37 protein-coding genes and 2 tRNA genes (2 of these 39 only partly in view) are annotated in these 57,671 nt (G+C 42.5%); 14 read left to right on the top strand and 25 right to left on the bottom strand.

The window, feature by feature from the left end; translation table 11 throughout:
• The 6 genes from GVN20_RS07025 to GVN20_RS07000 form a co-directional block, all read right to left on the bottom strand.
• Positions 1-425: the beginning of a DUF4835 family protein gene (locus GVN20_RS07025; protein ID WP_166557646.1), read on the bottom strand. 505 nt of this gene lie to the left of the window's left edge; the window shows 425 of its 930 coding nt (coding positions 1-425); its start codon is at positions 423-425; the stop codon falls past the left edge of the window.
• Between the two features lie 30 nt (positions 426-455).
• Entirely contained in the window at positions 456-1,667 is a 1,212-nt protein-coding gene (gene coaBC / locus GVN20_RS07020) for a bifunctional phosphopantothenoylcysteine decarboxylase/phosphopantothenate--cysteine ligase CoaBC (RefSeq protein WP_166557645.1), read from the bottom strand.
• 129 nt (positions 1,668-1,796) lie between these two features.
• On the bottom strand, positions 1,797-2,105 hold the full coding sequence (locus tag GVN20_RS07015; RefSeq protein WP_114065458.1) for a DNA-directed RNA polymerase subunit omega: 309 nt from the start codon (positions 2,103-2,105) through the stop codon (positions 1,797-1,799).
• A 28-nt stretch (positions 2,106-2,133) separates the two neighbouring features.
• On the bottom strand, positions 2,134-3,042 hold the full coding sequence (locus GVN20_RS07010; RefSeq protein WP_166557644.1) for an outer membrane protein assembly factor BamD: 909 nt from the start codon (positions 3,040-3,042) through the stop codon (positions 2,134-2,136).
• A 95-nt stretch (positions 3,043-3,137) separates the two neighbouring features.
• Positions 3,138-3,758, bottom strand: coding sequence for a T9SS type A sorting domain-containing protein (locus GVN20_RS07005; protein WP_166557643.1), 621 nt, complete (start codon positions 3,756-3,758; stop codon positions 3,138-3,140).
• Between the two features lie 158 nt (positions 3,759-3,916).
• The gene (locus GVN20_RS07000) at positions 3,917-5,866 is read right to left on the bottom strand and encodes an OstA-like protein (RefSeq protein WP_166557642.1); all 1,950 of its coding nucleotides are present in this window, start codon (positions 5,864-5,866) and stop codon (positions 3,917-3,919) included.
• 356 nt (positions 5,867-6,222) lie between these two features.
• Here GVN20_RS07000 and GVN20_RS06995 point away from each other — a divergent pair, with 356 nt between their 5' ends.
• The 3 genes from GVN20_RS06995 to GVN20_RS06985 are packed head-to-tail and all read left to right on the top strand — an operon-like array spanning position 6,223 to position 10,566.
• The gene (locus GVN20_RS06995; protein WP_166557641.1) at positions 6,223-7,749 is read left to right on the top strand and encodes a carboxylesterase/lipase family protein; all 1,527 of its coding nucleotides are present in this window, start codon (positions 6,223-6,225) and stop codon (positions 7,747-7,749) included.
• 28 nt (positions 7,750-7,777) lie between these two features.
• On the top strand, positions 7,778-9,070 hold the full coding sequence (locus GVN20_RS06990) for a dienelactone hydrolase family protein (RefSeq protein ID WP_206023215.1): 1,293 nt from the start codon (positions 7,778-7,780) through the stop codon (positions 9,068-9,070).
• A 44-nt stretch (positions 9,071-9,114) separates the two neighbouring features.
• Entirely contained in the window at positions 9,115-10,566 is a 1,452-nt protein-coding gene (locus GVN20_RS06985) for a cellulase family glycosylhydrolase (RefSeq protein WP_166557640.1), read from the top strand.
• 37 nt (positions 10,567-10,603) lie between these two features.
• Here the strand turns inward: GVN20_RS06985 and GVN20_RS06980 are convergent, their stop codons facing one another.
• Positions 10,604-11,902 (bottom strand): hemolysin family protein, encoded by a 1,299-nt coding sequence (locus GVN20_RS06980; RefSeq protein ID WP_166557639.1) that lies wholly within the window; start codon positions 11,900-11,902, stop codon positions 10,604-10,606.
• A gap of 549 nt (positions 11,903-12,451) precedes the next feature.
• Here GVN20_RS06980 and GVN20_RS06975 point away from each other — a divergent pair.
• Positions 12,452-15,133 (top strand): glycosyl hydrolase family 95 catalytic domain-containing protein, encoded by a 2,682-nt coding sequence (locus GVN20_RS06975; protein WP_166557638.1) that lies wholly within the window; start codon positions 12,452-12,454, stop codon positions 15,131-15,133.
• The gene (locus tag GVN20_RS06970) at positions 15,130-17,280 is read left to right on the top strand and encodes a TIM-barrel domain-containing protein (protein ID WP_166557637.1); all 2,151 of its coding nucleotides are present in this window, start codon (positions 15,130-15,132) and stop codon (positions 17,278-17,280) included. The genes GVN20_RS06975 and GVN20_RS06970 overlap by 4 nt, the downstream gene beginning before the upstream one ends.
• A gap of 166 nt (positions 17,281-17,446) precedes the next feature.
• On the opposite strand, the gene GVN20_RS06965 is transcribed toward GVN20_RS06970, so the two are convergent.
• Positions 17,447-19,429, bottom strand: coding sequence for a S9 family peptidase (locus GVN20_RS06965; protein ID WP_166557636.1), 1,983 nt, complete (start codon positions 19,427-19,429; stop codon positions 17,447-17,449).
• Between the two features lie 410 nt (positions 19,430-19,839).
• Here GVN20_RS06965 and GVN20_RS06960 point away from each other — a divergent pair, with 410 nt between their 5' ends.
• From GVN20_RS06960 to GVN20_RS06940, 5 genes are all read left to right on the top strand, one after another.
• On the top strand, positions 19,840-24,105 hold the full coding sequence (locus GVN20_RS06960) for a right-handed parallel beta-helix repeat-containing protein (RefSeq protein WP_166557635.1): 4,266 nt from the start codon (positions 19,840-19,842) through the stop codon (positions 24,103-24,105).
• Positions 24,106-24,382: 277 nt separating this feature from the next.
• Complete coding sequence (locus GVN20_RS06955; RefSeq protein WP_166557634.1) at positions 24,383-25,069, top strand: ABC transporter ATP-binding protein; 687 nt, start codon at positions 24,383-24,385, stop codon at positions 25,067-25,069.
• Positions 25,070-25,087: 18 nt separating this feature from the next.
• Entirely contained in the window at positions 25,088-26,050 is a 963-nt protein-coding gene (locus GVN20_RS06950) for an HlyD family secretion protein (RefSeq protein ID WP_229598994.1), read from the top strand.
• 28 nt (positions 26,051-26,078) lie between these two features.
• The gene (locus GVN20_RS06945) at positions 26,079-27,197 is read left to right on the top strand and encodes an ABC transporter permease (protein ID WP_166557633.1); all 1,119 of its coding nucleotides are present in this window, start codon (positions 26,079-26,081) and stop codon (positions 27,195-27,197) included.
• 10 nt (positions 27,198-27,207) lie between these two features.
• Positions 27,208-28,518 carry a TolC family protein gene (locus GVN20_RS06940; protein ID WP_166557632.1) on the top strand — a complete coding sequence of 437 codons (1,311 nt, stop codon included), beginning with the start codon at positions 27,208-27,210 and terminating at the stop codon, positions 28,516-28,518.
• 153 nt (positions 28,519-28,671) lie between these two features.
• Here the strand turns inward: GVN20_RS06940 and GVN20_RS06935 are convergent, their stop codons facing one another.
• Positions 28,672-31,137 carry an outer membrane beta-barrel family protein gene (locus GVN20_RS06935; RefSeq protein ID WP_166557631.1) on the bottom strand — a complete coding sequence of 822 codons (2,466 nt, stop codon included), beginning with the start codon at positions 31,135-31,137 and terminating at the stop codon, positions 28,672-28,674.
• Between the two features lie 771 nt (positions 31,138-31,908).
• On the opposite strand from GVN20_RS06935, the gene GVN20_RS06930 reads away from it, so the two are divergent.
• A complete protein-coding gene (locus GVN20_RS06930; RefSeq protein WP_166557630.1) occupies positions 31,909-33,513 on the top strand; it encodes a hypothetical protein in 1,605 nt (534 codons plus the stop codon).
• Positions 33,514-33,530: 17 nt separating this feature from the next.
• Positions 33,531-36,152: a hypothetical protein gene (locus GVN20_RS06925; RefSeq protein ID WP_166557629.1), complete on the top strand. Its 2,622-nt coding sequence runs from the start codon at positions 33,531-33,533 to the stop codon at positions 36,150-36,152.
• Between the two features lie 195 nt (positions 36,153-36,347).
• Here the strand turns inward: GVN20_RS06925 and GVN20_RS06920 are convergent, their stop codons facing one another.
• The 15 genes from GVN20_RS06920 to GVN20_RS06855 form a co-directional block, all read right to left on the bottom strand.
• Complete coding sequence (locus tag GVN20_RS06920) at positions 36,348-39,476, bottom strand: type I restriction endonuclease subunit R (protein ID WP_166557628.1); 3,129 nt, start codon at positions 39,474-39,476, stop codon at positions 36,348-36,350.
• Between the two features lie 37 nt (positions 39,477-39,513).
• Positions 39,514-40,743 carry a restriction endonuclease subunit S gene (locus tag GVN20_RS06915; RefSeq protein ID WP_166557627.1) on the bottom strand — a complete coding sequence of 410 codons (1,230 nt, stop codon included), beginning with the start codon at positions 40,741-40,743 and terminating at the stop codon, positions 39,514-39,516.
• Positions 40,733-43,093, bottom strand: a complete 2,361-nt coding sequence (locus tag GVN20_RS06910; RefSeq protein WP_310586815.1) for a type I restriction-modification system subunit M — start codon at positions 43,091-43,093, stop codon at positions 40,733-40,735. The genes GVN20_RS06915 and GVN20_RS06910 overlap by 11 nt, the downstream gene beginning before the upstream one ends.
• Before the next feature lie 105 nt (positions 43,094-43,198).
• Complete coding sequence (locus GVN20_RS30100) at positions 43,199-43,327, bottom strand: type I restriction-modification system subunit M N-terminal domain-containing protein (RefSeq protein WP_206023214.1); 129 nt, start codon at positions 43,325-43,327, stop codon at positions 43,199-43,201.
• Positions 43,328-43,544: 217 nt separating this feature from the next.
• Positions 43,545-44,396, bottom strand: a complete 852-nt coding sequence (locus GVN20_RS06905; protein ID WP_166557626.1) for a nucleotidyl transferase AbiEii/AbiGii toxin family protein — start codon at positions 44,394-44,396, stop codon at positions 43,545-43,547.
• Entirely contained in the window at positions 44,371-45,372 is a 1,002-nt protein-coding gene (locus GVN20_RS06900; protein WP_166557625.1) for a type IV toxin-antitoxin system AbiEi family antitoxin, read from the bottom strand. The genes GVN20_RS06905 and GVN20_RS06900 overlap by 26 nt, the downstream gene beginning before the upstream one ends.
• Positions 45,373-45,988: 616 nt before the next feature.
• The gene (locus GVN20_RS06895) at positions 45,989-46,714 is read right to left on the bottom strand and encodes a DUF6088 family protein (protein ID WP_166557624.1); all 726 of its coding nucleotides are present in this window, start codon (positions 46,712-46,714) and stop codon (positions 45,989-45,991) included.
• A gap of 1,161 nt (positions 46,715-47,875) precedes the next feature.
• Positions 47,876-48,493: a hypothetical protein gene (locus GVN20_RS06890; protein WP_166557623.1), complete on the bottom strand. Its 618-nt coding sequence runs from the start codon at positions 48,491-48,493 to the stop codon at positions 47,876-47,878.
• 481 nt (positions 48,494-48,974) lie between these two features.
• Positions 48,975-51,638: a DUF6371 domain-containing protein gene (locus GVN20_RS06885; RefSeq protein ID WP_229598992.1), complete on the bottom strand. Its 2,664-nt coding sequence runs from the start codon at positions 51,636-51,638 to the stop codon at positions 48,975-48,977.
• 120 nt (positions 51,639-51,758) lie between these two features.
• The gene (locus tag GVN20_RS06880; RefSeq protein ID WP_166557622.1) at positions 51,759-52,052 is read right to left on the bottom strand and encodes a hypothetical protein; all 294 of its coding nucleotides are present in this window, start codon (positions 52,050-52,052) and stop codon (positions 51,759-51,761) included.
• A 119-nt stretch (positions 52,053-52,171) separates the two neighbouring features.
• Positions 52,172-52,981 carry a hypothetical protein gene (locus GVN20_RS06875; RefSeq protein ID WP_166557621.1) on the bottom strand — a complete coding sequence of 270 codons (810 nt, stop codon included), beginning with the start codon at positions 52,979-52,981 and terminating at the stop codon, positions 52,172-52,174.
• Positions 52,950-54,167, bottom strand: coding sequence for a site-specific integrase (locus GVN20_RS06870; protein WP_166557620.1), 1,218 nt, complete (start codon positions 54,165-54,167; stop codon positions 52,950-52,952). Before GVN20_RS06870 ends, GVN20_RS06875 begins: the two co-directional genes overlap by 32 nt.
• Positions 54,168-54,486: 319 nt before the next feature.
• A tRNA-Asp gene (locus tag GVN20_RS06865) sits at positions 54,487-54,560 on the bottom strand.
• A 35-nt stretch (positions 54,561-54,595) separates the two neighbouring features.
• A tRNA-Asp gene (locus tag GVN20_RS06860) sits at positions 54,596-54,672 on the bottom strand.
• A 28-nt stretch (positions 54,673-54,700) separates the two neighbouring features.
• Entirely contained in the window at positions 54,701-54,865 is a 165-nt protein-coding gene (locus tag GVN20_RS06855; RefSeq protein WP_166557619.1) for a hypothetical protein, read from the bottom strand.
• Positions 54,866-54,892: 27 nt separating this feature from the next.
• On the opposite strand from GVN20_RS06855, the gene GVN20_RS06850 reads away from it, so the two are divergent.
• Both GVN20_RS06850 and GVN20_RS06845 read left to right on the top strand, forming a co-directional pair.
• Positions 54,893-55,993 carry a Nif3-like dinuclear metal center hexameric protein gene (locus GVN20_RS06850; RefSeq protein ID WP_166557618.1) on the top strand — a complete coding sequence of 367 codons (1,101 nt, stop codon included), beginning with the start codon at positions 54,893-54,895 and terminating at the stop codon, positions 55,991-55,993.
• A gap of 42 nt (positions 55,994-56,035) precedes the next feature.
• Complete coding sequence (locus tag GVN20_RS06845; protein ID WP_166557617.1) at positions 56,036-56,767, top strand: zinc ribbon domain-containing protein; 732 nt, start codon at positions 56,036-56,038, stop codon at positions 56,765-56,767.
• A gap of 140 nt (positions 56,768-56,907) precedes the next feature.
• Here GVN20_RS06845 and GVN20_RS06840 read toward each other — a convergent pair whose 3' ends face one another.
• On the bottom strand, positions 56,908-57,671 hold the 3' portion of the coding sequence (locus GVN20_RS06840) for a sodium:solute symporter (RefSeq protein WP_166557616.1). It continues 934 nt past the right edge of the window; only the last 764 of its 1,698 coding nucleotides appear in the window; its start codon lies beyond the right edge, outside the window — the gene reads right to left on this strand; its stop codon occupies positions 56,908-56,910.

The raw sequence follows: 57,671 nt of genomic DNA, 5'->3' as shown, positions 1-57,671 counted from the left end.
AACTCATCCGAATAGGTATTTTCGTTGTAATACATCGGATTGTTGGGCAGGTAATTAAAGTTAAAATTTCGATCAATAAAATTCAGTAAAATAGTCTCGTAATTGGTGCCGTACACGGGGCGCGTCACAATCAGCTGCGTGGTGCCTTCGTACACCCCTTGCGCTGGGGAGCGGATAAGGTTGATGTTCAATTTACAATTAATGCGCTCTTCAGGGTTAAAATTATCATTTGTCCACCTGCGGGCATTCATAAAGTCAGTAATAACGTTTTTGAGTTGATTTAGGCTAGCGTTATCCGTGTTTTGCTGCGTAAAAAGTTGGTTATAATTGAGTGTAACAACGCAATTTAGCTCCTGCGCTTGTGTAGATAAAACAAGGCTAAAGGAAAATAAAAGTAATCGGATTCCTTTCTTTATAACTTTCATGATTTTGCCATTATGCTGAAACAGTCGTGTCTATGTGTGCAATTTTCCTGCCACAAGTTGTAAAATATCTTGGGCAACGTCGGTTTTTGATTTTAACTCAAAGGAGTGTACCGTTCCGTTTGCTTCAATAACGGTAATTTTATTGGTATCGTGTGCAAAACCCGCGCCTTTGTCATTCAAGGAGTTCAACACAATCAAATCAAGGTTTTTGGATTTCAATTTCCCCAAGGCATTTTCTAGCTCATTATCGGTTTCAAGGGCAAAACCAACCATGAGTTGGCCTGCCTGTTTTTGCTGCCCGAGCGTTGCCGCAATGTCTACCGTTTTGGTAAGTTCAATGTTGAAATGTGCTTCTTTTTTCTTGATTTTGCGATCGGCGGGGTAAGCAGGGGTATAATCGGCTACGGCGGCCGAAAGAATTATAATGTCGGCCTCCGCAAATAGTTTTTGCGTGGCTTCGTACATTTCCTTTGCCGAACGAACGGGTACAACAGTGACGCTGGTGTCTGGCATGAGTTGAGCCGTTGGGCCGCTCACTACCGTAACATCAGCACCTGCCATCCAAAATGCTTTTGCCATCGAAAAACCCATTTTGCCCGTTGAATGATTACTGATGTATCGCACTGGATCAATGGCTTCTTGCGTAGGGCCAGCAGTGATGAGAATTTTTTTGTTTTTTAAGGCTGGTACGGCGGCAAAATGCTTTTCAAGATGAGTAACAATATGTTCTGGCTCGGCCATTCTCCCCGTTCCGACCAATCCGCTCGCCAATTCTCCGTGTTCAGCTTCGACGATGGAATTGCCGAAGCGTTGCAGCTTCAGAAGATTTTCAACCGTAGAGCCATGCAGGTACATGTCTAAATCCATGGCGGGTGCAAAAAAAACGGGGCAACGGGCTGATAGATAAACGGCGGTCAACAAATCTTCGCAGAGTCCGTTGGCGCACTTAGCAAGCGTATGTGCAGTGGCTGGGGCAATGATGAAGGCGTCTGCCCACAATCCTAGCTCTACGTGGTTGTTCCAACTCCCAGTCTCGTCGGCAATGTAGGAAGATAGGGCAGGGCGCTTTGATAAAGTAGCTAAAGTTAACGGTGTTATAAAATCTTTCGCCGATTGAGTCATGATTACTTGTACTTCTGCCCCTGCTTTAATGAGCAAACGCACCAACAATGCTGACTTGTAGGCGGCGATACTCCCCGTTACGCCTACGAGAATTTTTTTATGGAAAAGGGTTGAAGGCATGAGTTACAATAGTGTACAAAGAAAAAATACGGTAGGCATTTAAGGAATATTTACTTCCAAATGTACATAAATGACACAAAAAAGCCGCACGATTAAACAACGTGCGGCTTTTTTTATGGGAGGAAAAGATTAAACTTCTTCGTCGCTTGAACGCCAGAAAAGTTTATCTTCCATAAATTCTTCAATGGCGATACCCGTTGGCTTAGGCTGACGCTCGTAGAATTTAGAAATCTCGATTTGCTCACGGTTTTCAAATACTTCTTCGAGGTTGTCAATACCTGAGGCAAACTCAGCAAGCTTGTTGTTAAGCTCTTCTTTGGTTTTGGAGGCAATTTGACGTGAACGGCGTGAAATAATCGCCACCGATTCGTACAAGTTACCAGTTTTCGCGGCCAATTTGTCGGTGTCGCGGGTTATGATTGATGGATTTGCTGCCATTGTATTTGAATAATTTAATGTTCAACTTTTAGTTTTGAGTAGAAGAAGGAGTCGAAAGTTTACCAGCGTCTGAAGGTTTTTTCTCCTTCAATGCCTTTTCAGCTTTCTCTGCTTCTAAAATTACGCCCAATTCTTTTACAGTATTTTCGTAATACCGTTCAGCCTGACGTAAGTATTTACTATTGGGGTACTTGTCCAAAAATGCCAAATAATATTTTGAAACGTCTTGATAACGTTCTTTTTGCTTTTCGGCGAAGCTCAGCTTTGCTAGATTGTATTGTGCATCAACGCGTAAAAAGGCCAGCTCCTCATTGTATTTAGAATCAGGAAAATCTTTCTGATAATTATTAATGGCAACTACGGCCGAACGGTAGTTGGCTATGTTGGCTTCACTGGTTTTGTAGTAAAGTTTTGCTTTATCGTAGGCTTTACGTTCTAATTTGTCACGCAGTTCCAATATCAACTGAGTACTCTCTTCGCGGAATGCACTTTCAGGGTAGGTATTGATAAAATCCTGAAGGGCACTGATCGCGGTCAGGGTATTGGTTTGGTCTAGGTTTGAGTTTGGAGAGTCTTTGTACAGCGAATAAGCATGCATGTACAAGGATTCCTGAGCGTATTCACTTCGCTGAAATGTTTCATAGAAGTTCTTGAACAGGAACTGTGCCATGTTGTAGTTTGACTGCTTGAAATTACAGTAGGCATTGTAAAACTGAGCTAGCTCGGCTTGGCGAGCGTCTTTGCCATTTAACAAAGGAGTGATTTCTTCAAACAGCAAGCCAGCACGATAATAATCAGCTTTCTTGTAATACTGAAGGGCCGCCTCATACTTCTGTTCAAGTGTTCCTTCCTTTTGCAGTTTAGCAAACTTGCTGCACGAACCCAGCACTACGGCGGTGAAAATCAGCAGAAAAAATCCAAATCGGGTGTTACGCATATCGGGCGCAAAAATACAAAAATTGCTTCATATCTCATAACGAAATAGAAGCATAAAAAGTATTCAATACGTTTTAAGTGATTGATTATCGCAAATTAGTGTCTAATCAGCAATTTTTTGGTTGCTACTTTTTTGCCTTCTAACAGTAACTGATAAAAGTAAACTCCAGTAGGAATTTCACGGGTCGAAATGCGGAGTTGACGTTCGTTTCTATCCAAATCATATTCAGCTACGTTGGCTCCCAAGATGTTATACAATGAGATTTTTGCGTCGCCGACATTACCTGAAATCTGATAATCAATCTCAGCGTAATCATTTGCGGGATTAGGGTACGCATTCAATACGCGTAGTTTTTCGCTCACAAAAAATAAATCTTCAGACTTGGCAACTTCTTCCAAGTTCGGGCGGGTATCGGAGGCCGTGGCCAATTCACCGTTGGTACGGTTTTTATTGACGGCACTTGCATTCGCAGCAGCGCCCGGACTTAGTAAAATAGAACGGTAGTAGGCGTTGATGGCCGAGCTTGGGCGCAAATTGATGCTGCGATCCAATGACCGAGGTATCTTGGTGAGAGTGGGTGAAGTAACGGATGTTGATTTCTTCCCGACGTTCAGGCGGCTTTTGCTTCGATTCACTTCTGACTGCGCCGAAGCATCAGTCAGGGCAAAAACACTGAAGATGGTAAGAAAGATGTATTTTAGTATAGTTTTTTTCATAGCTGTGGATGGATTGTAAAATCATATTCCTTGTCTGTTTCCTGCAAAAATATAGGCTATTTTTTGTAATATCAAAAATTGAACCTTAAAAGAGTGTTAAAATTTATTAATCGGGATACAATATAAACGAAAAAAAAGCGTAAAAGGTTTTTCTTAGACTAAAGTTTCTTTTTATTGGACTTTACCCTTGTTTTCAAAACTTCTTTCGTCACCGTTTTGACTGCTTTTGATTCTCTTGCTTCTATGGGTTTGACAATTTTACTTTCGATTGGTTTAAAGCCAGCTTTGGCTAAAATTTCAAGTTTTGTCGGTTTTTCTTTTATTCGCCAATTGAACCCTTCAAGTTCTTTGTCTTCTCCTTTAATACTCTGCGGAGGAATAAAACGACCATCGGGTTGGCCCACAAATTGAATTCTATGTACTTGGTTACGACGGAAATTGAGCGTCATCTTGGCACATTCTACTCGATTCATTCCCATGGCTTTTTTTTCTTCGTTGGCCGCAAAATAGATACTCTCGCCGTTGCCTTCCACAAATACGCGTTGCAATCGGGTGCTGTCGTCAAAATAAGCGGTAATTCTTCGCCCCTTTACTTGATTAAAATTGAGAAGGGTATCTTGAGAAATAACAAATGATTTTGCTTTCAGGTACATGGTCCTCAACTTTTGTTCGACCATCTGCGCCACGATTGAATCTGCTTCCAACTGATACTTAGAAGACCAGATGATGGGCTTTTTTAGAAATGTAATGTTGGAGTCCAAAGAGTTGTAAATCAGTGAATCACACCGACTTTGAAGGTCTTTTTTGTACAATAATACGTTTTTGTACCCAATTAACTTTCGGGGTTTTTGGGCATTTGATGTATCTGCTTTTTGGTTTACGAGCGCGTCTTTGGCGGGCTTAGAAAGCTCTCTCCCGGAGGCGGGCAGAGGCAAAATACTAAGCACAGAATCGGCACTTGTCTTCGTTTTTGCCGCGATACGTTTTGCCAAATTGGCCTGATCGGACGGGGTTATTTCTTTTAAAAAAACACTACTTTTTCTTCCTTTGAGCGGAAAACCAACTACAGGTTTTACCTTAGCCAAAGAATCAGCATCAACTTTATTTTTGTCAAGTTGTTTGCTGGATAAATTTGATTTTGAGATAGTCACTGTGGTTGTATCTGGCTGTATATCAATGGAGTAAAGGGTATCGGCTGTCATAAAAAGAGTGTCTTTTGAAATGACAGACCGCGTTAGGGCGTGTCCCCAAACCTTTGATATGCCCAATTTGCCGTTGTAGATTCCGAAATCACCGTTGAGAATCGTGTCGTCGTTTTTAGACACAATTTCCACTTTTCCCTTGGCAAACCCTTTTTTGTTTAGGTTGTCAAACGAGAGTGAGTCGCCCGTGAGGGTATAGTCTGGATTGTCAATGGTGGTGCGGGTTCTAAACAGTGACTCGCCAGTATCGGTGTTATAGGAGCCATTTTTGGCAATGACCGTTCCTTCTTTACTGACTACTTTTGTAGGGCTTTTAAAGTCAGCGATTTTGGTCAACGAGTTATAAATGAGGGTGTCGGTGGTCAGCGTGTACTTTTTGTTGACCAGTTTAACGTTGGTGTAATAAGTAGAAACTTTGGTGCGGGTGTCATAATACCCTATGTTGCTGGTCAGGGTGTTTTCGGCATCAATGATTTTTCCTTTGTTGGGATAAAATGCAATGCCCGTTGCCATGTCGTATTCAATCTTGGTTGACGTAACGGTTCTTTTGCGGTCTTTAAGATTGACTACTTTTCCCATCACTTTGGCCAAACGGCTGTTTCCGTAGTAAAACAGGGTATCACCCGTAACGGTAATGGTATCCCCCTGCACAATCCGAACATTGCCGTAAGCCTCAATGGCATTAGAGGCCACGTTGTGAATGGCCAAGTTACAATACATCAGCGCTCCTTTGTGACGAAAAACCACTTTGTTGACTACCCTGCGTACTTCACTTCCATCCGTCATTTTCATGACAGTCATGCTGTCTGCACCCAGCAAAAATACCTTTTCTTCTCCTTGCGGGGAGGAAGTAGGGCCTGCGGTAGGGCGTTGGGCATAGGTGAATACGGAACTGAAGACGCTCATTAGAATGATAAGTCGTTTAATCCCATATACGCTGAATATGGCTTTGGGGTTGCAATGGATATGGCTAATTTTTGAAAAAATCATAAAATCAATGAAAAGTGTCGTTCACACAGGCGACGGGTCAGCAGGCTGTTGTTCTTTTTAAATTCTGTGCAGTATTAACGCACAAAATTAGCTAAAAACTGACGTTAGCGTGCTTCTTAACATACATTAACGGTTTTTTTAGAAGAATGGATGTAATTAGATGAGAGGTGGACTCTTTAACGAGTACTTGTGGCGATGGTGGAAATGGTAGGGAAGGTGGCTTAGTAACTGTATTATGAGTAGTTTTTCTCATTTTTTTGATTTGATAGGTTATGAAAATACTTCCCAATCTTCTACTGTTAGGATTGCTTGCGGTAGGGCTAAAAACACAGGCGCAATATGACATTGTCAAGACTGAAAATGGTGCTATATCAGGCCTGAAAAGTGGCGACATTCATATATATAAAGGCATTCCTTTTGCCGCGCCACCCGTGGGTGACTTGCGTTGGAAAGCTCCTAAGCCTGCCAAAAACTGGCAAGGCGTTCGCAAATGTGAGGCTTTTTCGGCAAGTCCGATTCAGTCCAAACCAGTGCCTTTTTACTGCTGGACCGAAGAGTTTATTGCCCCACCGGAGCCACTGAGCGAAGATTGTCTGTACCTCAATGTTTGGACGGGCGCGAAGTTGGCTTATGAGAATCGTCCCGTTTTTGTGTGGATTTATGGTGGGGGCTTTTCGTCGGGTTCGGCAGCTTGCGCCATTTACGACGGTGAAGAAATGGCAAAAAAAGGGGTTGTTTTTGTTAGCATTAATTATCGGGTCGGCGCGTTAGGTTTTATGGCGCATCCTGAGTTGAGTAAAGAACAAAATAACGCCTCCGGAAATTATGGTTTACTGGACCAGATTGCGGCCCTCAAATGGATTCAGAACAACATTGCTGCTTTTGGCGGCGACCCCAACAATGTCACCATTGCGGGGCAGTCGGCAGGGTCGATGAGCGTCAATTGTTTGGTAGCGTCGCCGTTGGCAAAGCGCCTTTTTCACCGCGCCATTGCACAAAGCGGTGGGATGCTTTCCAACCGCATTCCAGCGTCGTTGACGGATGCCGAAAAAGTGGGTGAAGCGTTTCAGAAGAAGGCCAATGCGGCCAATTTGGCGGAATTACGCAAAAAGACACCCGAAGAAATTTTGGCTGCGACGCAAGGCGGCATTCGTTTTGGCGTTACACTCGACGGCCACGTGTTGCCTACGGATATTTTCAACCATTTTAAAGAAGGCAAACACAACGACGTGCCGCTGATGGCGGGCTGGGTCACGGGTGACGGCAGTATCACGGGTGGACAGGCGCTTTCTGCTGAAAAATTCAAACAACAATTGCGGGAAAAATACGGTGACAAGGCCGACGAATTTTTGAAACTTTTTCCCGCCGCTACCGACGATGAGGCCAAAGCTGCCCAGTTAAAATTGGGCTTGCTTTCGTTTGCGGCCCGTTCGGCGCATTTGTGGGCGGGCTTCAATAAAAGCAAAGCTTATCTTTATCAGTTTACGCACGTGCCGCCCGATAAGCCCAATTTTCCGAATTATGGCGCATTTCACACCTCAGAAGTACCGTATGCGTTGCATACATTGCACCGCTGGAATCGGCCTTGGCAGGAAGTGGACCGCCAATTGGAAAATAACATGGCCGATTATTGGGTGAATTTTGCCAAAACAGGGAACCCCAACGCCAAGGGCCTTCCCGAGTGGAAAGGCCACGATAAAAAGTCGGGTGTGGTGCTGGAATTGGGTGATGACGTGCAGGAGCGACCAGCGCTGTTTAGGTCCGAATTTGAGCTGTTGGATAGCGTCCAAATAAAGTAAGCAAAACAGACGACAAAAACCCTCAAAAATGAACAGAAAATCTTCTGCTTCCCGCCGCAATTTCATTAAAACTTCGGCAAGTATGGCGGCTTCATTGGCGGTTCTGCCCGATGCAATGGATGTATCGTTTGGGAATCATGTTTTTTCAACCCACCCAGAAACAATGGCAACTCAAAAAAGCCTGATTGGCACGTACGGCGAATGGGCCGCATCATTGGTAAAAAATATCCCTGCGTTATCGTTCCGAAACGCCAAATGGAACAATGTAAAAACGTGGCAAAAAGAAGCCCTTGCCAAAACCAGTGAGCTGATTTTTAAACCTGATTTGGGCAAAATGCCCAGCGTTACGGTCGAGAAAAAATACGCTTATGATGGCCTGGATATTGAAGAGCTGTCGTGGCAATTGCCCTATGGCCGCCCGACCAAAGCCTATCTTTTGAAGCCCCAAGGAGCAACCAAACCCCTGCCTGCGATTCTGGCGCTTCACGATCACGGCGGCAATAAGTACTTTGGTAAACGTAAAATAGTACGCCTTTCGGACGACATGCACCCGTTGTTGGTTGAGCATCAGGAGCATTATTATGGTGGTAAAGCCTGGGCTAATGAGCTTGCCAAGCGCGGTTATGTGGTATTGGTTCACGATACATTTGCGTTTGAAAGTCGTCGGGTATTGTACGACGAAGTCGCTGGGTATTCGTGGGGCCCACTCAAAACGGAAGGTAAATCGGACGCTGACCCCGAGAAAACCGAAAATATCCAAGCCTACAATACTTGGGCGGGTGAGCATGAGCACGTTATGTCGAAATCATTGTTTTGCGGTGGTACCACTTGGCCAGGCGTGGTTTTGGCCGAAGACCAAATTGCCTTGGATATTTTAAGCAACCGTTCCGATGTAGACAAGAACCGCATCGGCTGCGCGGGACTGTCGGGTGGTGGATTGCGGACGGCGTACTTGGGTGGGTTGGATGCGCGCATCAAATGCGCGGTGTGCGTGGGTTTTATGTCGACCTGGGATGATTTTATTTTGTACAAATCGTACACGCACACGTGGATGCTATATGTGCCGTTGTTACCCAATTATTTAGATTTTCCCGAGATTTTGGGGATACGGGCGCCTTTGCCAACGATGGTGCAAAACAACAACGACGATGACTTATTTACGTTGCCAGAAATGAAAAAAGCCGACACCCAACTCCGTGAAATCTTTGCCAAAGCGGGAGCGGGGGATAAATACCAAGGGAAGTTTTATGACGGTGAGCATAAGTTTGACCAACCAATGCAAAAAGATGCATTTGAATGGTTTGATAAATGGCTTTCCTGAAAAATGTAGACTTGCCAACAAGTCCTACCTACCCAAAACCTATCATGAAATTTATCTTCGCTTTCCTCTGCGCGTTTAGTGCTTGCTTTACATCATTGGCTCAAACCTTGGCGTTATTGCCCCAAAACCCGCATTATTTTACGTATAAGGGCAAATCGACCGTCATTGTGGGTTCGGGAGAACACTACGGAGCCGTGATGAACCTTGATTTTAACTACGATACCTACCTCAAAACCCTCCAAGCCGACGGTCTCAATACAACTCGGTTGTTTACGGGGGCGTACTATGAAAAGCCTGGGGCGTTTGGCATTCAAAAAAACACCATGGCACCCGCCAACGACCGTTTACTGTTGCCATGGAAAAAAGTAAATGATAAATACGACCTTAATGTGTGGGACGAAGCGTTTTTTGCGCGTTTGCATGACTTCATGAAAAAGGCTGAGCAGAGCGGGGTGATTGTGGAAATCTGTCTTTTTTCGGCGTATTACGGGGCGGGTTGGGTGTATCATCCTTTCAATGGCAGAAATAATGTCAATCAAACACCCACCGACCTCGCGCCCAATAAAGTTAACACACTTGATAATGGCGCAATCTTGAAATTTCAGGAAGCCTATACCCGAAAATTGGTGCAGGAATTGAATCAATACGACCATTTTTACTTCGAAATTCAGAACGAACCTTGGGCCGAAGGCAAAGATACGGTGCTGGTTTGGAACGATTATATGGGCGCTGATGATTTAAAACAACCTGGGAATAACTGGAAAAATACGCTCGAAGTTGCCTCCGCCAAATCTCGCGAGTGGCACAAAAACGTTTCGGGATGGATTGTAAATCAAGAGAAAAGCTTGGCAAAAAAACACCTGATTTCGCACAATATCGCCAATTTTAAATTGCCCGTTTTTGTGTCAGACCCCAATATTTCTATCTATACGTTTCACTATGCACACCCTGAGGCGGCGGGCCTGAATTATCGCCTCAACAAAGTTGTCGGTTTTAATGAAACGGGCTTTGCGGGGAAAAGCGACGACACTTATCGCCGACAAGCATGGAGATTTATGATGAACGGCGGAGGACTGTTTGGTCATTTAGACTACTCGTTTTCAGTTGGTTCGGAAGATGGAAATGATTTGACCAACAATGCCCCCGGCGGCGGAAGTCCGACGCTAAGAAGGCAGTTCAAAATGCTAAAAAATCAATTGGAACGCATGGACTTGGCAACGCTCAAGCCCGATGCTTCATTTTTAGGGCACGCCGAAGGCGCGTTTGTGTATTCGATGAAAGACCGCCAGCAATATTTGGTATATGCTGAGCCGCTTTTGGCGCAACCTTGTCGGATAAACCTACAGTTGCCCAAAGGAAACTATTCAGCTACATGGACTGATGTGGTTACAGGAAAAACCCTTAAAACTGACAATGTAAGCGTTGCGGCCTCTTCCATTATGCTTCAAAGTCCCGCTGGTGTAAATGATAAGACGTTGGTTTTGAAAAAGTTGTAAGCCTTTATTGGCCCATAAATTTTGACAATTGGGTGTTTTAAGCGTCTGTTGAATCTCCTTCTTCCTGCGTCACCAACACTTTGTCAATCCGGGCACCGTCCATGTCAAAAATTTCGAATTTAAAACCATGCCAGAATATAATCTCTCCCGTTTTGGGTACGTGTCCAAAATGTTCGAGCAACAGACCTCCAATGGTATTAAAAGGCATATTTTCATTGTATAGATCTAACTGGTCAAAATAGCTTAGAAAATCGTAGAAGGGCATCTGAGCATCGGTAATATAGGTGCCATCCTCCCGCTGAACGATGCTGGTTTCGTCATCATAATTGGTGTCGCTCACGTCGCCTACGAGGGCGTCCATCAGGTCATTCAGTGTTACGATTCCTTGTAAAGCTCCGTATTCATCTATGACCATACTGTAATGCTGACGGTTTTCTTGAAGGCGTTCGAGCGCAATGTAGGCCGAACTGCTGTCGGGTAGGTATTGGGGCTCTTTAATCAACGCCTCCAAATCAAGGGGGCGGTTTTCCATGACCTGCTGGAAAATATCTTTCATCAACACGACCCCGACCACTTCGTCGACGGTGTTTCTACAAACGGGATAAACAGAGTGGATTTCGCCCTTGATTTTTTCGCGTATTTCGTCGGGGCTATCGGTCAAATCGAGCCAAACCAACTGCATCCGGTGCGTCATGAGGGAGCCTACTTTGCGGTCGCCCAAATGAAAAACCCGCTCCATAATTTCTTGTTCAATTTCCTGTACTTCACCGCCGTCGGTTCCTTCCTGAATAAACGCTTTGATTTCTTCTTCCGTCACGCGGCTATCGGCGGAGGGTTTTATACGCAAAATTTTGAGTAAAAGATCAGACGTATGGGTCAAAAGCCACACGAATGGCGAGGTAACTTTTGAAAGAATTTGCATCGGCAATGCCACTGCTTTGGCGATGCCTTCGGGATTAGTCAGACCGATTCGTTTGGGAACCAGTTCACCGACTACCAAAGAAATAAACGTAATCATCACCAGCACGCCCCCCACCGACAACGGGCGGCTGTAGGGTTTCAAAACCTCAAATTGGTTTAAATAGTCTTGCCAATCGTTGGTCAGGTTTTCTCCCCCAAAGATACCCAACAAAATCCCGATGAGGGTGATGCCGATTTGAACAGTAGAAAGAAATTGATTGGGCGAATTGATAAGTTCTAAGGCTAGTTTGGCTGATTTGCTGCCTCTTTTGGCCGAATTTTCCAGTTTTACTTTGCGAGAAGAGACTACCGCGATTTCGGACATTGAGAAGATGCCGTTGATAATCGTAAGCAGAAATATGATAAATAATTCCATGTAAGAGTTAAAAATTGAGAAAAATATTACGATGAAGTCTCCTCTATTGGCAAACAATTCTTTTACAGATGAGGTTTGCCGCGTTTTTGAAGGAGCATCAAAGAGGTATTTAATAGAAAAAACATGCCTGTTTCAAAGCATGAAGCGTCATTCTAAAAAATCACATGTTCATTGGACGGTTAGGTGGGAGTGGATTGAGTTTTCAAATAAAACGATAATCGGGCATATCACTGCTAAAATCAAAGATGATTAGGGGCAAAAAATACCTTATATGTTTTGGTGACAAGTTTTTCAACGAGGATTGGTTTTATACAAATATGGCTCAAATTGACTAAAAATCATACACAAAGCAAAAAAATGGCCGAAAGAAAGCATAAAATCAGCGGAAGAAATAGATGTTTTCAGTAGAGTATTAGCTTAAAGATTAGATTCTAAATAGAGTAAGTAAGGCCCAAATTGAGCTTGTGACATAAGAAGACAGCTTTACTATAGTGCGATCTGACTGGTCTTTGTGAACTTGAATAAATATAAACTCCTGACCCTTGTTGTATGAAGTTTCTGTGTCAAAAGTATCCCTCTTTTACTCATTCAACTTTTTCATTTTCTCGCGTATTTCTGGTACATTTTGTGGCCTGTTTTTCTATTTGGTTGCTACTGGGGCCACCGATTGGATTAACCACCAGCTATGCGCAGCTCCCTGGTCGTAGCTCTCAACTCAAACTTTGGTATGCTCAGCCCGCACAAATTTGGGAGGAAGCCCTGCCCTTGGGTAACGGCAAAACGGGAGCGATGGTGTTTGGGCGGGTCAACCATGAACGCTTTCAGCTAAACGATAATACGCTATGGTCGGGCTACCCTATTGAAGGCAATAACCCCAACGGTCCAACGGTTTTACCGCAGGTGCGCAAAGCCATTTCTGAAGGTGAGTACGACAAAGCAGATGCACTTTGGAAGAAAATGCAAGGGCCGTATTGCGCTCGTTATTTGCCGATGGGCGACTTACACCTTGATTTCGGTCTTCGTGATTCTACCGCGACCCATTACCACCGTGAATTAGATTTAAACACGGCCGTTTCTACCGTGAAATATACCGTTGACGGAGTGACTTATACCCGCGAAACCTTTATTAGTCACCCCGCTTCGGTGATGGTAGTACGGATTAGTGCCAACAAAAAGAACTGCATCAATGTCAGTGCAGTATTGAGTAGTAAGTTGAAATTCAATGTTTTAAATGCCGCCTTAAATCAACTTGTTTTAAAAGGGAAAGCCCCCAAGCACGTAGCTCACCGCCCCACTGAGCCGCAACAGATTCTGTACGATGAGGATCCAAAGGGGGAAGGAACGAACTTTGAAATTCATTTGGCGGCCCAATCTGAGGGAGGAAAAGTGAGAAGCCAAAATGGTAAATTGAGCATTTCGGGAGCTAATACCGTAACGTTTTATGTAGTTGGCGCAACGAGTTTTAACGGATTTGATCAATCTCCAGGATTGGCTGGGAAAGACCCTTCAGTGGAGGCGAACGCGATTCTACAAAAGGCGTTATTATCTACTTATGCCCAACTCAAAGCCGTGCACATCGCTGATTATCAAAAGCTGTTTAATCGGGTGGCGTTGGATTTGGGAGAAGATGCGGAAGCCCTCAAATTACCCACCGACGAACGTCTGATTCGTCAGCAAAATGGGCCTTCCGATACGCAATTGCAAACCCTATATTATCAGTTTGGTCGGTACTTATTGATTTCAAGTTCACGCAATGGCGCTTCGGGAGCAGCGGGGATTCCTGCCAACTTGCAGGGGATTTGGAACGACCACATTCAGCCGCCTTGGGGCAGTAATTATACTACCAATATCAACGTAGAAATGAATTATTGGCTCGCTGAAAACGCCAATTTATCCGAATGTCATTTGCCCTTACTGCATTTTATCGGTAATTTGGCCGTCAATGGAGCCAAAACGGCCAAGGTCAATTACGGTATTAATGAAGGCTGGATTACGCACCACGGTACCGATATTTGGGCCAAAACATCCGCGGGTGGTGGCTATGAGTGGGATTCGCGCAGTCGGGGTAGTTGGTCGAGTTGGTTGATGGCGGGAGCCTGGTTGAGCACCCATCTGTGGGAACATTATCAGTTTACGGGCGACAAAGCTTTTCTGCGTGAACACGGGTATCCACTCATGAAAAGTGCCGCGCAGTTTATGTTACATTGGTTGGTTGAAGATGGCCAAGGGCATTTGATTACCAATCCGTCCACTTCGCCCGAAAACACCATCAAAATCAGTGGTAAAGAATACCAGATTACGATGGCTTCTACGATGGACATGGCCATCATTCGGGAGTTGTTTAATGATTGCATTCAGGCGGCTAAAATTCTGGAAACCGATGCTGCATTCATGGCCCAACTGGAGAAAACCAAAGCTCGTTTGTATCCCTATCAAATTGGTCAATTCGGACAATTGCAAGAATGGTACAAAGATTGGGACGACCCCACCGATAAGCACCGCCATATTTCACACTTATTTGGCCTACACCCAGGTCATCAAATCAACCCTCGTCAAACGCCAGAGTTGGCGGCGGCGGCCAAAAAAACGCTGATTCAGCGGGGCGATGTTAGTACGGGCTGGTCGATGGCGTGGAAAATAAACTGGTGGGCGCGCCTCGAAGATGGCAACCATGCGTATAAAATACTACGAGACGGACTGTCGTATGTCGGTCCAAAAAATACCTCTCGAAACGGCGCAAACTTGTCTACACAGTCGGGTGGTGGAACCTATCCCAACTTATTTGACGCGCACCCACCTTTTCAGATTGACGGAAATTTTGGTGGTACTGCTGGTATTACCGAGATGTTGCTGCAAAGCCATACGGGCGAAATCAGCTTGCTGCCTGCCCTGCCTGATGCTTGGCCCAATGGTTCTGTGAAAGGAATCAAAGCCCGTGGAAATTTCGACGTAACTATTGAATGGGAACGGGGAAAACTAACCCAAGCGAGTGTGTTGTCCAACCTCGGCGGTGTGTGTCGGTTGCGTACAAAGGTACCCGTTAAAGTGGTTGAAATGCCCTCATTATCAACCCAATCCGTCGCAATTAATCCGCTCAATCCCGAAACCGAAACTTTGAAGTTTGTCAAAAACCCCGGGGCAAAGTTGGTGGATGTACCGTTGGCAGAAACTTATCTAATTGAATTTCAGACCGAAAAAGGAAAACGTTATACCCTTGTACCATCAAAATGAAAAAATCTATTTATAAAATATTGTTGTTGCTGGGTTTGCTTTCGGCAAACTTCGGGGCTTCTGCCCAATTAATGCAGTGGAAACAAGTAGCTTCGGGTGTCTGGAAAGTGTCTGTGGGTAAGCCTGAAGCGTATAATCTTCTGACGGCTGCGGGCGCTCAGCCAAATACCCTTGCCTTGAAAAATATGGGTACGACAGGATTTCCGTTGAACCAAAACGAGATTTCGGTGCAGCTCCGAGACGGTAAAACCTATTTGCGCATTCCTTTGGAGCGCGGTGAACAACTCTTTGGTTTTGGGCTCAACTTTCAGACCGTTCATCAACGGGGAAAAATCTTGCAGCTGCACATGGACCATTACGGCAACAAAGACAACGGACGTACTCACGCGCCCGTCCCCTTTTATGTGTCGTCCAAAGGTTACGGGGTGTTTGTGAATTCGGCGCGTTACATCAACGTGTACGCAGGCACCGCCGTCCGGACCGACAGTAAAAATCCGCCCCTGTTGCAAGACCGTAATACCGACAAAAACTGGCAAGCCCAACCCTATTCCGATGCGGTCGAAATGCTCGTGCCAGCGGGGGGCGTGGAGCTGTATGTTTTTGGTGGGCCATCGCCGATGGAAGCCGTGCGGCGGTTTAATTTATTCAACGGTGGGGGCTGCCTGCCGCCGCGTTGGGGGCTAGGTTTTACGCAACGCGTCAATCGTTTGTATTCTGATAAAGATGTGCAAAAAGAAGCGGCCGAATTTGAAGAAAAGGGATATCCGTTGGATTTTATTGGTCTCGAACCTGGCTGGCAGAGCAAATCCTATCCTTGCACTTTTGAGTGGGACAAAACCCGTTTTCCTCAGCCTGCTGCTTTTGTAAAAGAGATGCTCAGCAAGGGCGTTCGCATCAATCTTTGGACCAATCCTTACGTATCACCCGAGGCCTCAATTTTTCCCAAAATTGCGCCTTTTACGGGCTCACATTCGGTTTGGGTGGGAGCCGTGCCCGATTTAACGATACCCAAAGCGCAGTCCATTTATTGGGGGCAATTTGACAAAGACCACGTCAGTATAGGCGTTAGCGGGTATAAAATCGACGAAGTGGATGGCTTTGATTCGTGGCTTTGGCCCGATGTGGCTACGTTTCCTTCGGGGCTCAGTGCCGAGCAAATGCGCCAGACATACGGGGTGTTGGTGATGAAACAAAGCACCGATATGTTTCGTAAACACAACCGACGCACCTACGGGTTGGTGCGGGCTTCCAATGCAGGCGGAGTATCGTTACCGTACGTGATTTACAACGATAATTACAGCCACGAAGATTTTATTACGGGCTTGATTAACAGCGGTTTCTCGGGAACCCTGTGGACTCCAGAAGTGCGGGCTTCCAAGACGGGTGAAGAATGGTTGCGGCGGTTTCAATCGGTGTGCTTTTCACCGATGGCCATGATTAATGCGTGGGCTAGCAGCACTAAACCTTGGACATTTCCTGAAGTGGCGGAGCAAATCAAAGAAATTTCGCAACTGCGGATGCGGATGATGCCGTATTGGTACACCGAATTTGCCAAGTATCATTTTGAAGGTACACCCCCGTTTCGGGCCGTCAATCTTGAACCTGATTTTAAAACGGAGCTAAAAAAGGAACTTCTGAATGCCAATTTGGAAGAAAATCCTTACGCCGTGGCCGTCAACAAAGAAATCAAAGACCAGTACATGGCGGGAGAATACCTGTTGGTAGCACCAATGTTTACGGGACAGACCTCCCGTAAAGTGGTGTTGCCGAAAGGAAAATGGTACGATTTTTACACGGGCAAGTTGGTGGGAGAGGGCGAGGTGATTACCGTTACGCCGGGGTTGGAAAAAATTCCCGTTTTTGTCAAAGATGGGGGTATTATTCCGATGATGCCCGTAATGTTACACGCCCCTAAACCCGACCAAAAAGTAGATATTGAGATTCGTCACTACGGTCAAAAACCTGCCCAATACAAGCTTTACGACGACGACGGGGAAACCTTTGATTATGAAAAAGGTCATTTTAGTTGGCGAACCATTACAGTTGCGCGCCAAGCCAACGGCGAATGGAAAGGTACTATATCCAATCCCGAAAACGGCAAACCCAACACTGTTGGGAACGTGACTTGGAAATTTATGACGCCTTAGAAGGAAGTATTTTTCTGATTAATTTTATTGAAGAAGTAAGAAATCAGAGGTAAGAGTTAATAGAGGTACAAAAGCCGCCGTTGGTGGAATAACACCAACGGCGTTGCTTCAGCTTTTCCTATTTCTGAGCTCTTATTTCATACCTCCTACTTCTAAATTCCTACCTTTACTTCTTCAAATAAGCATTAAACCATTTGATGTAGCGTTCAAAACGGTCTTTTTGGAAGCTTGGGTTGGTGATACCGTGGAATTGGCCTGGGTAAATAATCAATTCCGTTGGTGTTCCAAGTGAGCGTAAGGCCTGATACATCTGTTCGCTGCCTACCGACGGAACGTTAAAGTCACTTTCGCCCACCATAAATTGGGTAGGTGTTTTGATGCGGTCGGCTTTGAGGAAAGGATAGGACAGGGCCACGTATTTATCGAAATTTTTCCACGGGGAGCCTAGTTCGTTTTCGTACTGCAAAATGTACTGATCTACGCCGTACAGCGACGAAATCATCGCCACGCCTGCCCCGCTGGAGGCCGCTTTGAAACGCGTATCCGAAGCAATCGTGTAATTCGTTAAAATACCGCCGTAGCTCCAGCCACCGATGCCCAATTTTTCGGGGTCAGCAATGCCGTTTTGGACCAAATAATCCGTTGCACCCAAAATATCTAACACTTCTTTGTTGCCCCAATCGGCCGAAATAATTTTGCTATACTCTAATCCGCGCCCATTGGAACCGCGATAATTGACGGCCACAACGGCATACCCTGCCGCAGACAACATCTGGCGACTCAAATCAAAGCTAAATTCATCCTGCGCTACGGGGCCACCGTGAATAAACAGAATGGTGGGTAACTTGACGCCTTTTACGGCGTTGGCGGGGCGGTACAGAAGGTTGGAAACGCTGGCTCCATCTTTGCTTTTTGAGGTAAACCCTTCGACGGTGGCCAAGGCCAGCGGCGCCAGAAAAGCCTCTTGATGGGTTGTCAAGCGGCGAAGGTTGCCGCTTTCTAAAGCGTAAAGTTCACTGGGCGTTTGTGGGTCGCTCATGACTGTGAGTATAGTGCCTGAGGGGTGCCGTTCGAGGGCCGAAACGCTTCGGTTACCTGTCAATGCTTTGGTCATTTTTCCGTCGACTACGGCAAATTGAGCCACGTAGCGAGTGCGGTCGTCGGTAACCAAGGCGTGGAGATTCACCCCGTCTTTGGTCCAAAGTGGAGAACCGACAGGGCGATCCAGCGTTTTGCTCAACAGTTTGGGCTCGCCCCCATCCTTTGATACCACACATAAAATCGTTTGATCATACATGAAGTAATTATCGGAAGATGTAGAGCGCACGTAAGCGATTTGTTTTCCGTCGGGGCTCCATTCAGGGCCTGAATCGCGGCCCGTCCAAGTAGTGACCTGCTTCATGACGGAATTGGGTTTGGCATCTATAATCCAAATATCGCTATTGGCATTGCGGTCGGGGTCGGCGGTGCGGTTGCTCACAAAGGCAATCTGTGTACCATCAGGCGACCATCTAGGCGACGATTCGTTGTAGATACCTTTGGTCAAGGTGTCTATTTTCTTAGTAACCAAGTCGTACAGGTATAAATGTGTCGTTTTTTTGGTGAGGTAGCCCTCTACATCCTGTTTGAATTTAAAACGGTCAATGACGATGGGCTTGGTCATTTTGGATTTTGAAGTATCGGGGTCATTGCTGATTACTAAGGCGATTTTTTTGCCATCTGGTGCCCATGCATACTCCGACAAACTCCCTTTTTTCAAATCGGTCAATTGCCGTGCTTCGCCGCCTCGAACGTCCATCAGCCAAATCTGACTGCTCGTTAGCCCGTTACGAGAAGAGGTAAACGACAAATATTTGCCGTCGGGACTCCAGCGAGGCTGTGATTCTCCATCGGGGCTGTAAGTGAGTTGAATCGACTCTTTGCCATCCCATGAGGTCATCCAAATGTCAGCGTTGCGTTTGTTTTTGACTGAATCCACCGACGACAGGGTGTAAGCCACCCACTTCCCGTCGGGCGAGATTTGAGGGTCGCTTAGCGTTTGAAGGCGATACACATCTGAGGGTTTTAAGGGGCGTTTGGTGGTGGTTTGGGCGTAAGTGCCAAAACCACAGAGTACTACAAATACAACAGAAAGGTAGGTGTTTTTCATTTGTTAGGGATTGGTTTATTGAGAATGTATTGAGATTATTAAGCGTTTTTGTCCATCAATTGTTTTAAACAAGCCTCATCAGGCATATAAATAAGTTAGTCAAATTATAGTCAGTCAGGTCAGACAATAGCCGAGGCCCAAACACAGTATTTAGTCTGACTGTCGTCTGACCTAGATACCATCAATCTTCCGAATATAGGTCGAAACTTTCCATATCAATACTTCTAAAAAGCTGACCCATCTCAATCTTTATACTGCTTGAAATCATTGAATCTAGGTTAGTTTTTAGACTATTTACGCCATAAATCTAAATATGCTATCAGGAAATATGCCTGGGCATATGAATCGTATTTTGTCTGTTTATTTCTGTGATTTAAACGGCTAAAAATAGCCATTAACTTCCAGTAAAAATGGAAATATTACCTTATATACGGGAATACAAAAGGCATGTATGCCTGTTTTTACTTATATTCGTTTTGTTTGGGCTGTTATCATTTAAAGCCGCTGCTACTGTTTTCTTTGTAAAACCTACTGCTACTGGCACAGGCGATGGAAGCAGTTGGACAAACGCCTCGGGTAACTTACAGGCGATGATAGATGGGGCTTCGGCCAATGACGAAGTTTGGGTAGCAGCGGGTACTTACCTACCAATAGCCTATCCCACAGGATGTACAAATTGCGCTTCCCCGCGTGATTATGCCTTTATTCTCAAAAACCAAGTCAAAGTCTACGGTAGTTTTGTAGGAACAGAAACCTCGCTGAGTGAACGAACTCCCACCGTCATTACGGCAAATCCGAGTATTTTGAGTGGCGATATTGGGATTATTAACGACAACAGCGATAACACTTTTCACGTCATTATCTCAGTAGATGATGACAGTATGACGGTGTTGGATGGTTTTACAGTCACCTATGGCAATGCATCGCATGGGGGGGAGATTACGGTAGAATCAATAAATATTTATAAAAATAAGGGAGGTGGAATGAAAAACGTATTCTCCACTCTCACCATCTCAAATTGTAGCTTTACAGATAACAATGCAGTTTATGGTGGTGGAATGTTTAATAGAGAATGCTCGTTAACCATCAATAATTCTATTTTTTCTGCCAATACTGCGACTTCTAATGGCGGTGGAATTAATAATGATTTATGTACTTTAATCCTTTCAAACTGTCAATTTATCATCAATACAGCACTTTTTGGCGGGGGACTTTGGATTTGGGGACGCTCCACAAGTATTACCAACACCCATTTTTTAAACAACGAAGCAGACTTTGGTGGAGGTATTTATAATGATGCCGCCTCTACTCTGACTATCATGAAGTGTAACTTTTCGGCCAACATGGGAAATGCGAAAGGGGGCGGTATTTACAATCATATAACTTCACCCACCATTAAGCAATCTAACTTCTATGCCAATACCTCAGCCGCAGGGGGAGGAATATACAATATTGAAGCTTCACCAAATATTAGTAATTGTAGCTTTTCTTTCAATACGGCCACCAATGGCGGTGGAGTAATGCACCAGTTGGGCTTCGACGCGACTTTTATCAATTGTACCTTTTACGGCAACAATGCCACGGAACACGGCGGAGGAATTTACAACGAAGGGGGAGAAGGAGGAAGTGGGCGGACGATGGCCCTCTTAACAAATTGTATTTTTTGGGGCAATACAAAAAATTCTGACCCTACTGTCCCTGGGGCTGACATTGAGAATTTAATTACTGCATTTTCAGGAACGGGGATTAATTATTCAATCTTACAATTGACGAATAATACCACCAACTATCCGGTAGCCACTTCTTCGGGGTTAAGGTCTGGAAATGGAATGAAATTTGCCGTTGACCCGCTCTTTGTCAACGCAAACGACCCTGATGGGGCAGATAATGTTTTGAGTACTGCCGATGATGGTTTAGCGCTACAAAATAACAGTCCCGCCACCGAAGAAGGCTCAAATGTAGGGATAACGGCTACGGCAGACATTACAGGTGCCCCTCGCATTCAGAACCCAAGAATTGACATGGGGGCTTATGAAAATCAATATATCCCTCCTGCGCCACCCTTTAGACGATTGTACGTAAAACCTATTGCCACGGGCACTGGCGATGGAAGCAGTTGGGCAAACGCCTCCGATAACTTACAGGCCATGATTGACTCCTCGTATCTCAAAGACGAAGTTTGGGTAGCGGCGGGTACGTATAAGCCGAATGCTTACCCAACCGGTTGTACGGGTTGCACATCCAGTAGTAGTTATGCTTTTATGCTCAAAAACCAAGTGAAGGTCTATGGAAGTTTTGCGGGAACAGAAACTTCGCTCTCTGAACGAACATCTGCCGTAATAGCTGCCAATCCGAGTATTTTGAGCGGAGATATAGGAACGATTAATGATAATAATGACAATACTACTCATGTAGTTCTCTCTGCGGACGACGACAGCACGACCGTTCTTGATGGCTTCACTATTACTCAAGCAAATGATGGTGGAATGGTAATTCTCACCTCTTTTACCACCATTACCAATTGCAGATTTTCTGTAAATAGAGGAGTAAGTGGTGGGGGTGGGGTGTCCGTACTTGACGGATCTTCGCCAATCATTTCCTATTGCGTCTTCTCTAGTAATACAGTAAGTAATGGCGGTGGTGGTGGAATGTCTATCAGTAATTCAGCTTCGTTCACCATTACCCATTGTACTTTTAAAAATAACGCTGCGATATTAGGTGGTGCGATGCGGGCTTTTGGGGTGTCGTCACTAAAAATAACCAATTGTACTTTTTCTGATAACATTGCCACTGGGGACTTTTTAGGCGGGGGAGGTATATTTATGAGTTCGAGCGGCTCAGATACCATTACCAACTGCACATTTATCAGAAATTATGCCACCGGGTATTATAGTTCGGGCGCTGCTATCAATACTTCTGACTATGCTTTAGCTATAAAAAATAGTATTTTTTGGGGAAACAAAAAGAGAGGGTTTTTCGTAAGTAACATTGAAGGACAAGGTCCTGCTAACGTTAGCTACTCTGATGTAGAAGGAGGTTTTACGGGCATCAATAATATCAATCAAGACCCGCTGTTTGTGAATCAAAATGACCTAGACGGCGCAGATAATATTTTTGGTACGGCCGATGACGGCCTGGCTCTTCAAAATTGTAGCCCTGCCATAAATGTAGGGAACAATGCAGATATCCCCTTGGGAATCAGTACGGACATTACTGGGGCGGCTCGTATTCATAATTCAACCGTGGATATGGGGGCGTATGAGAATCAAGCGGGAGTCATGTCTGTCAGTATTGCGGTTACTCCAAGCTCTACCGTTTGTGTTGGTACGAGCGTAACCTTTACCGCTACTCCTACCCATGTGGGGCCTTCGCCGTTTTATACTTTTAAAGTAAACGGTACAATTATGCAAAATGGTACTGCCGCTACTTTTACTACTAATAATTTGGCAAACAGCGATAAGGTAGCAGTTGTATTAACTTCTGGTTCGTGTGTAGTTGTTTCAGATACCATTACGATGACAGTCAATGCTTTGCCCACTCCAACCGCTGGGAGCAATTCCCCGATTTGTGCAGGCAATACTTTATACTTGACTTCATCTGGTGGCGTTTCTTACGCTTGGACAGGACCTAATAACTATTTATCTTCTGCACAAAATCCAAGTTTTTCTGGTGCAGCGCCGATGTTATCTGGCACATACACTGTTACTGTCACGGCAGAAAACGGCTGCTCGGCCATGGACTCAACGGCAGTATTGGTTCATCCCTTACCTATCCCATCGGCAAGCAGTAACTCTCCCATTTGTGCAGGTAGCAATTTATACCTTACGTCTTCTGGGGGTATTTCGTACGCTTGGACAGGCCCCAATAATTTTACGTCTGCTACTCAAAATCCCAGCTTTATTAATGCAACTACTTTATTATCAGGAACGTATATTGTGACTGTAACCAATGTGAATGGTTGTACGGCTACCGCTTCAACAGTGGTAGCCGTAAATGCTTTACCCACTCCAACCGCTGGAAGCAATTCCCCGATTTGTGCAGGCAATACTTTACACTTGACTTCTTCTGGCGGCGTTTCTTACGCTTGGACAGGGCCTAATAATTATTCATCTTCTCTACAAAATCCCGAAATTGTAAATGCAAATACTTCATCATCAGGTACATATATCGTAATAGTGACAAATGAAAATGCTTGTACCGCAATGGCAAGTGTGGCGGTAGTAGTGAATCAAATCGCACCAAGTATTAGTGCTAATCCAACCACCGTCAATTTTGGAAACAATACAACCTTGACTGCCACAGGGTGTAGCGGTACAATTCGTTGGTCAACGGCCAATCTGATTACCAATCCTTTGACAATCAAGCTGGATAACACTACTACGTTTACCGCTACTTGTACCGTAAACGGTTGCACAAGTATTGCATCAAATGCTGTAACGGTCATCGTAAATGGCAATCCATGTCAAGGTCAAGTTACGCTTGTTAGTCCCAACAATGATTATTCGTCGGGCACATACCAAAAAATGGCATCGGCCACGACCGGCAAGATTACGGCATCAAACAAAATAAATGGAACCTCTCAAGTAATTTATACTGCCAAATCCATAGAGTTAAAAGCGGGTTTTAAAGCAGACAATGGAGTAGTATTTGTAGCCCAGGTGGGAGGATGTCATTGAAAAATGGTCATTAAACTTTGCTCCAAACGCTGCGAATAGGGGGCGGAATAAATAATTCGGACGGACTCATTGAGCCCCCCAATACACTTACAGCCTAAAATCAGTTCCTCCTGCGAAGTACGGGGGCAGCTTCTTTCAACCCTTCTTTGGTAGCAATAATCCCCCAAAACAACTTAGTTCATTAATCTTTCTGAATTATTTTTAAATTTTAAAAACAATTTCAATGTAAATTGATTATTATAGTACAATTTCGTACTAATTACGATGATGCTTATTTATGATTGCAGAATTAAAAGGGGCAAGTAAGGAATACCAAACGGGCGACCAAACGATTGTAGCACTACAACCTACGGATTTTCAGTTGAACGAAGGTGAGCTGACGCTCATTATAGGCCCTTCTGGCTCAGGGAAAACCACCCTTCTCTCTATGTTGGGGTGTGTAATATACCCAACTCATGGCGATTTGTGGGTGGATGGTAGTCATATTAATGAGATGAAACAAAGCCAATTGGCTCGGTTACGGCTGGAAAAAATAGGATTTGTGTTTCAGAGCTTCAATCTACTTTCTCCCCTCAGCGCCCAAGATAACATAGAATTGCCCTTAAAACTGCTGGGTGTTGGTGCAGATGAACGCAAACGACGCGTGCAAAAAGCCCTCGAAACGGTTGGTATGACCGACAGACGAAAAAATTTACCCAAGACCCTATCGGGGGGGCAACAGCAACGGATTGCAATCGCCCGCGCCTTAGTAACTGAGCCTAAGTTGGTGCTGTGTGATGAACCCACGGCTTCATTAGATAAAGATTCTATGGTTGTAGTAATGAAAGAACTACAAACATTGGCTCGGCAGGGTAAAGCCGTGGCCGTGGTGACGCACGACCCACGTTTACAACAATACGCAGACCGTGCCGTGGAAGTGAAAAACGGTTTTGTAACTCCCATTGATTTGACAAAATTAGGATAATAAAAGCCTTAAAACGCGATGAATATAATTGCACTAATGAAAAATGGATGCTGTATCCTTGTGATGGTATTGACCTTGGCGAGCTGTGGCGACAAAAAAAATAAAGAAGAAACGACGGCTAAGGCCGACTCGATTCCTAAGCCCACGACCAAGAATCAGATTTTGGGAGTGGCACGTATCGAGCCCGAAGATGGCATTATGAGTCTTACCGCAGGCACCAGCGGGCGGGTGTTGAGCGTAATGATAGAAGATAATCAAGCAGTTAAAAAAGGGCAAGTGCTGCTAGATGTTGAAGTAGTTTTGGAAAATGCGCAATTGCGCCAAGCTCAGAGTAAAGTTGGTACCCAACAGGCCACTATCGCCGCCAATCAGGCAACGCTCGAAGCGCTGAAAATAACTCTAAACAATGCACGGGATAATTATGAACGCAATCTTGAACTATATAAAGGGAATGCCCAAACCCAACAAGCTTTGAACGATAGTAAAGCAACATTTGACAAACTCACCAAAGACCTCCAGACCGCCGAGGCCAACATCCGCCAAGCACAAGCTAAGGTAGAAGAGATAAAAGCAGATATTAATTACTACAGAGCCGTAGTCGAAAAAAAGAGAGTAGGGGCTTTGATGGGGGGAAAAGTGTTGAAGGTATTGGTAAAAACGGGTGATTTTGTGAATAATGATACCAAAATCGCCGATTTTGCCCCAGATGGTGCATTGTTTGCCAAAACTGAAGTAGATGAACTCTATGCCGAACGAGTCCAGTTAGGACAAAAAGTATTTATCCTTTCGCAAACATCGGGCGATACTTTGGCAACGGGGGTCGTGAGCTATGCCGCCGATTATCTAAAGCAAAAATCGCTTTTCAAGGACCAATCAACCGAGCAAGAAGACCGTCGAGTAAGGGATGTATCGATTCGCCTTGAGTCAGGCAAAATGCCGCTGATTGGTAGCCGCGTAGATTGTATTATTGTTTTGAAATAACGGAGAAACGGCTAACCAACAACAGAACATGCTCAAAGAAGCCTTTAAATTTATGTGGTACGACAAGGCCAAGATGTTTGGAATCTTGTTTGGTATCATCTTGTCCGTGTTTTTGATTGGGCAACAACTCGGTATCTGCTTTGCACTTTTGGGAGGAACGATTTCGTTGGCCGAAAACAACAAGCAGTACGTTTGGGTAGTTAGCGACAAAAGCCAGCAAGTCAGTGATTTGCCCTTGTTGGATATGCGTATATCGCGGGAATTGATGACAGTGGCAGGGGTGTTGAGGGTCAATACAATGGTGGTAGGGGCGGGGAGTGCTAAGTTTAAAGACGGAACCAAAACCCCCATCACACTCATTGGGACCCAATCGCCGAGACACATCGGTGGGCCGTGGAATTTTGTCAAAGGGAGTCTGGAGGATTTGCAGCAAGAAGGGGCCATAATTACCGATGAATACGACCAGATTTCTTCCAAGAAAATCAAGATGGGCGACCATTTTGAATTCAACGGCAACCGCGTTTTTTTGAGCGGAAATACCCGAGGAGCAAAAGGCTTGGGCGTAGCTTATGGTTTTACGACGGTTGAACGTGTACGTAAACTGTGCAAAATTCCCACTACCCAGGCGTCGGCATTTTTGGTGGAGATTGAAAAAGGATACACCAATCAACAAGTCGTTGAAAATATTAACAAGGAAATCATGGGCGTCAAAGCCCGTGATGGACAAGCATATACCGACGAAAGTTTAAAATATTTTGCGCTCAATAGCGGCATTGTCGCTTCGTTTGGGTTGTTGGTTATTTTTGCCATTGTCACGGGTTTTGCCATCGTGGGCTTGACGATGTTTTCGGCCGTCAACGACCGCCTTAAAGACTACGGAACGCTTAAAGCCATTGGGGGCACCAACGGCATCATTCGTCAACTGATTCTATGGCAAGCGGTGCTTTATTCGGTGGTGGGTTTTGGGGTGGCCTATGTGCTGCTCAGGGGCTTTGTAAATGTGACAAAAACCAGCCTCAATATTAAAATTACGCCTTATTTAACGCTCTTCCTGATTGGAGTTACGCTTTTTATTGCCATTCTGGGGAGTTTGTTTGCCATGCGTAAAATCATCAAAATGGAGCCTGCACAGGTATTTAGAACTTAAAAATTTAGCCATGAAAAAGGCATTCGTTTGCATCTATATAATTTTATTCTGTTTTCAAATGGCATCGGCGCAGCGACTTACGCTCGATGATGCCATTAAAATGGCGTTGGAAAACCGCTGGGAACTCAAAAATCAACAATTGCAAGTTCAGTTGGCCGAAGGAGAAAATGACAAATTGAAAGCCAAGTGGCTTCCCCAAATCAATGCCTCGGTCGATATGCGCTGGAATACGCAGTTGCAAACCTCGGTTTTTAAAAATGCGCCTTTTGCCAACGGGCAAGATGTAAAATTGGTTTTGGGAGTACCATTTAATAATAATGTAGGGCTCAGTGCCGAGCAAAAAGTCTACGATGCGGCCACAAAATACGACCGACAGCTCAACCAAGCCTCGGTTCAAAGTCAAACCGTGACGACTGAAAAAATAAAGTCAGATTTAAAATTGGCCGTGGCAGAGGCTTATTTTGCGGCTTTGTTTCAAGGGGAGAAGTTGGTTTTGGCTGAGAAAACCGTGGAGCGAACAAAGGCATATTGGGAATCGGGCAAAACCAAGTTTGAAAAAGGAGTATTGCTCAAAAACGACTTCGATCGCCTACTATTGGATTACAATAATGCCCAATCCAACCTCAATAAATCTCGACAAGATGAGGCGTTAAGCATTGAAAATTTAAAATATCAAATCGGCCTAAAAAGTGAGGGACGCGTCGAATTGACCGAAAACTTAACCTCTTTGTTTCAACAAAATCAATCGTTGTCATTGGACGGCTCAGTTGATCAGCGTCCCGAAATTCTGCAAGAGCAGGCTGCTTTGAAAATCAATGAGTTGACCGAACAAAAACAAAAAGCGCGCCTAGCCCCGGTGGTATCGGCCTATGGAAATTATACGGCCTTGCAGCTGAATGATATTTTCAACCCCTTTGCTGCTGGTACGTGGTTTCCGTTCAATTACCTTGGCCTGAAGCTCAACGTCCCCGTTTTTGATGGAAAACAAACGGCTTTTTTGAAACGTGATTACGCAATTAGGGCCCAAGTGAATCGTAATAACATGGAGAAACTCAAGGCAGATTTTGACCACGAGGCTCGGAGTGCTATCAAGACCCTGAACCAAGAAAAAATCAACTTGGAAGATACAAAAGCCAATTTGACCTTGGCCCAGCAAATTTTAGAAACCGATCGTTTTCGCTACGAAAAAGGCACTATTTTGCTTTCAGACTTAAAAAATACCGAATATAGCCTGCAAAATGCCGAAAACAATTATCTCACGAGCGTTTATAACTTTTTGGTGGCCGCTGTGCGATACAAAAAGGCCGTGGGAGTATTATGATTTTTTGCGTAAAGGGTTTCTCCACAGGCGTCAGAAAAGGCACAAAACAAAAAAAGCTCAGATTCCTCTAAGCTTGGGGTGGTACGAATAAAGCCAGAAAGAGCCATTTCGGGCAAACAAAATCATGGATTTTGGCGATACAACCCTTGTGTCTTAAAACTCGCGCTCGCCAAATTCGCTAGCTGGCAACTTGGTTTTTCGATCGGTTTTGTTGAAGCTATACGAGAGGTTTAACAAGAAAATATTGGTCTCTTGGATGTAATTGGTGGTGGTGTAAAAATTACTACCCCAAGTTGAAATTCGTTGTTCGTTGACTTTCATTTTCCCGAATGACGTATTTTGCCAAAGCAGCGAAATACTCATTTTGTTGTTCATAAATGATTTCTTGACCGAAAAATTTGGCTGATAAAACCGCGAGTCTTCGCCCTGCGCGGTGTTTCTCGCCGATAAATACGACAAATTGAACTGCGTACTCAAAGTAGGTGTGATTTGATAGTTGAGGTTTGAATTTATGGAATACACCCAGCCTTGGCTATTGATTACCACCGACTTATCAAACAATGTTCCCTTGATTTTTAGGTTATAAACGTTTCCGCCGACAAAGACTTTTAGCTTTTTAACGGGCGAAATCGTCACCCCAATTTCCGAACCCATCAACCGCGCCTTGCCTGCGTTGGTGTAAATTCTGTTTAAAATGGTATCGTTATAAACGCTGTTGACGCGGTTGACGATGTCGGTAATTTGCTGGCGATACACATTCCAGTACAACGACACTTTCTTAAAATCTTTGGTCAATCCCAACTCGTAAATTCCTACAAATTCAGGGCGGATGTTGGGGTCGCCTTGTTCGAGGGTTTCGCTGTGTTCGCGTTCGGGATAAGGGTTCAGCTCATTATTGGTCGAACGTTGCACCCGGCGGCTGTAGGCGGCTTTGAGTCGCAGGTCTTTTCCCATATCGTACAGCAAATTGGCCGAGGGGAACAAATTTGACAATTTTAAGTCATTGGGCTTTCCACCACGGTCGTCTGTAAACTCACGAAGGGCATTCTCATACCGCAATCCCGACGAAAATTCTAGTTTTTTGTACTTGCCTGCGTACTGCGCATACAGGCCATGAATGCGGTTATAGATGGCGACCTTGGCCGTAAAAGCAGGATTGACCACCAACGGCTGATTGTTGCCGATTTTATCCGAATAAACAAACACGCCCTCTTGGTTTTGTTGACGGTACTGGTAGCCCATTGATAGTTTTCCAATGCCTATTTGCTTTTCGTAATCGGCTTTGAAGCGAAGGGCCCGGAGCGGATTAGAGCCAGTGTTAAGGGTGTATTGAAGGGTATCGCGGAGGTTATTAATGTTGATATTGCTGTTTTTGGTAAAGCCATCAATCAGCGCATTTTCGTACAAACCCGAAACGCTCAAGGTCGAGGCGTTTTTGAATTTGTGGGTATAATCGAGGTTTAGCACCTTAAACTCGCCCGATTTTAGAACCAAGTTGGGGTTAAAATACTTTGTTCTTCCCACTACTTGATTGGTAAGTAGGTTGGTTTTAGTGTTGTTTCGGTAATAAATATCGGCCGTGCGATACTGGTCGCGGGCACCAAGATACACCCCCGCAGAAAGCTCATCCGATTTTGAAATGGTATAAATGACCGATGCCCTGGCGCCGTAGTTATCTCGTTTTAGGCTCCGCTCTCCGTCGCTTGGAAATTGGGTCAATACGTTATTAATAACGGTATTAACATCTCCTTCTCTTCTTCCAGCAATGTCGTTTTTGAGGTAATTTCCCGAAACTGTCACGTCCCACTTTCCTTTGCGGTAATTGAGCGTGGCATCGGCACCGTAGCGAAGGGGTTCAGTCGCGTTTTCGTAGGCTTTCAGGCGCGGCAGGCCGTATTGGACGTTGGTTGTCAGCGACAAACCGTCGTTGGTGCCTGTTTTAGTAACAATATTGATGATTCCAGCTTTGCCGTCGGCGTCGTATTTGGCCGAGGGAGCCGTTATCATTTCTATTTTTTCAATGGTATTGGCAGGAATTTGCGACAAAATCGTGGCGGCATCAATCTGCGAAGGTTTGCCATTGACCAAAATCAAAAAGCCTTTTGACCCTCTGACCATAATTTCTCCTTCGGCATTGACCATCACGGAGGGGATGTTTTTCAGGACGTCGGTGGCCGTACCACCGCGTGCTACTTCAAACTGTTCGGCTTTGAAAACCTGTTTTTCGAGGGTCGCTACCACGTTGGGTTTGATGCCCGTCACCGTCACTACGTCCAGTTGTTGACTCGATGGACTGAGTGCAATCGAGCCTAAATCAAGCCGTTGGCTGGCTTTGTCATAACTTACCTCAATGTATTTGGTTTTATACCCTACATATTCGACCTTAATAACGTACTTATCATCTTTTAAGCCCACAAACTGAAATGACCCTTTGACGTCGGCCACTTCTCCCTTAACCATACTCCCCTGCGACTTAGACTCCAGTCGAATCGTGGCAAAAGCCAGTGGCTCAGTCGTCAGCGAGTCAACGAGTTTGCCTTTGATAAAACTACCTGATTGGGTAAAAGCCGCCAGAGAAATGTGCAGTAGCAAAGGGAGAAGCAAAATTTTTCTTAACATGTGAATGGGGTGAGATAAACAAACACCCAAAAATACGACAAAATACGTTCAAAGGTTTCGATTTTTGAATCAATCTCAAAAGGGAGGTGGGGGAAATAAAACTGATTTGTGGTTCTAACGGGTGAAGTTTTTGATACCCGTACAATTTTAATCAAAACGGGTATCAAAAATAAGTAATGTGATTTTTTAAAAAAGTGCCCTATAAGCGTCAGAAAGGGCATAAAACAAAAAAAGCTCAGATTTCTCTGAACGGTCCGGCGCTCCGGCTTCCAAGCGGTCTGGTGGTACGGCAGACCGGCGGGACTCGAATGGCAACGGCCAACCGGCGAGTCGTCGTACCCCTCTGCATGACAGGCAGGTATTCTAATCGACCCTAAAACAAAAAAAGCTCAGATTTCTCTGAGCTTTCAAGCGGTCCGGACGGGACTGAAAATTAGTGCTGATTATCAGTTAGTTAGCCCTGTTTTTGAGATTGGGTATCATACAGGGTATCAAAAGTTAATTTTTTTGCGTTTTTTTGGTAAAAAATCGTTTGAGATACCCACACAAAATTTGCCAGTAAGTAAGCTGCTATTCCTATTAGTCTCCTCAATTTAGTTTATACACTTACCATTTAGAAATAACTGACCTAACTTATTTAGAGAGCTCTACCAGAAAATCATACAAATGGCTCAAGTGGAAAAACACGTATTTGTAAAGAAGACAGCAATGCTATTGAACAACTGGCTCAAACTCTAGTGTACTCATATTTTTTTCAAAAAACTTTAGTATATGTCTGTCATCCGTCGAAGCCAATCTCTTTATCCCTTTTGGGGTGCTGGAATCAAGACAATAACTGGCCTTGATCCGCTAAGTATGCAAACCACATCTGAAGCTACCTATTCCATGCTTCTTCCCGGTATTTCCAACCTTACAAATAGAATACGCTATTATGGCTTTTATTGCTGGTTATTAAAACTATACTTTGATAAAGAGACCCATGGTAATTCTATTGAACAATTCAGGTTTATTAGGCGAGCTGAACTTATGATTGCTTTAATTATGCAAGACGGATATCCTAAAGTCAATCAGATTACAGGCAGCAGATTTGCGGCAAATTGGCTTAATGAACCCTGGGAAGCATTTGATTTAATTAAAGGAGCTGATCTTGTCAATGGAAGCGACAAGGTATATTGGAAACATAAATCAGGAGCATTTGGGCAATATTATCTTGGTCCAATGAAAGTACTGGATTTAATTACAGTTGGGGCAGATAAAGCCAATGACGAATTATTTAATATCACTGAATCAAACCTACAACGTAGGGTTAGTGGCCGACATTTAGCTGAGGTATTTGACTCGACACTGACTAATGAGGTCAGAATACTATTTTATCAAAATATTAATAGGGGCAATCTAAATCGGTTTGATATACCATTGTTGGCTAAATACTTTGCTATAAACAAAGTTGATCCATTTGATGAAGAAGGGGAGTTATATACTTTAATGATAAACCAACAAGATTACCCATCTCAAATAATTGAAGAAACCATAACATTTCATCGTCGTGAAACTCTGAAAGGGTTAATAAAGATAGCCATTGAGAGGGATAATCAGTTTAACACCCAAGCATTTATAGAAACATGTTATTGTCAACAGTTTGGTGTCAACGGGCAAATTGCTACTGATACAGAATTAGGCTGGTATACTTATCAATTAAATGAATACTGGCAATATGCCTGTGGATGTATATTGTGGGCAATGCTGAATTATTTGGAAAAATTGAATGGCCCCCAATATTTGCCTCAATTTATAAATTCATTTGTTATAAAAATCATGACTCAAATGAACTATGATATTAATACAGAAGGTACACTTAAAAAAACATTGGCACATTTTGAATTTGAGTGGAATGAGGGTGAATATGTTAAAGAAATAAAAGCGTCTGTAGATAGAAATGAAGATATTCTTGCAGCTGCCTCTGGTTTCTATTTGATCTTTCAAATATTTACAAATAACTCTATTTACACAAAAGAAATTAGAGCTTATATATGCCGCCTAAAAACCATACGAGATGGTAATATGGTAGAAGGGTTTGAATATATTATTAAAGCTTTTGAAAGACCATTTAATGTGTTTATTGAGCAATTTATATATCGTTTTGTTGTAAACCGACACCGTTTAGTTGCTATGCGAAAAATGGGTAATGGGGATTTGTCAACTCATAAATTCATTATAGATGAGCAATACATAAGTTATATTGAAAATTTTATTCCGCACTTTACATCTCCTCGTATGTATACTGTAGTAAACCTGTTCTCAGATTTAAATTTTCTGGAGATCAAAGAAAATAAATTATTGTTAAGTGGTTTACATGAACTACTTAATTTTGAGTAACAAATTTTATTTTTTTTATGACACCTATTCGTGAAAGCCTTTTTGATATTATTGGTAAAGACCGAAGGCGATATCACTCGGCTATTTTAACAACTTTTAGCTTTGATCCTGATTTCTTTGAGTATCGAGTTATGAACCACTTTCGATTGTGTGGTATCCATAACGTTAATGTACTAATTGATGGCTATTATTATAATACTATAATACAAGAGACAGCAGGACGTATTGAACGAACTGAAGTCAGTTACCAGTACTCCATTTACCCCATTTTTGGAAAGTCCATTTTTCACCCGAAAATATGGTTACTGATTGGAAATAATGAGGGACTTTTAATCATTGGCTCCGGCAATTTAACGAGTGCCGGCCACCTTAGTAATGACGAGCTTTGGGGAGCTTTTCATGTCAATACCAATAAATTAGATAATCAGGCACTTTTTGCATCAGCTTGGAGGTATGTAAAGAATTATACAGACATTGCTAAAGGACATTTTCGTACGAAAACGACTGATTGGATAATTGATAATGCATTATGGATAAAGGATTTACCTAATGATAAGCCAGGTGAGTTTAGTGAAATGGCTGACGGAAATCGCATTGTACTACTGTACAATTCACCTGACAAAACTATATGGCAGCAAATTAAGGAATATATAAATGGAAGGGATATTAGTACAATCACAACATTATCACCTTTCTATGACAAAAATGGGCAAACGCTACAAACACTTCGAACTTCGTACCCAAATGCACAAATACACGCTGTTTTCGATAGATGGGGACAGGTGCCTTCTGAAATGTCGGAGGATGATAATATATTTTTCTATGATTGGCAAAATGAAAGTGCAGGCATAACAAATAACAATAAATCTCGCCTCCACGCTAAGTTAATTCACTGGAAAAGCGCAAACGGCACCGAATATTGTCTATTTGGCAGTGCTAACGTAACAATGGCAGGTTTAGGACTACCCGGTAGTTCTTACACAAATGCTGAAGTCGTATTACTTATTGAAGCAACTGAAGGTAATCTTCTTAGCAAAATTGGCCTTTCACTTAATAAACAAAATGCGCTCCCTTTACCGCCCTTCAGTGGTACCCTTACCCACAATGATGAACAGTTTTTTATATCCCGAAGTTCATTACGTGTACACCTGCTTAGTGCGGAGATTGAAAATGATACACTGAAAATTTATTGGGAAGGTGATTATAAAGATGTTTGTAAAATTCAATTATTGGATAATGAGGACTGTTTGATTAACACATTATCGGTCGCTTTATCTCCGGAAAAGTTTACCATAGATTTGACCTTAATAGCTAAAGACATCAATTATGTACAAGTTATTGATATATCTACTTTGCAGCCTGTCTCCAACAAACTTCCAGTAGCCTATCTGAATCAGCTATTCAAAACTCACCCTGACCCAACCTTGGTAGAGTTTACTTCCATTTGTGAAGAGATTAGGATGGGGAATTCCGGTCGTTTACTTGATTTACTGGAATATCTAATAAGAAATGAAGAAATAGACGAAAATCTTTCAGGTAAGCCAGAAACAGGAAAAACCAAGCATTCATCCTCAGGCGATAGAGTTTTAAACGACTTAACGGATTATAATTTTGAAAATCAACAGGCACTAACAGTAATTAATGATACCACTGCATTAGATGTACTCCATTTGCTGCGATTTGCCCAAAGTTCCAACTATTTATCTGTGTATTATGGCAATGTTCAAGTTGAGGAGCAGGAAGTGTATTTAGAGGATGATAAAGTCGACATTAATTCTATCCAACAACTTATTACGAATAAATCAGCGTGTCTAAATGAAACTAAACAAATAGTCAAATACTTAAAAGTATTCACAGATAACCTTAACCAACTGATACTTAAACAAAAACTCAATGAACAAGTGCCCATCAATTTGACTACCCTCACCAAATATTTGATTGCACTTGAATTGCTGTTTGAGTATGGTGGTAAGGTTGCTTTCTATGAAGATAAGGGTCAAAATGGCTCTATGATCTATTTGCCTTTTGAGAATGAGGATAATTATGAAGTAAAAAATGTCAAGGGCTGTTGCCTGCTACTTATAGGAAGCTTTTTACATTTATCCCGTTACAGTTTTAAAAAGTATTCCATAGCTACAAAAGATAATGAGGTTGAGAAATATAAAAAGGAGGCGTTAGTAGATACAATTATTTGTATCCTCAACAGTAAATGGCAAAGAAACGAGCAGATATACTTTAAAACGCTATTACTTAATACTCTGCACAGTTTAGGGTGGCGAACAGCTAAAGAGCATGAATCGGGGGTTCAAAATTTAAAAACCTTCCTGAAAGAACGATTAGATTCTTTGAAAAAGCGTCAAAATTGTTTTCAAGCCAACGAAGCTTTTTTCTTACAGGAAATTATCCCTGCCTATTTAGTATCCATAACTAAACGGGAGAAAAAGGAATTTGAAACGAATGCGCAGCTGAATCAAATTATCTACACAAGTTACACGGGTTATTGCAGTATTTTAAGAAAAACTTCTTCACAGCCCATTGAATATACCTTGTCTAAACCGGGTTTTCCTTGGAACAATAAACAGCAAAACTTTTGCTTTAAAGACCCTATTAAGTTGAGTAGTTTTGTTATAGTAATCTGAACAGGTCTTTGTGACTAAGAATATCTTATGTCCAACCCAACTTTTTGGGGCAATGGTGTAAAAGTCGCTCCCGCGGGTCTTTGCATTAAGATAAAATCACTAAATGTTTACTCCATCTAATTTCTCCAACCAATGGTTGGAGATTTTTATCTGCCTGATATTCACCGCAAAATTAAGCCACAGGCCTTCAAACCCCTATATCTCAAAACCACCACTGATAATAAACCTTTCAAGCAGGTTACTGACTTTTATTTTTATTTTGTTCGGTAGAATGGTTGTTCCCTCCAATTCTTCAAAATAGGCTTTTGCCTTGGCTTTATCTACCGTTGCCTTTAGGTCATCAAAGCGAGCGTAATCGTTGATGTTGGCCTCGTTTATCTTCGAATTCATCATACTCCTGAGCTTGATTTCATCTAATCCAAACAGTTGTACCAGGTGATGAATTTCGGCATTCTTGGCGTTAGATTGATATTCTGTAATGTATTCCCGGAAGGTTTTGTGGCTTTCTATGCTTACATCACCATTCTGAACGTCGTGAAGAAATATATTGGCAAACTTTTGCTCTTCCTGCGTTAGCGAAGCAAATGATTTGTGCAACTCATTTAAGGTTTGCTCCATGTGTTCGCTGCCAATGTCTTCTTTTTTAAGCGTTTTAAGGTATTTTTCAAAACGGGAATTCATGTAATCGGCGTCAATAACTGCGGTATCTATTTCCGTTAAATATCCGTCAATTTCAAAAGGCACATCCTCCGGACTGCCGCCGCCGCCACTGCTGCTGAACAATTCTTTGTAACGAAGTGCCAAAATCAAATAGGTGGTTTCATTAAATTTCATTTCCACTACCGACTTTAACTTTCCTTTACCAAACTCGTATTTTGACTTATTCCACGTAAAGCCCTGAATTTTGGCCGCTTCTAAATACGCATTCAGCTCTTTAAACAGTTTGGCAAATCGGCCCCGTTCGGTTTTATCGTCGGGCAATTTTTCAAAACTTGAGATGCCCGCACTCGTAAACAATTGGCAGATGTCGTCATTGATGGCATTTAACTTGTTTAAATTGTATTCCAACTGCTCCACAAACAATCCGATGGGCTTATCGCCGGAATATAATTTCACAGCTCGTTCAATGTGCTGCTCCATCGTGTGTGGATACCGGTAATAGCGAATCGTTCCAAAAGGTTTGTCAGGGCCAAATAAGCGGTTGGTTCGGGAAAATGCCTGAATGATATTTTCATATTTGAGCTCCTTATCCAAGTACAGCGTATTGAGCCACTTCGAGTCAAAACCGGTGAGCATTTGGTCAACCACGATCAATAAATCAATTTGTTTTTCGGGTGTTCGCTCTATCCGAAGGTAGGGGGCTTTGTGGGCCAGCCTTGCGGCAATGTCTTTCTTGAATTTTGCATGAGTGGGTAGGGTAAAATCCTGTTCATAACGGCGGTTATAGTCCTCCATGATTTCGACCAATCCATCCTGTTTTACTTTTGCTCCACCGTTATTGTCAATATGGGGGTCAAACAAAACGGTGGTTTTTAATTCTGGCTTTACCCTTTTCAGTAAACGATAATAGGCAATGGCTTCGACGATGCTGCTTGTGGCAAATAGGGCGTGAAATTTATTGCCTTGGCTGAGCGTCAACCAATTATCCAGTATATCTTCTACCACTTTTTCTTGGTGTTCCGGCCGCTCATATTGCGAGGCAGGTACTTCGTCTTCAATGCCTTTGACATAGCTCCCATCGTCATCCCAATGCCCCGCCATCTTCATTTGCCTCATGTACGTATTGAAGATCTCGATTTTTTCGGGATGGGAAAATACCTCCGTTTCGTCTTTGGCCTTGGCTTTCTCCAGCGCCACCGCCGTTCTTAAATCTTTGTCTTTATAAGTTAGTATTTTATACGGGTCAAAACCCAACACGTTTTTGTCACGGATCCCGTCGGCTATGCTGTATCTATGCAGTTCATGACCGAACACCGACGACGTAGTGTTCTTTTTCTTTTGGTTTTCTTCGTGGATGGGCGTGCCCGTAAAACCAAAAAACAGGGCCGTAGGAAAGGTTCTTTTTATATCAATCAGCATGTCGCCAAACGTAGAACGGTGGGCTTCGTCGATGATAAAGACGATCCGTTTGGCATTGATCAATTGAATATCGTGGGCATTTGGCCCGCCTTCTTCGTCGGTGATGTTGCTCATTTTTTGAATAGAGCTTACAATTAACGTATCAGACGTTTTGTCGCTTTTAAGTTTGGTCACCAAAATACCCGTATTTTCAGTGGCCTGTACGTCTTCGTTTTCATTGGCAAAACCCCTGTATTCCAGCAATGACTGCGTGCCCAGCTCGATGCGATCCATCAAAAAAATCACTTTATCGGCATCTTTCGAGTTGGCGATGAGTTGGGCGGACTTAAAGCTGGTCATGGTTTTGCCCGAGCCGGTGGTGTGCCACACGTACCCGCCCAACAGGTTTTTACGCTTCCAGTCGGTCTTGGAAACTTTATGACTGATGGCATTGGCGGCAAGGTACTGATAACTCCGCATGACTTTCAGCACGCCGTCGGTGCCATCGGCCACGGTGTAGAAACCGATCAACTGATGGGCCATCGGGATAGAAAGTAAATGTTCAGCAATATCTTTCCACTGATTAATCGGCTCGTTGTTGAAATCGGCCCAATGAAAATAGAAGTCCTTGTTAAACTTGCCGTCGGGACCGGGATTGGCAAAATACAGCGTTTCGTCGGGCTGCATGGCTACAAATAGCTGGACCAAGGAAAATAGACCCGTAAAAATGCCCGAGTGTGCGTAATTTTCTATCTGATGGCAGGCCTGACTTACGGCCACTCCGCTTTTCTTCAACTCAATGTGTATGAGGGGCATACCGTTGATCAGGAGCATTAAATCGCCGCGACGGTCGTTCAGAATTTTTGAGTTACTCTTGAATTTGGGTTGTTGGGCGATTTGATAACGGCTTTGTCCGCCGACTATCTCACTGGGATCGTAGATTTTCAGGCTGATCTCTTTGCCAAAATGCAGGGTATCGGCAGGGTTATCCCGCGTGATGGAAACGGTTTTTCCTTTGATAAACGCATTGAGTTTGATCGGCGTTTTCAGCGTGATGACCTGCGCCAGTATCTGCTGCATTTCACCGTCGGTGAGGGGGCAGTCGTTGAGGCGGTCGATGCCCCCGTTGTTTTCAAAGAGAATGTTTGCCCAGTTTTTGAGCAAAGCTTCTTCGGTTGGGTATTTTAATACCTTCTCCTCCCATCCTTTTTTGGTAAGTATCGCTATAAGTGCTTCTTCAAAACCTCCTTCTGATGAAAATGTCATTGTGTTTAACTTCTTAGTGTAGTAACCGGGTAAACCATCAAACAAACATCTTCTCCAACAGCGCCTTTTTAAGGTTTTTGAGCTTTTCTAATTCGCCTTGATGAAGCGTTATAAGGTTGTCTAATTGAATAAATAGTCCACCAATTTTTTGTTGTTCAATCAAGCACGGTGCTAAATAATTATATACATTTAACTCTTCTCGATTGATTTTAGGCATTCCTGTACGTGCCGAAACGGATACCGAATATTTGTAAAATTCCTTAGATTGAAGAATAGTATACAAGAAGTTCTGTCCCACTCCATTTTTAGTATTTAAAACATACGAATCCGCGCTTGCGAGCCCGTCAAATGGCGCAATTGTATATTTTGCAAGTTGTGGATTTATTTTACCATAAATAATGTCACCCTTCTTAAAAATAAACTTTCCACTTATCAAATTACTGTCTTTTACAGTAAGAACATTATCGAATATTCTTCCTGAAAAGGATTCAATATTTCCTGGGCCAATATGAAATAATTCATCAAAAAATCCAGTTTTAGGGTCAACCATATTTGTAGAAACATCAACTGTCTCTGCCCAATTTCGTGCCTCCCAAGCCCCGGAAAAGCCTTTAAAACGAATTTCGGGAACATTTGCACCGTTTTTAGGGAACATCTTTTCGAGCATCGCTTTTTTTAAAATTCCCAACTTTTCATATTTCCGTTGATGGAGCGTAATGAGGCTGTCGAGGTTTTTGAAAAAATTGCCTATTTGGGTTTGTTCTTCTGGTGTTTGGGGTATTTTAATGCTAAAATTACTATATTCTTGGGCATTAATTCCAGGCTGACCCGAACGTTGCGAAGTCAATCTTACAAACTTTTCATACCCTTTCGTTAAGGTATTTTGAAATACAAATTCAGTATTTATGTCTTTCTTAATTCTTCCTCTAATAAGAAAACCCGCATAATAGACCAACCCATCTTCTTTTTTATAGATATATGTTTTTCCTACACTTGCACCTGTACGAGCAAATAAAATATCTCCTAAATTTAATTGGTAATTTTCAGATAAGCTTAAATCTGTATTGGGCGATGTTAAGCCATCCATACTAAAATTTCGAGAATCTTCATCTATATCAGTGATACGAATGTATTTATTAATTCCATCGTATTCTTTTGCTGCTGCATTTAATCCATATCCAAATGAATCACTAAGTTCTCCAAGTTTACGCTCCTCCCATTCCTCACTAAATCCCTTAAAACGAATCTCCGGTTTTTTATTTTTCATTCCCTTCGCCTTGTAAAAGTGTTTTAAATTCGTTGAGTCCTTTCAGGTCAAATTCGTTGCCCGTCAGTTCGTCCATCAGGGCCGTCAGGGAGCTTTCGGTTTCCTTTATCTCGGCTACTACGTGGGCGTAGGTGGTGGCGTATTTGTCGGCCAATGCCTGTACGTGGGTGGTGAGTTGGTTGATCATCACGGCGGGCAGTTTGTAGAGTTCCGTCAAAAACGAGCTGATCCATTTGAGTTCGAGCAATTCGTACACCTGCGCGTCGGTAAGCTGTTCAATGGTTGTTTTGGTGAGTTCGTGCAAGGCAATTTTTGCCAAAGCAAACGCCTTTTTGAGGTCTTTTTCTTCGGTAAAAAGGCTGTTTACGTTACAGATTTTTGCTTCGTAAGAATCGGGGGCAAAATCTCCGTTTTTCTTTTTATCGGCCAACAGTTGCTTGGCTTCTTTGGCCACCGCTGCCGCCACAAAACCGTCTTTGGTTTCATTTACGGTGTCGGCTTCTTTTTCTTCCTCCGTGAGCGAGTCGAGCAGGGTGTCAAAGTCGGCCGTAATTTCTGCCAAGCGGTCTTCCATGGCTTTCAGCTCGTCGAGTTCGTCTTTCAGGTAGGTTTTCTGCACCAATTCAAAGGGCATGATACGCCCCAGCCAACCCTCCTGCACTTCCTGTTCTTTGCCTTCTTTCTTTTTCAGCACCATGTTGGGGTCCACTTGTCGGGTAGCGGCAAAGCCTTCGGTTTGGATGATCTCCAAATCAATGGAAATGTGCGTCCAATCATCGTCGAGCAGCTGATAGGCTTCGTATTTATCAATGAGCGGCACGGCCTCCATGCGTTTAAAAATCGCCTCACTCAGTACGGCTTCCTCTTTGGAGGTATTGACCGTCATCATGTTGGTCAGGAGTTCCGTCTTCAAATACGCCGCAAAATCGCCGAAAGAGGCATTAAAATTGGCAATAAACGCTTCTACTTCGGGGTGTTGCGTAATGGTGTTTTTTATGTCCGTTGTTTTCAGTTCGGCATGATGGGTAGAGGTTTTGGTAAACAACGCCTCCCGCAACTGCGGAAATGCTTCCCAAAAACGGCCGAGTTCATCAATTTCATTGGCCGGAATACCGCCAAACATGGTGGCATAAATATCCCAGCTTTCGGCCGTGGCCGACGAGTCCACGTAGCGCGGTATATTCAGGTTGTAGTCATTGTCCCGTATTTCTTCCCGGCTTACGAGTTTTGAATAGTTCGGAATTGTTTGTCGGTTTACTACCGCATCCACGCATCTCTTTATATCCGAAGCCCTGAGTTTGTTGTTTTTTCCTACCTTGATAAATTCCTTTGAAGCATCCACGATCAGGACATCGGTATTTTGTCGTTTTTGTTTCAAAACAATAATCGTCGTCGGAATACCCGTACCGAAGAAAATATTGGCCGGTAGCCCAATGATGGCATCAATGTGATTTCCTTCAATGAGTTTTTCGCGAATCTTCCCCTCTTCGCCCCCGCGAAACAAGACACCGTGCGGCAGCACAATCATCATGATGCCGTCGGGCTTGATGTGGTACAGATCATGCAGCAAAAAAGCATAATCGGCCTTGGTCTTGGGCGCCAGGCCAAAGCGGGCATAACGCGGGTCAGTTTCTTTATGGCTCGAATCCCATTGCTGCGAGTAGGGAGGATTTGAAACCACAGCATCCACATACAGCGGATCATAGGAAGTAATAGGGTCATTTTCATCAAAATACGGCCAATCATCCTCCAACGTATCGCCATTTCGGGTCACAATGTTGTTGGGCAGAATGCCGCGCATCACCAAATTCATCCGAGTCAGGTCATACGTGTTTTTCTTCAGTTCCTGGGCGTAGTATTTGATGTTGTCTTTATCGTCAATGTGTTTGGAAACACTTCGGCCGATATTGATGAGCAGCGAGCCGGAGCCACTGGTAGAGTCATAGATCTGAATTTCTTTTTTGTCCTTCAAATGGTGGGCAATGATCTCCGAGATCAGAAGCGAAACCTCGTGCGGGGTATAAAATTCGCCCGCTTTTTTGCCGGCATTGGCGGCAAACATACTGATCAGGTATTCGTAAATAAACCCAAGCACGTCATAATCCTGCTTGGCGTCCATGGGAATATCTTTAATCAAATGAATCAACTCACTGATGGCCTTCGTCTGCGAGCCTGCACTTTCGCCGAGTTTGCTCAGCCCCGTCTGTAAGGTATCAAAAATACCTTCAAACAGTTTTTTGTGGGCAGGACTAATCAAACGACTAAAAGCAGACAGGGCATCCCGTACATTGGAGACATTGAAATCCTGTTTCATTTCAATCCACGTAGAAAACAGGTCTTTGTAAGCAATAAAGTAGCCTATATTCTTTTTGATGTAATCAACGGTTTCGGCATCCTCTTCCGAAAGTGCCTTTATATCTTCCTCCGAAAACTCTTCTTTTTGGGCAAATTGAACCTATTTATCAGAGAGGTACTTATAAAAAATGAACCCCAGAATGTAATCTTTGTATTCATTGGCTTCAATTTTTGACCGCATTTGGTTGGCAGATTCCCAAATTTTCGCTGCCAGTTGTTGTTTATTCATGCTATACGCTTCTTTTTTAATTCTTTGTTTAATGAATGGTCGTTATTACAATTTTGCAGGACAGAGTTTATGTTACTGCAAAAATGGAGGTGCTTTGGTAAAAAATAGTTCTTTTTCAAATTTTGCTTGCATATTGTGAAGCAGGGTCTACTGTATATTATTGGTTTCAGCCGAAATTTCTTTGGTTTGGATAGCTACTTGTATGAAATTGTTATGATCATTCTTTTAGCCCTTGTTTTAATTGTCTTAACAGCAGTACGTTATCTTCTACCGAATTCCCAAAATCTTCGGTCATAATAGTTGCTATTCTACTGTTGGCTACATCGTCTGTATTGTTATTCAGAATTGTGCTAATTCGGTTGAAAAGCTTTTCATTACGTTTGGCAATTTTACTTATTTCTCTCCCCATCACTTGGGCAGCAATGTGCTTAAGATTGTCGTTCTCGTCTTCAAATAAATCGTTATGGTTTTCCCAAATTTGCTCATCGTACATATCAAAGAAATGATGGAGTATGTCGCTGATGTCTTTAATATCTTTCCTGCGGCGTTCAGGTCTGTCGTCCCAGGCAATAAATTTGAGTAAAACAATGCCCGGAAGCGTACAAAACTTAAACTTGTGACTGTTTTCCAATACCAATTGCGGCAAGCCTTCTTCATATATTTCACTAAAGCCCGGCATCTGTAAAGAGGTAAAACCTACCCCTTCCATAGATACTTTCCCGTCATGGTCTTCAATAGCTCCGAATGGCATCAGATCAACTTCTGTTTGATCTTTCCAGATCAAGACGAAGGCATTTTCTTTTGAGGGTGAAAAGCTTTCCACTTGTATCAAATAGTCCTTAAGAGCCTCATAAACACTCATGTTATTGATGAGTACTGCAAAGTCAATATCTCCTGTTGTTCTTCGGGCTTGTTTGTTATGAATACCCATCCAGGCATCTCGTGCTACTGCCCCAACTAAGTAAAAATCAATAGAAAACTTCTCCAATCCTCTCTCCAAAGCCGAGAGCATCTCTGTAATCGTTGAATTTTGTCTTAATTGACTATAATTGAGGTTGTATGTATTCATCGTATATTTTTTGTGCTGTTTCTACTGCTCTACTATCGTCAATATTCATCAAATCAGTATACACTAACAAGGCAGGAGCCGTATTTCCTTGGTTTTCAATTGTTTTCCAAAACACCTTATAGACTTGGACATTCCCTTTGTCATCCGGTATCAGGCGATAGTTTTTCATCAGTTCATTACGAGATTCAAGGGTATATAGTGTCAGTTGTTCAGGCCGTAGATAATTGGTTAATAAATCGCCTGCCGGTTCGCTTCCCCAACATGTTTTTCCAAGTTGAACAGGAAGTTTTTTCCACTCATAAAAGTCTTCGGCTTTCAAAAAACGGAAAGTACCTACTCGCAATGAGGGTTTTAGCTTCTCGGCATAAGCAGTTACCCACTTATCCAGCAACTCTTTTTTGTTAATGAGCTTATATCGGTCTTTGTTCAATTTTATTAAAAAGCCCATTTCTTTTAAACCTGCAAAAACATAATTGACATTCCCCAAGCTAACATCCGCATTTTTGGCTATTTCTCGATAGGGTAGGTTTATCTCATTTTCTTGTAGTAGGAAATCAAAAACTACTTTCAATCCGGTCTTGGTAAAGGCTCGGTTACCCTTTTCTTTCATTTCCGGTAAAGCTTTCTGCGTATCTACCCAAAGAAGTACTCCGCTTTGATTAATCCATATATTCCCGTTAGTTTCCAAATGGGCAATTTTATTCAACCTTAATTCTTCTTTGATTTTGGGAAATATCCGATTGGCCACCACCATCAGGGAGCCATCGCGCTGTGCCTGTTCTATGAGTTTAGGCAATTGATGGTTTCGTAACTCCTGTTTTATTTCAACATGGAACTTCAATGAGTGATTTCCCACAATAAGTTCTATTGTGCCATCAGGTGTTTGAGAACTGGTGGTTTCTTCCCAATGACCGGTTATCCCAAGGTTTTTGTGAAGATTTTCAAGGGCTTTATGGGCTATTTCGGATTCTCTCATGTTCACTAATTATTTATGTACACGAAACGTGAACATTTTTTTATTATGAACAAAAATATCAATTATTTTCAATTAAATCTCATATACAGGTAAAAAATTACTGTAAAATACGCTCAAAAACGGCATTCGAACACCCCTAAGACTTCCTGTAACACTTTTGTATATACAATTGTCAATACATTTGTATATACACCGCTGTTTTAACCCGGATACATACTTCTCTGAAAACCAAAAAACCACGTTACAGTCTTGTAACGTAGGTTTTTAAGGAAAATAACATATACTTCAACATGCTAGGGCATGTACATACATTTGTGTAGGCAATCAGTCCAAAAGCTGCTTTTAGGTATCGCTAACGGTTACTTCAATTGAAAAAATTTACTCTCGTTCTACAAAAATAAGTTCTGTTTTCTTCGCGGAATTTCATTCGGTAGTTTCCAGTTCAATCGTCCACTTTATCGTTGTAAGTCGTTCGCTGATTATTTTCAGCGTGTTGAGCACGGCTTCGGCACAGGCAGCTTGACACATACTAAGTTTATGTAGATGGCAGGAATGCGCAGCACATCGGCCATTTGCTGGGCCAAATTCCTAAAGAGTCTTTTGTTTTCGTGAAGGTTCATTCGATATTCCATTTTTCGGTGGTCGATAGTGCTTTTTTCGCTCCGGTCAATGGGTATTTGGTCAAAGGATTCAGCGATTTATACAAATGCTCGGCGAGGTTTGTCCATTGTAATTCATCCATCATAGCACCCAAAAGTGCCCGGGTAGCCGGAGGATATTTGAGGGCCAATCGAATGATGGTCGTTGTGTCTTTTTCGGAGAGAGATTTAAGAATGGACAAAAACCGTCGACAAGACTGCTCTATGCGGGCATCAGGTATCTTTTTGATGTATCGAATCGCATCCAGAATTTGTAACAACGGGATGTTGTCCTTAGTAATAATATTCTTTTGTGTGATAAAGGTTATGGTATAACGCTCACGCTGAAAAGCGGCACGAGGGTGATTTTGACCAATTTGGATGGTGTTGCTCACTTGGGTGGTCAAACCTAGTTGATTGTAAATGCTGTATCCTGTCAGGTACCCAATGAGCTTACAATCCTCTTCCAACAGATCTTTCACTACCTGCTTTTGAGAGGGCTGCACCGGGCCCAGGGGCGTCGTCTCCGGCTTGAAGTATTTGCCTTTGGATAACTTTGCAATTTTGCCCTTTACCACCATCCGATTTAGGGATTTGATAACGGCTTCTTTTTTATTGACTTCTACACCTAAATCCATATAGGTGAATACATACCCTTTAGGCAGTCGGTCTATCACAAACGATATATATTCAGATACTTTCATTTATTTTTTTTATTAACAAAGATAAAGGTTTGTCCAGTTTTTTATGTAAAAAACTGGACAAAGTTAGACCAAGTTTTATAGCCGCTCATAATAAGTGTTGAATTCAATTATAAAACGCTACTTTTCGCCTAGTTCTGTTGCCATTCCATTAATTTTTGCATTCTATGCCTTCTCATCAGCTACCGGTTGAAATGTACTGTCCAATGGCCCGCTCCGCTATGTTCCTTTTAATGGCATAGTGGTTTGGAGATTTTTCAATGCCTGATCTACAATCTGTATTTCTGTCACGTTTACATATATTTTTTGTTTATGAAACCGTAAACGCAGCCTTTTCGTAAACAAAGGGGATGCATTCTCTTTTAATGTCTTTGCATCCATGCATCCATCGGCAAAAAGTACAGTATCCCACTGTATAAAGTTAAAACCACTTTCAATACACACCTTTGTACATACACTTGTCAATACATTTGTATATAAATAGCAATTTTAATCAGGAAACATACTTCTCTGAAAACCAAAAATCTAGGTTACAGGCCTGTAACGTGGGTTTTAAGGAAAAAGAACATATACCTCGGTAGCTTACCGGCAACAAGTATGTACATACATTAGTATATACAATCAGGTAAAAAGCTGCTTTTAGGTATCGCTAACGGTTACTTATCAATACGTGGGGCCATTTCGGCTAAGGTTACTGCTGGTTGTTGATTCAGCAATTCAACTATTTTCAGTGAACTTTTCGGTGAACTTTTCAGGGTACTTTCTTCTCCAGACATTTCAACGGTAATGACTGCCCTATGCTCATGTTAAATAATCACAATGTACAAAAGCATTAATCCTTGGTTGAGATGGGCCTATACTTGTGTTATCAGCTCCATCATTTCTACTAAGTTTTCTCCCCAATTTTCTCCCTAGTTTTCATCCTAGTACAGGTGGTTTAAACGTGGCCTGACTCATTTTTCCAAGAATGGATATAGATAAGTTTTCTTTTAATGCACTTGTACATACAATTGTCAATACATTTGTATATACAGCGCTATTTTTACCCAGATATATACTTCTCTGACAACAAAAACCCACGTTACAAGCCTGTAACGTGGGTTTTTAAGCAAAAGAACATATACCTCTACATGCCAGGGCATGTACCTACATTTGTGTAGACTCTCAGGCTGCCAGCAGGGTTTCTTCTGATTTTGAAGGAGAATATTGGATGATTTTTGGCCGCATTTTCATGATTGAGGTCCATCTCCAGAAGACAAAGGCTGCCAGTGCTAACCCTAGTCCTAATAACCATAGCCAATTTCGTTTTAAGAAATTCATTACGTGTTGGCGGGTGATGGGCTCTTCAACGGTTTCGGGCGTTACATGCGCCTGAAATACAACGGGGGAGATTGAAATCGTTGATTCTTCTGTTTCCGAAGTCGCTTCCACTATTTCCACCGCAGCACTCTTGGCCAGTAATTCAATCAGATCGGACTTGGAACAGATTTTTTTACCCTCAATGGTATGACCCTTGATGTTTTTGAAGAGTGTGGTAAAGGTTTCATTTTTTTCATACCCTTCCAGCAGGTAACGGAGCTGCTTTAGTTGTGCTTCCTGCTCCTGAATTATTTCCCTGTCCAGGGCAGCGGCCTGTACCTGACTGGTCAAATCCTTAAAGCTGACAATGGCTTTGCGAATGAACTCGCTTTCCTTGAGGTGTAACTCCTGAGCGAAATCTTTAAGGAGTTGTCGGGTGGGCTCATCCACGCGAAAATTGAAGGTTTTGTCTTTAGTGTTCATGCTGTTAAAGGGTTAAAGAAAATATATGCAAAATTAATTAAATAAGGCTAATTATGGCTTAGATACGTGGTTTATCTGCTGTTTTTGCCTTTTTAAGGTGTTTTAATAATCACCCAAAGCCGATACTTCAGTTCTTTAAAAAATGACAATGTTTCAGGGTTAAAAATTGTACATATTTCAGATGAGGTAAAAAGAAAATGACGATAAAAAAAAGTTGCGATAGGGCATAATTGGCTGTTGTATTACAACACAACAACACCGAGCTTAAAAATTTGATAATCAATTAGTTGTAAAATTATTTTTGTTGTAAATCTGTTGTAAATGCCTACAACAGTTACAACAGCATCCAAAACAAATTTTACAACACTACAACAGATTTACAACAACTTTACAACAACAATATTTAATATAAAAAATTAATAATCAATTACTTATCTACTGTTGTTGTAATGTTGTAAGAAAAATGGCCATTTTTTTTAAATTAAAAATTTTTGGGTTGTCTGTTGATAAGGTCTAAATCGTATTTTGATTTTACATATTCGTAAGTTATTGAAAGAGAATTTGTTACTGCTTGTGTTGGGGCCTTGTTTTCGTTTTTTTCGGGTTGACGGAAACGAATTGTCTTTATGACCTCTTTTTCGGTTCTTGGAGTCTCCATTTGCAGAATTTCCTGAAAAATGCTGTCTCTATCCGGTGCTTCTTTGTAATAAATTCGACGATATTTTTCCATGAAAATTGTATAAATCAAAGGTGTGCGCAGATAAAGAAGCGGACCGTCAAATCTAAAATGAATCCCTTCATGAATTTGGTGTTGGTCAAACATCACTTGCAGCGTACCAAAAAATTCAGAGAGCAGTGAAGTGTCATTCTGAATACTGTGTTGGCGGCTTATGTATTTCCTTCCTATCTCGGTAAACTCGTCCAAAATGTCTTCTCTATCAGTGTACTCACAAAGCGCTATATGCCCTTCGCATGTCAAAACAAAAGCACAGGCCATCGTTAGAGCCATATTGGCAAACAGACGTTCAGGCAGTCGTTCATTGATGAAACATGCTTTCAGGCGATTATACAGGGTTGTATACGCAGCGGAATAAGATTCTTTAATTAATGCCCTGTGTTTCAGTAATTCAACCGTGATCATTCCCAGGCCATTTTCCTGAAGCTCAGATAACCGGGTGAAAGCAATAATTTGCTCCTTTGTTTTTTGCTGTGATTCGATGGGGATAAAAAGGCAGCGTGAAAAAAAGATGGGATTTTGAGGGAGGTAGTTGCTGGTCAGCATTAAGGCTGAATGAATATCAATACTCTCCGTTTCTGTTTTATTACGACTACTTTCCGCCGTTTTATGGTAACCTGTATTGTCATAGGCAGCCTGTAATAATCCTTCCTGAGGCAAGTTATTCACAAATTCATCCATCCACAAGCACGTGTTGGAGGATTGGCTCATGAGTTTTATAAGCGCTGCATCGGTATTTTTAGATTTGAGATTGATGTCGTCCTGCTTAAAACCAAAAAGATACGTCAGGCTTCGGATGATGCTGCTCTTACCTGTACCGGCGGGACCCTTCGCATAAAGAATAGGAGAGAAACCGTTTTGATACACTGCAATGTCCCTAAAGAGTGACATAATGTAAAAACATGCCGGTAGAAACGCATTCTCCTTTAAGTGTGCGCCCTGGAATAGATTAAACCAGTCATTGAACTTAATCGGATGGGCCGATAGCGTAAAACGGTGCCTTTTGTTGGTATTGGTGCGTGGAATCGAAATACACCAATCCTGATATGACACAATACCAAACTCGTCAGGACTGATGATCTGTCCCAGTGGCGTTACGGCATGGTTGGCAAACAAAAACAATTCTGATTCAGGATGAAGGCCAAACCGATTAATTTTAACGGCTTTGGAGAAGTCTTTTAAGGCGAAGAGATGGGCATGAATTTCTGATAAATGATCGTCATTGGCCTTAAAACTGAGTTGTTTTGCCGTAATCAAGTTTTTCATCCGTTTTGATGAGCAAAAATCATCGTGCTCTACTTCCAAAAAAACGGTATTTCCATTTTTGGGGCGTAACTCCAATACCCACGTAATCTGTTGGTTTTCATCTTCTGTGCAGTATTTAATGAACAAGTGAAAATTGGCAACATTCTCCCAGTTTTTCTTTCCTAACACCCAAATACTTCCATCCTTTCGATAATCAACCGTACTGTATTGGGACCGATTTAGTGCATAGGTATCCTTTTTTTGCTTTGTTGAATCCAAATGTACCCCGTAATTGACCACTCGTACCCTAGAAAGAATGTCGGGCAGCTGTTTGTCACCAATTGCGTCGGCAATGTCATAACCATCATTTCGTTCGGGAAACAGGTCAATAATCTCAAAATCAATTCCATGTTTCTCTAAGTTTTTGATACTTGAAGCATCCTGCCTGCCAGCTTTATCAGCATCACACAGCCATATTACCTTTCGTCCTTTCAATGGGGTAATTTTGGTATCTGTCAAACCGTTGGCGGAACCGCAGGCCACCCAATCAAATTGAGGGTAGAAAAACGATGCGATCACCTTGGTTTTTTCCGATTCTACCACAATGACCGTCTTTTGTTTTTCGGGGTCTAATAAGTCTTCTCCGTAGAGGCACATTCCATACTTTTTGCCATCGGGAGGTTGTTTTAATGAATGACTGGTAAAAGCCTTATCACGGTGTCCATCGGATTTGTAGAGTATCCATTTGACGTTTACTATTTCCTTTTTCTCATTTTTAAGGATGAAAACGGTCCTTGCTTTAGGATCGGTGCCTACATTGTGTTTTAAGAGGTGTTTTTTGGTAATTCCCAGTGATTGGCAGTAGATATGGAATGCGCTTTCCTGATTCTCATTCCATGTCTTGTATTGCTCCTGTTTGTAAACATCAGGTAACAGTGTTTCGGAGTCTGAGCCGACATTTACCGATGAAATGGTAGTTGAAAACGACGGTAAATTAGGCTTAGAATGGTGCCCACAGCTATTGGTTCTTTCACATTTTCCGAATTCTTCACTGAGTCGAACACCGTCTTTTTCGTAATATCTAAAACTTTTAGGGTCACCGCAGGAAGGGCATCTGCCTTTCTTTTTAGGATGCTTTTCAAATTGAAAGGGCATTTTTGACATCGCTTTATGGAGTAAATTTAGGCAATAGTGTAGCCACCGTAGGTTTTCTACAGTTGGGCACCAGTTTAAAAAAGAAATGATTAATTGATAGGGGAGTATCTCTCCCTGATGTGAGGAGTATTAAAAGAAGTCTTCAGGAAATAGCTTGTTTAAGTCTGAAGCATATACGAATACCATCCCGCCGATTTTAACGGTTCTGAACATGCCGGATCTTTTGAACTGCTCAAATTTGGACCTCGACCAGCCCATCCTTTTACAAACTTCGGCGGGTCGTAATTTTTCAGGTGCGACAGATGTTTCCTGTCGATTTTCGAGTAAACGGGTAATACGGTCAAAGTGCTGGGTCATTTCCAACATCAAAGTGGAGTAGTCTACTGCCTTGGGACCGGGGTCGTGTTTTTGGTTTTCTTTCATGGTAAATGAGTGTTGAAAAAATCTGTTATTATTTACTATGCAATACTACGAAAAAAGTTAACATCATTCAAACATAACATTAAAAAAAGAGGGTTCCCTCTGAAATTTTGTGAAAACGATTAATTAAAATTAACGTTAAGAGGGTAGGGATGTTCATTCATCAACGTCTGAATATCATCTATAATTTTGATATACAATGAGTTGTGAGTTGGGCTTGACTCAATAAAGGCTTTTTTAAAATTTCCATGTGTTAAATCAAGCATTGAAGCTCCCAAGCGATTGTATTCCGTATTAGCATTTTTGAAGTTGATATAAAGTACTTTCCACGTCCAAATTTCGTCAACATATTTTGCTTTAAATTGACTCAACGAAGGAATAGTTTTGGAATAATAGGTAAGCAACTCCAATGGGCTAATTTTGTGAATACCCTGAATGGCTTCATCAAGCAGGGAGGTATCCTCATCAGGGAATTCCTTAGCCAAGTACGTCATCATACTTTGGTTTAACAGTTTGTTTACTATAGTATCTAACTCATAATCTTCATATTTAAACCCTTCCAACAGTTTATTGACATCAAATTCTTCCATAGTTGTCCAGGGCCTGTTTTCCTTCACAAAGCGTGTATAGGCACGGCTAATAAGATCCATCAGAAACATTCTCTCACGATCAAGCAATTTTTGGAGGTCTTCGCTTAGCGTATTCAACTCATTGACGGTACACCATAAGTTAGTGGCACTTTTAATTTTAGCTGTCAGCCGGTTAAAGGTGATACGAACGTATAGCGCATGTCGCCACAAATTTGGGTCTTTCTCCGTCTCATCATTGTCGACAACGGGCCGTATGTACAAATTCAGGTAATGTTTAACGGTAATTTTTTTATCCGTAAAATTTACCAGATTAATCTTGTCCTGACTCATTTCCTCCGTCATTGGGAGGTGGGCTGTTTTGTTTAAAGATTTTTTTGAGGGCTTCATTTTGAACTTGTTCTATTGCATGAACATACTTATCTGTTTGCTCCCGTTTGCTGTGCTGAAGTTGTAGCTGAACCAGTTTTGCATCTCCCGACAGCATATAAAGATTTGTTCCAAAGGTATCTCTTGATGCTTTAAAATACAATCTTGGGTCAACATCCGCCATAACTGCAATAATTTTTAATAGCTTATTTACTTTTTGGCTGGACATTCCTTTGAAAATCCTTACTTTATTTCTTTGAGGTAGGTATTTATTGAGAATCCTAGCTGGAGCCCCATCAAATAACAGGAAAAGTGGCTTATAATCCCATTTACCTGTTTTTATTGATTGGTATTTTAAGCCCTCACCCTCTTCAGTAAAAACAACTTTTTCCCGGGTAAGAGCATAACTGTCACAATGTCTCAAGCCCGTGTAACAACTGAAAAGAAACATATCCCTTGCCATTTCCAGCTCTTTTTGTTCTGGTGTAAACTCAAGCATTTCGATTCGTTTTCTCTGTTCAGGCAGAAGAAAAAGCGCATCTGTTGGCTCGGTGACCAGTTTGAATTTCCGATAAGGGTTTTTGTCTTCTGCCAGTAAATCATGAAGGATGGCCAGATTAATGTATTTACGAAGGTGACGGTGATACTTCTCTATGGTATTGATGTGTTTTCCTTTCTTACGCAGAAAAATATCAAAGTCCTGTAAAAACGAATAAGTCAAGTCTTCAAACTCTACTTGTTTTTTAAATGCACACAGGTTATTGAAGGTAACAGTGTGAGTAACGATTGTAGCTTTAGCCAATTGGGGTTGTTTTGCGAGCTGCTGGCGATAGAATTCGGTAAAACTTAAGGCGTCGACCTTTTTTGCTGGTTTTAAGGATTTGAGGAAATGCTTAAAATCGTCTAAGCTAAACTTCTTATGGGTAGCTCGGTAATGAATTTCGAAATTTTCAAATTCTCCGATTTTTTCCCGCAGCATCCTGGCAGTATATGGGTCTTTTGCGGTGTTCTTTTTATCATCCCACTCTTTTTGCGTCAAGTGCAGTCGGGTTGAAAAATAGCGCCTGGCTCCGTCTAAGTAAGCTTGAATCTGCACCAATCCTTTGCCTTTTTTCTGAATTTCTTTCTTACGATCGAAAACTAACTCATACTTTACTTTCATTGTGCTTGTTTTTTTAAGTTCGCACAAACATAAGTATTGGAAAACAGGAAAAACAGGTATCAAAAAAGTAGCAAAAAATCTGCTATGATATGGTAAAACATAGTAAGAAAAATGACAAAACGGATTGCACCGAAAATTCGACCGTTGCTCAATTTTTAGCTTTTTTTTAATGTGTGATAGAAGAAATTTTAATAAAACAGTGTGGCAGGTATCAAAAAAGTATCAAAGCTGTTAGTCGATAATTTTTCAAAAAAAGTGCCCTAGAAGCGCCAGAAAGGGCATAAAACAAAAAAAGCTCAGATTTCTCTGAGCTTCCAAGCGGTCCGGACGGGACTCGAACCCGCGACCCCCTGCGTGACAGGCAGGTATTCTAACCAGCTGAACTACCGAACCATTTTTACTTTAAAAGAACGTTACTAAAACACTGTTGGCGGTCCGGACGGGACTCGAACCCGCGACCCCCTGCGTGACAGGCAGGTATTCTAACCAGCTGAACTACCGAACCATTGTATGTTTTATTTACTAAACTACTTTTATGGGTGACCAAAAACATTAGAAACTGTTGTAACGTTTTGTGTTTTGGTTTCTGCTAAAAGTGGTGCAAAAGTAGTATTTTTAGCGTTCAATGCAATACATTCACCAAATAAAAACACGCTTTTTTTATAAAAAAATGTGATTTTATGTTCGAAAATTCTCATTTCTAAAGAGTTACAAAATTAAATAAAATGACGATTGTCAAAGAAATTACCCATTATTTAGAACAACTTGCTCCCCTTTCTTACCAAGAGTCGTATGATAATGCAGGTTTGATTGTCGGAAATACGCAAACTGAGGTGACGGGCGTACTGCTCACGCTTGACTCGACGGAGGCCGTAGTGGAGGAGGCTATTGCTAAAGGCTGTAATCTGATTGTGGCGCACCATCCGATTGTGTTTAAAGGACTCAAAAAATTAAACGGGCGCAATTACGTTGAGCGGACTATCATCAAAGCTATTAAAAATGACATCGCCATTTACGCCATTCATACCAATCTAGATCATGTAATGGGGGGAGTAAACTCAATGATTGCCGAGCGACTTCAACTTCAAAAGGTCAGGATTTTAGCGCCCAAATCGGATACCCTACTAAAATTAGTTAGTTTTGTCCCGACAGAAGTTACCCAAGCAGTCTTAGACGCACTGTATGAAGCGGGTGTAGGAGCCATTGGAAATTATGACCATTGTAGTTTTCGGGTAAATGGTACGGGAACATTCCGACCAAATGAAATGGCAAAGCCCTTCATCGGGAGGGCTCAGAATGATGAAGAAGTAATCGAAAATCGCATTGAAGTAATCTTTCCGGCTCATTTGCAGGGAAAAGTTCTCAATGCGCTCAAACAGGCTCATCCATATGAAGAAGTAGCGTACTATATTTCCGCGTTGAAAAATCTAAACCAAGAGGTGGGGGCGGGTGCCATAGGCGAATTGCCGAAGGCCATGACGGGAGATGAATTTTTAACACATTTGAAATTTACCATGGGTTTGCAGATGATTCGACATACTGCTTTGGTGAGTGATTCTATCAAAAAAGTAGCGGTGTGCGGGGGGGCCGGTGGCTTTCTCCTCAACGATGCCATTGGAGCCAACGCCGACGTTTTTGTCACGGCCGATTATAAGTACCATGAGTTTTTTGATGCCGACGGACAAATTCTCATTTGTGATGTCGGGCATTATGAAAGTGAAGTTTACACAAAAGAATTATTACAACGATATTTGTCGAAAAAATTCGTTAATTTTGCGACAATTTTGTCGGAAACTAATACAAATCCAGTCTTTTACCGCTCTTGAGTAAAAGGTTGAAAATCGAAAATTGTAAATCGTAAATACTGAATGGAACTGACAGTCGCGCAGAAACTGGACTTGCTCCTTAAATTGCAAGAAATTGACTCTCAATTAGATGACATCAAAAAAATCCGTGGCGACTTGCCCGAAGAAGTAAGAGATTTAGAAGATGACATTGCAGGATTTGAAACCCGCATCGGGAAGTTCAACAGCGAAATCAGCGCTCTTGAAGATGAAATCAGTCGTTACAAAGCCGCAAAGAAAGACGCGGAAAAACTGATTGCCCGCTATAAGGAGCAACAGATGAACGTTCGTAACAATCGCGAATACGACGCCATCACCAAAGAAATGGAGCTTCAATCCCTTGAAATTGAGCTTGCCGAAAAGAAATCTCGGGAGGCAGATTACAAAGTGAAGGCCAAAAAAGAAGAAATCGCCGCTACTGATGCTTTACTCAAGGAGCGTCGCGAAGACTTGAAAGCTAAAAAACAAGAGCTGGATGTTATCACTTCTGAAAGTCACGAGGACGAGAAAAAACTTTTAGAAAAACGCGATCTCCAGGCTACCAAAGTAGAAGACCGTTTGTATAAATCCTACACGAAAATTCGTAACAACTCAGGCAACGGCCTTGGTGTAGTAACGGTTCGTCGCGGGGCTTGCGGAGGTTGTTTCAATGTTGTACCTCCACAACGTCAGGCCGATATTCGTGAGAAGAAGAAAATCATCGTTTGTGAACACTGCGGCCGTATCTTCGCCGATGTAGACACTGAATATAAGTAATCAATCGTCGGTGATGCTTTTCGTTTGGAGGGCATTGCTATGGTTACCAACAAAAAAGCTGCACAACGACTGTGCAGCTTTTTTGGTTTACAAAGAATCGGTTGCGCACAACGAAAGACACTGGCGGTGAAACTTTTAGGTTAGGCTTTATTGGGGGCTTTTTCGACCGTAAATTGCCAAAGCCAGGCAAACAAAATGACCAGAATACAGCCAACGACGTTGAGCCATAAAAACGCCATGACGTCAGAAAGCCAACATACCACTACGCCAATTTCGGCCAGTACAGCACCCCAAAATGTGGCTTTTCCACCGAGATTTTTAAAGTAAAAAGCCACCAAAAATATTCCCAATATAACTCCGTAAAACAATGATCCTAAGATATTTACGGCTTCAATCATGCTACCTAATTTGCTGGCGTATTGTGCCACTGCCACACAAAATACGCCCCAACCGATGGTAGCCACGCGCGAGGCAGTAAGGTAATGGTTTTCGGAGGCATCTTTACGGTATAGGCGTTTGTAAATGTCCACAATACTCGTGGAAGCCAATGAACTGTACGCCGCTGCAATAGAACCCATAGAGGCGCTAAAAATAACTGCGATGAGTAGGCCTATGAGTCCGATAGGTAGGCGGTCCAGCACAAACCGTAAAAAAACGTAATTTACATCGCTGGTGTCGGCGGTGGGATTGTTCTTTTTGATGAGGGCCACGGTTTCATTACGTATCTCTTTGGCAATGCCTTCATTGGTTTGCAGCATTGTTTTTTGACGGGTTACTTCTGCTTCATCTTCACTATCCATGGCCTTTGCCAAGGCGTTGACGGTTTGTTGGCGCTCGAAGGTTAGTTTTTGGTGTTTCTGTTCAAGTTTTTGATAATCAGTTGCGTATATGCTCGTTTTAAGTT

It is taken from the genome of Runella sp. CRIBMP (assembly GCF_009905605.1).
Classification (GTDB): domain Bacteria; phylum Bacteroidota; class Bacteroidia; order Cytophagales; family Spirosomataceae; genus Runella.
This window is presented reverse-complemented; position numbering and strand designations above follow the sequence as displayed.

Excerpts from the sequence above, each read along its gene's own strand:
- GVN20_RS06935 (WP_166557631.1), bottom strand. The coding sequence starts at position 31,137 with ATGTTAAGAAAAATTTTGCTTCTCCCTTTGCTACTGCACATTTCTCTG.
- GVN20_RS06975 (WP_166557638.1), top strand. The coding sequence starts at position 12,452 with ATGAAGTTTCTGTGTCAAAAGTATCCCTCTTTTACTCATTCAACTTTT.
- GVN20_RS06985 (WP_166557640.1), top strand. The coding sequence starts at position 9,115 with ATGAAATTTATCTTCGCTTTCCTCTGCGCGTTTAGTGCTTGCTTTACA.
- GVN20_RS06965 (WP_166557636.1), bottom strand. The coding sequence starts at position 19,429 with ATGAAAAACACCTACCTTTCTGTTGTATTTGTAGTACTCTGTGGTTTT.
- GVN20_RS06945 (WP_166557633.1), top strand. The coding sequence starts at position 26,079 with ATGCTCAAAGAAGCCTTTAAATTTATGTGGTACGACAAGGCCAAGATG.
- GVN20_RS06890 (WP_166557623.1), bottom strand. The coding sequence starts at position 48,493 with ATGAACACTAAAGACAAAACCTTCAATTTTCGCGTGGATGAGCCCACC.
- GVN20_RS06970 (WP_166557637.1), top strand. The coding sequence starts at position 15,130 with ATGAAAAAATCTATTTATAAAATATTGTTGTTGCTGGGTTTGCTTTCG.
- GVN20_RS06920 (WP_166557628.1), bottom strand. The coding sequence starts at position 39,476 with ATGACATTTTCATCAGAAGGAGGTTTTGAAGAAGCACTTATAGCGATA.
- GVN20_RS06950 (WP_229598994.1), top strand. The coding sequence starts at position 25,088 with ATGAATATAATTGCACTAATGAAAAATGGATGCTGTATCCTTGTGATG.
- GVN20_RS06875 (WP_166557621.1), bottom strand. The coding sequence starts at position 52,981 with ATGACGGAGGAAATGAGTCAGGACAAGATTAATCTGGTAAATTTTACG.
- GVN20_RS07010 (WP_166557644.1), bottom strand. The coding sequence starts at position 3,042 with ATGCGTAACACCCGATTTGGATTTTTTCTGCTGATTTTCACCGCCGTA.
- GVN20_RS06845 (WP_166557617.1), top strand. The coding sequence starts at position 56,036 with ATGGAACTGACAGTCGCGCAGAAACTGGACTTGCTCCTTAAATTGCAA.
- GVN20_RS06940 (WP_166557632.1), top strand. The coding sequence starts at position 27,208 with ATGAAAAAGGCATTCGTTTGCATCTATATAATTTTATTCTGTTTTCAA.
- GVN20_RS06930 (WP_166557630.1), top strand. The coding sequence starts at position 31,909 with ATGTCTGTCATCCGTCGAAGCCAATCTCTTTATCCCTTTTGGGGTGCT.
- GVN20_RS07000 (WP_166557642.1), bottom strand. The coding sequence starts at position 5,866 with ATGAGCGTCTTCAGTTCCGTATTCACCTATGCCCAACGCCCTACCGCA.
- GVN20_RS06850 (WP_166557618.1), top strand. The coding sequence starts at position 54,893 with ATGACGATTGTCAAAGAAATTACCCATTATTTAGAACAACTTGCTCCC.
- GVN20_RS06905 (WP_166557626.1), bottom strand. The coding sequence starts at position 44,396 with ATGAATACATACAACCTCAATTATAGTCAATTAAGACAAAATTCAACG.
- GVN20_RS06915 (WP_166557627.1), bottom strand. The coding sequence starts at position 40,743 with ATGAAAAATAAAAAACCGGAGATTCGTTTTAAGGGATTTAGTGAGGAA.
- GVN20_RS06955 (WP_166557634.1), top strand. The coding sequence starts at position 24,383 with ATGATTGCAGAATTAAAAGGGGCAAGTAAGGAATACCAAACGGGCGAC.
- GVN20_RS06900 (WP_166557625.1), bottom strand. The coding sequence starts at position 45,372 with ATGAGAGAATCCGAAATAGCCCATAAAGCCCTTGAAAATCTTCACAAA.
- coaBC (WP_166557645.1), bottom strand. The coding sequence starts at position 1,667 with ATGCCTTCAACCCTTTTCCATAAAAAAATTCTCGTAGGCGTAACGGGG.
- GVN20_RS06895 (WP_166557624.1), bottom strand. The coding sequence starts at position 46,714 with ATGAAAGTATCTGAATATATATCGTTTGTGATAGACCGACTGCCTAAA.
- GVN20_RS06990 (WP_206023215.1), top strand. The coding sequence starts at position 7,778 with ATGAACAGAAAATCTTCTGCTTCCCGCCGCAATTTCATTAAAACTTCG.
- GVN20_RS06925 (WP_166557629.1), top strand. The coding sequence starts at position 33,531 with ATGACACCTATTCGTGAAAGCCTTTTTGATATTATTGGTAAAGACCGA.
- GVN20_RS06885 (WP_229598992.1), bottom strand. The coding sequence starts at position 51,638 with ATGTCAAAAATGCCCTTTCAATTTGAAAAGCATCCTAAAAAGAAAGGC.
- GVN20_RS30100 (WP_206023214.1), bottom strand. The coding sequence starts at position 43,327 with ATGAATAAACAACAACTGGCAGCGAAAATTTGGGAATCTGCCAACCAA.
- GVN20_RS06855 (WP_166557619.1), bottom strand. The coding sequence starts at position 54,865 with ATGAGAATTTTCGAACATAAAATCACATTTTTTTATAAAAAAAGCGTG.
- GVN20_RS06960 (WP_166557635.1), top strand. The coding sequence starts at position 19,840 with ATGGAAATATTACCTTATATACGGGAATACAAAAGGCATGTATGCCTG.
- GVN20_RS07005 (WP_166557643.1), bottom strand. The coding sequence starts at position 3,758 with ATGAAAAAAACTATACTAAAATACATCTTTCTTACCATCTTCAGTGTT.
- GVN20_RS06995 (WP_166557641.1), top strand. The coding sequence starts at position 6,223 with ATGAAAATACTTCCCAATCTTCTACTGTTAGGATTGCTTGCGGTAGGG.
- GVN20_RS06870 (WP_166557620.1), bottom strand. The coding sequence starts at position 54,167 with ATGAAAGTAAAGTATGAGTTAGTTTTCGATCGTAAGAAAGAAATTCAG.
- GVN20_RS06980 (WP_166557639.1), bottom strand. The coding sequence starts at position 11,902 with ATGGAATTATTTATCATATTTCTGCTTACGATTATCAACGGCATCTTC.
- GVN20_RS06880 (WP_166557622.1), bottom strand. The coding sequence starts at position 52,052 with ATGAAAGAAAACCAAAAACACGACCCCGGTCCCAAGGCAGTAGACTAC.
- GVN20_RS07015 (WP_114065458.1), bottom strand. The coding sequence starts at position 2,105 with ATGGCAGCAAATCCATCAATCATAACCCGCGACACCGACAAATTGGCC.